43 protein-coding genes and 1 riboswitch are annotated in these 44,513 nt (G+C 42.0%); of the genes, 24 read left to right on the top strand and 19 right to left on the bottom strand.

Translation table 11 applies throughout. The features are described from left to right. Positions 1–504: 504 nt before the first annotated feature. The 6 genes from VXP95_RS13060 to VXP95_RS13035 form a co-directional block, all read right to left on the bottom strand. On the bottom strand, positions 505–1,086 hold the full coding sequence (locus VXP95_RS13060; RefSeq protein ID WP_416706356.1) for a lytic transglycosylase domain-containing protein: 582 nt from the start codon (positions 1,084–1,086) through the stop codon (positions 505–507). A 126-nt stretch (positions 1,087–1,212) separates the two neighbouring features. Then, entirely contained in the window at positions 1,213–1,704 is a 492-nt protein-coding gene (locus tag VXP95_RS13055; RefSeq protein WP_416706352.1) for a GNAT family N-acetyltransferase, read from the bottom strand. A gap of 112 nt (positions 1,705–1,816) precedes the next feature. Further along, a complete protein-coding gene (locus VXP95_RS13050) occupies positions 1,817–3,016 on the bottom strand; it encodes an acyl-CoA dehydrogenase family protein (protein ID WP_416712178.1) in 1,200 nt (399 codons plus the stop codon). Positions 3,017–3,039: 23 nt separating this feature from the next. Beyond that, complete coding sequence (locus VXP95_RS13045; protein ID WP_416712181.1) at positions 3,040–4,326, bottom strand: acyl-CoA dehydrogenase family protein; 1,287 nt, start codon at positions 4,324–4,326, stop codon at positions 3,040–3,042. Between the two features lie 242 nt (positions 4,327–4,568). After that, on the bottom strand, positions 4,569–5,945 hold the full coding sequence (locus tag VXP95_RS13040) for an ABC1 kinase family protein (RefSeq protein WP_416712177.1): 1,377 nt from the start codon (positions 5,943–5,945) through the stop codon (positions 4,569–4,571). A 160-nt stretch (positions 5,946–6,105) separates the two neighbouring features. Continuing rightward, positions 6,106–6,414, bottom strand: a complete 309-nt coding sequence (locus VXP95_RS13035; RefSeq protein ID WP_064095336.1) for a hypothetical protein — start codon at positions 6,412–6,414, stop codon at positions 6,106–6,108. A gap of 200 nt (positions 6,415–6,614) precedes the next feature. Between VXP95_RS13035 and VXP95_RS13030 the strand changes: the two genes are divergently transcribed. The 7 genes from VXP95_RS13030 to VXP95_RS13000 all read left to right on the top strand — a co-directional run bounded on the left by VXP95_RS13030 (position 6,615) and on the right by VXP95_RS13000 (position 13,262). Then, positions 6,615–7,001 carry a lysozyme inhibitor LprI family protein gene (locus VXP95_RS13030; RefSeq protein WP_064102951.1) on the top strand — a complete coding sequence of 129 codons (387 nt, stop codon included), beginning with the start codon at positions 6,615–6,617 and terminating at the stop codon, positions 6,999–7,001. A 204-nt stretch (positions 7,002–7,205) separates the two neighbouring features. Beyond that, complete coding sequence (gene prmB, locus VXP95_RS13025) at positions 7,206–8,216, top strand: 50S ribosomal protein L3 N(5)-glutamine methyltransferase (protein WP_004647103.1); 1,011 nt, start codon at positions 7,206–7,208, stop codon at positions 8,214–8,216. A 12-nt stretch (positions 8,217–8,228) separates the two neighbouring features. Next, on the top strand, positions 8,229–9,323 hold the full coding sequence (aroC, locus tag VXP95_RS13020; protein ID WP_144724904.1) for a chorismate synthase: 1,095 nt from the start codon (positions 8,229–8,231) through the stop codon (positions 9,321–9,323). A gap of 64 nt (positions 9,324–9,387) precedes the next feature. Further along, entirely contained in the window at positions 9,388–9,909 is a 522-nt protein-coding gene (locus VXP95_RS13015) for a GNAT family N-acetyltransferase (RefSeq protein ID WP_416712176.1), read from the top strand. Positions 9,910–9,970: 61 nt separating this feature from the next. Further along, positions 9,971–10,408, top strand: coding sequence for an Imm44 family immunity protein (locus VXP95_RS13010; protein WP_416712175.1), 438 nt, complete (start codon positions 9,971–9,973; stop codon positions 10,406–10,408). A 156-nt stretch (positions 10,409–10,564) separates the two neighbouring features. Then, positions 10,565–11,473: an AEC family transporter gene (locus VXP95_RS13005; RefSeq protein ID WP_416712174.1), complete on the top strand. Its 909-nt coding sequence runs from the start codon at positions 10,565–10,567 to the stop codon at positions 11,471–11,473. 321 nt (positions 11,474–11,794) lie between these two features. Beyond that, positions 11,795–11,882, top strand: a riboswitch (glycine riboswitch). A gap of 135 nt (positions 11,883–12,017) precedes the next feature. Then, positions 12,018–13,262: a D-amino acid dehydrogenase gene (locus tag VXP95_RS13000; RefSeq protein ID WP_416712173.1), complete on the top strand. Its 1,245-nt coding sequence runs from the start codon at positions 12,018–12,020 to the stop codon at positions 13,260–13,262. A gap of 283 nt (positions 13,263–13,545) precedes the next feature. On the opposite strand, the gene VXP95_RS12995 is transcribed toward VXP95_RS13000, so the two are convergent. Continuing rightward, complete coding sequence (locus VXP95_RS12995; RefSeq protein WP_416712172.1) at positions 13,546–14,199, bottom strand: hypothetical protein; 654 nt, start codon at positions 14,197–14,199, stop codon at positions 13,546–13,548. A 100-nt stretch (positions 14,200–14,299) separates the two neighbouring features. On the opposite strand from VXP95_RS12995, the gene ispF reads away from it, so the two are divergent. Beyond that, entirely contained in the window at positions 14,300–14,788 is a 489-nt protein-coding gene (gene ispF, locus VXP95_RS12990; protein ID WP_064095367.1) for a 2-C-methyl-D-erythritol 2,4-cyclodiphosphate synthase, read from the top strand. 2 nt (positions 14,789–14,790) lie between these two features. Here ispF and VXP95_RS12985 read toward each other — a convergent pair whose 3' ends face one another. From VXP95_RS12985 to VXP95_RS12975, 3 genes are all read right to left on the bottom strand, one after another. After that, the gene (locus tag VXP95_RS12985; protein WP_416682181.1) at positions 14,791–15,315 is read right to left on the bottom strand and encodes a protein tyrosine phosphatase family protein; all 525 of its coding nucleotides are present in this window, start codon (positions 15,313–15,315) and stop codon (positions 14,791–14,793) included. A 64-nt stretch (positions 15,316–15,379) separates the two neighbouring features. Continuing rightward, positions 15,380–16,471: a 3-deoxy-7-phosphoheptulonate synthase gene (locus VXP95_RS12980; protein ID WP_191731298.1), complete on the bottom strand. Its 1,092-nt coding sequence runs from the start codon at positions 16,469–16,471 to the stop codon at positions 15,380–15,382. Between the two features lie 127 nt (positions 16,472–16,598). After that, positions 16,599–17,489 (bottom strand): sulfite exporter TauE/SafE family protein, encoded by an 891-nt coding sequence (locus VXP95_RS12975; protein WP_416682182.1) that lies wholly within the window; start codon positions 17,487–17,489, stop codon positions 16,599–16,601. Between the two features lie 387 nt (positions 17,490–17,876). On the opposite strand from VXP95_RS12975, the gene lpxB reads away from it, so the two are divergent. Next, positions 17,877–19,046, top strand: a complete 1,170-nt coding sequence (lpxB, locus tag VXP95_RS12970; protein ID WP_416682184.1) for a lipid-A-disaccharide synthase — start codon at positions 17,877–17,879, stop codon at positions 19,044–19,046. A gap of 5 nt (positions 19,047–19,051) precedes the next feature. Here the strand turns inward: lpxB and VXP95_RS12965 are convergent, their stop codons facing one another. Further along, entirely contained in the window at positions 19,052–20,002 is a 951-nt protein-coding gene (locus tag VXP95_RS12965) for an AraC family transcriptional regulator (RefSeq protein WP_416712171.1), read from the bottom strand. 188 nt (positions 20,003–20,190) lie between these two features. Between VXP95_RS12965 and VXP95_RS12960 the strand changes: the two genes are divergently transcribed. Beyond that, positions 20,191–21,405 carry an alkane 1-monooxygenase gene (locus VXP95_RS12960; protein ID WP_416712170.1) on the top strand — a complete coding sequence of 405 codons (1,215 nt, stop codon included), beginning with the start codon at positions 20,191–20,193 and terminating at the stop codon, positions 21,403–21,405. Positions 21,406–21,459: 54 nt separating this feature from the next. Here the strand turns inward: VXP95_RS12960 and VXP95_RS12955 are convergent, their stop codons facing one another. Then, the gene (locus VXP95_RS12955; RefSeq protein WP_416712180.1) at positions 21,460–23,283 is read right to left on the bottom strand and encodes an acyl-CoA dehydrogenase; all 1,824 of its coding nucleotides are present in this window, start codon (positions 23,281–23,283) and stop codon (positions 21,460–21,462) included. Between the two features lie 78 nt (positions 23,284–23,361). On the opposite strand from VXP95_RS12955, the gene VXP95_RS12950 reads away from it, so the two are divergent. Beyond that, complete coding sequence (locus tag VXP95_RS12950; RefSeq protein ID WP_416712169.1) at positions 23,362–24,342, top strand: GlxA family transcriptional regulator; 981 nt, start codon at positions 23,362–23,364, stop codon at positions 24,340–24,342. Between the two features lie 6 nt (positions 24,343–24,348). On the opposite strand, the gene VXP95_RS12945 is transcribed toward VXP95_RS12950, so the two are convergent. Beyond that, positions 24,349–25,551: an MFS transporter gene (locus VXP95_RS12945; RefSeq protein ID WP_416712179.1), complete on the bottom strand. Its 1,203-nt coding sequence runs from the start codon at positions 25,549–25,551 to the stop codon at positions 24,349–24,351. Then, positions 25,551–25,991 carry a MarR family winged helix-turn-helix transcriptional regulator gene (locus VXP95_RS12940; RefSeq protein ID WP_416682189.1) on the bottom strand — a complete coding sequence of 147 codons (441 nt, stop codon included), beginning with the start codon at positions 25,989–25,991 and terminating at the stop codon, positions 25,551–25,553. The genes VXP95_RS12945 and VXP95_RS12940 overlap by 1 nt, the downstream gene beginning before the upstream one ends. 256 nt (positions 25,992–26,247) lie before the next feature. Here VXP95_RS12940 and VXP95_RS12935 point away from each other — a divergent pair, with 256 nt between their 5' ends. Genes VXP95_RS12935 through VXP95_RS12925 form a run of 3 tightly spaced genes read left to right on the top strand, consistent with a single transcriptional unit; the run spans position 26,248 to position 28,811 of the window. After that, complete coding sequence (locus VXP95_RS12935; protein ID WP_064095351.1) at positions 26,248–27,693, top strand: cytochrome ubiquinol oxidase subunit I; 1,446 nt, start codon at positions 26,248–26,250, stop codon at positions 27,691–27,693. Continuing rightward, a complete protein-coding gene (cydB, locus tag VXP95_RS12930) occupies positions 27,690–28,694 on the top strand; it encodes a cytochrome d ubiquinol oxidase subunit II (protein ID WP_064102941.1) in 1,005 nt (334 codons plus the stop codon). The genes VXP95_RS12935 and cydB overlap by 4 nt, the downstream gene beginning before the upstream one ends. Before the next feature lie 9 nt (positions 28,695–28,703). Beyond that, positions 28,704–28,811, top strand: a complete 108-nt coding sequence (locus tag VXP95_RS12925) for a DUF2474 family protein (protein ID WP_144724873.1) — start codon at positions 28,704–28,706, stop codon at positions 28,809–28,811. Positions 28,812–28,902: 91 nt separating this feature from the next. On the opposite strand, the gene VXP95_RS12920 is transcribed toward VXP95_RS12925, so the two are convergent. After that, complete coding sequence (locus VXP95_RS12920) at positions 28,903–29,457, bottom strand: thermonuclease family protein (RefSeq protein WP_416712168.1); 555 nt, start codon at positions 29,455–29,457, stop codon at positions 28,903–28,905. A 228-nt stretch (positions 29,458–29,685) separates the two neighbouring features. Beyond that, positions 29,686–30,603, bottom strand: coding sequence for a LysR family transcriptional regulator (locus tag VXP95_RS12915; protein ID WP_416712167.1), 918 nt, complete (start codon positions 30,601–30,603; stop codon positions 29,686–29,688). Positions 30,604–30,697: 94 nt separating this feature from the next. Here VXP95_RS12915 and VXP95_RS12910 point away from each other — a divergent pair, with 94 nt between their 5' ends. The 7 genes from VXP95_RS12910 to VXP95_RS12880 all read left to right on the top strand — a co-directional run bounded on the left by VXP95_RS12910 (position 30,698) and on the right by VXP95_RS12880 (position 37,486). After that, positions 30,698–31,939 (top strand): acyl-CoA dehydrogenase family protein, encoded by a 1,242-nt coding sequence (locus VXP95_RS12910; RefSeq protein WP_416712166.1) that lies wholly within the window; start codon positions 30,698–30,700, stop codon positions 31,937–31,939. A 54-nt stretch (positions 31,940–31,993) separates the two neighbouring features. Continuing rightward, positions 31,994–33,115 (top strand): phosphotransferase family protein, encoded by a 1,122-nt coding sequence (locus VXP95_RS12905; protein WP_064102937.1) that lies wholly within the window; start codon positions 31,994–31,996, stop codon positions 33,113–33,115. Further along, on the top strand, positions 33,112–33,810 hold the full coding sequence (locus VXP95_RS12900; protein ID WP_064102936.1) for a histidine phosphatase family protein: 699 nt from the start codon (positions 33,112–33,114) through the stop codon (positions 33,808–33,810). Before VXP95_RS12905 ends, VXP95_RS12900 begins: the two co-directional genes overlap by 4 nt. A 47-nt stretch (positions 33,811–33,857) precedes the next feature. Continuing rightward, complete coding sequence (locus VXP95_RS12895; protein WP_064102935.1) at positions 33,858–34,601, top strand: SDR family oxidoreductase; 744 nt, start codon at positions 33,858–33,860, stop codon at positions 34,599–34,601. A 292-nt stretch (positions 34,602–34,893) separates the two neighbouring features. Beyond that, on the top strand, positions 34,894–35,952 hold the full coding sequence (locus VXP95_RS12890) for a fatty acid desaturase (RefSeq protein ID WP_064102934.1): 1,059 nt from the start codon (positions 34,894–34,896) through the stop codon (positions 35,950–35,952). A gap of 206 nt (positions 35,953–36,158) precedes the next feature. Beyond that, entirely contained in the window at positions 36,159–36,869 is a 711-nt protein-coding gene (locus VXP95_RS12885; RefSeq protein WP_416712165.1) for an SGNH/GDSL hydrolase family protein, read from the top strand. Positions 36,870–36,901: 32 nt separating this feature from the next. Then, positions 36,902–37,486, top strand: coding sequence for a uracil-DNA glycosylase family protein (locus VXP95_RS12880; protein WP_416682202.1), 585 nt, complete (start codon positions 36,902–36,904; stop codon positions 37,484–37,486). 94 nt (positions 37,487–37,580) lie between these two features. Here VXP95_RS12880 and VXP95_RS12875 read toward each other — a convergent pair whose 3' ends face one another. The 3 genes from VXP95_RS12875 to VXP95_RS12865 form a co-directional block, all read right to left on the bottom strand. Continuing rightward, a complete protein-coding gene (locus VXP95_RS12875) occupies positions 37,581–38,057 on the bottom strand; it encodes a pyridoxamine 5'-phosphate oxidase family protein (RefSeq protein WP_416712164.1) in 477 nt (158 codons plus the stop codon). Positions 38,058–38,215: 158 nt separating this feature from the next. Then, entirely contained in the window at positions 38,216–38,653 is a 438-nt protein-coding gene (locus tag VXP95_RS12870; RefSeq protein ID WP_416712163.1) for a hypothetical protein, read from the bottom strand. A 273-nt stretch (positions 38,654–38,926) separates the two neighbouring features. Then, positions 38,927–40,483 (bottom strand): phospholipase D family protein, encoded by a 1,557-nt coding sequence (locus VXP95_RS12865; protein WP_416712162.1) that lies wholly within the window; start codon positions 40,481–40,483, stop codon positions 38,927–38,929. Positions 40,484–40,604: 121 nt separating this feature from the next. Between VXP95_RS12865 and VXP95_RS12860 the strand changes: the two genes are divergently transcribed. The 3 genes from VXP95_RS12860 (at position 40,605) to VXP95_RS12850 (ending at position 44,039) form a co-directional block, all read left to right on the top strand. Beyond that, on the top strand, positions 40,605–41,717 hold the full coding sequence (locus VXP95_RS12860; RefSeq protein ID WP_064095363.1) for an S-(hydroxymethyl)glutathione dehydrogenase/class III alcohol dehydrogenase: 1,113 nt from the start codon (positions 40,605–40,607) through the stop codon (positions 41,715–41,717). Between the two features lie 219 nt (positions 41,718–41,936). Then, the gene (locus tag VXP95_RS12855) at positions 41,937–42,467 is read left to right on the top strand and encodes a hypothetical protein (RefSeq protein ID WP_416682209.1); all 531 of its coding nucleotides are present in this window, start codon (positions 41,937–41,939) and stop codon (positions 42,465–42,467) included. 522 nt (positions 42,468–42,989) lie between these two features. Beyond that, positions 42,990–44,039 carry a 3-deoxy-7-phosphoheptulonate synthase gene (locus VXP95_RS12850; RefSeq protein WP_416712161.1) on the top strand — a complete coding sequence of 350 codons (1,050 nt, stop codon included), beginning with the start codon at positions 42,990–42,992 and terminating at the stop codon, positions 44,037–44,039. The last annotated feature ends 474 nt before the right edge of the window (positions 44,040–44,513 follow it).

Genomic DNA, 44,513 nt, shown 5'->3' with positions numbered 1-44,513 from the left:
CCATGTGAGAGTAAGTCATCGCCAGCTCATTATTCGAAACACCCCCGGTCTAAAGGCCGGGGGTGTTTTTTTAGGCCCGGGGTTTAGTAGAAAGCTTAGTCATTTTTTAGATGTATAAAAGGTAATAAAAGGCATTGGAGCGGCTAGAGCTGCCTGAAAGGAATAATCTAAGCGGTGCAAAGAGATTGTTCCAAAGCCCGATAACATGGCTGTGAGCATGATTACGGGGCTGGTCCTAAGTCGCAATGATCTGGCTCATAAGAGTCTACCAAGCCTGCAAAGTATAGATACCACTGTTGAAATGCAGGGAAATAAAAAAACCAGCGAATCGCTGGTTTTTTACTGCTGGCTATTTTAGCTATATACATACATTGCAGTTGCGAAATAGCTTATAGATGGCTACTCAAAGTAACGAATCTAGAATCCACTATTGGAAATTAAAAAATTTTCTTAATTTACTTAAAATAGCCTAAGCATGATTATTGGACTCATATTATTAAGTAATTAAAGAGAGTTCTTTAATATTTTTTTATGTTGTTTCACTTGTTTGGCATACCGTTTACCCTGTTTGCGCATTTTGCGATTATTCTCATAACCTGACGGACCCACATTATAGTAGGCAAGAGCTTTCTTCCAGTTGCCAGATGATTGATTATACTTAGCAAGAATATAAGTACCGCACTGGATATTACTGTTCTCACTATATAAATCACCTGGACAGGTTTGTTGCCAGTATCTTGGAATTACTTGCATTAATCCTACAGCCCCTGCAGGAGAAGTCGCTTGGCTACGATAAGTAGATTCCTGACGAATCACCGCTGCTACTAGTAGGGGATCTACCCCCTGATTTTGTGCATGCTGCACAATCAAAGGAGAAACACGATTAGCTGTATCCGCAGGAGTAGAATACGCAGTTTGAATGCCTTTAGACAATTTAGCTGCACGTTTTTCTATGGAGCCTCCACCCAAGGATGAGCAGCCAGCAAAAAGAAAGGTACTCAATAAAATAGAGGAAAATTTAAAAGAATAAGAATGAAATAATGAAGATTGAGATTGAGCTGGATTGAAGAAATAAGAAAAAAACAAACTGTGGATTCCATGCCTGAATAAACCTATTTCGATGTTAGGCAGCCTATATATAAGAGTCAAGCTTAGTGCAGATAAAAGCATTATATTTCTGCACTAATCTTATAAATCTGATAAAACCCTGTCCTAAGTTGCAAGCGTTTTAAGCATCCAGATTTCACAGGCATTACTATGTCCGGTATTGCCTTTAGGCTGAGGTAGATGTTGAAAACCTAATTTTTCATAGAGATTTATTGCTTGCCATAGCGTTTTAGTTGTTTCTAAATAGACTGCCTCAATCTGATGAGCCTGTGCAAATTCAAAGGATAGTTCTAAGATTTTTTTGGCAAAACCTTGCTGACGGATCTCAGGTAAAAAGTACATTTTCTGAATTTCTAAAATGTTTGCGTCACCTTCTAAGGGAGCAATTCCACCACCGCCATACACCTGATTCCGTTCATCCACAATAACCCAGTAAGCTGCATACGGTTGGTTATAGAATTCATATAAATTATCTAGAATTGAATCACCTACTGCAAAGCCGGACTCTGCGGCAAGACCAAACTCTATAGAAACTTTACGAATGACCTTGGCAATTTGTGCATTATCTTGAGGCTGAATAGGACGAATAGAGTACATATTGAACTGATTTTATTTTAAAAAAAGATGAATTTTTATAGCCTTAAACCCTTAAAAAATCCATCGTTTAATCAATTCAGGTGATTTTAATTCACTATTTAATGAACAATCACTATTTTAATTCGCTCGATGATTTCCCTAATTCCCGTCGGGCAATAATGAGTTGCTGAATCTGTTGGGTCCCTTCAAAAATATCCAGAATCTTGGAATCACGTGCCCATTTTTCTAGAAGTTCAGTTTCGTTATAACCAATGGCTGCTGCCAGTTCAACACATTTTAGGGTGATTTCATTGCCGATCCGGCCTGCTTTGGCTTTGGCAATAGAGGCTTCACGCGAATTTGGTTTACGATTATCGGCCATCCATGCAGCTTTCAGCATGAGCAGGCGTGCGGCTTCCCATTCGGCTTCCATGCGATAGATTTGTGCTGCGATATTGGAGCTTTGCAAATAGGGTGTAGCATAAGTGGCATCTAACTGTTCCTCAAAAATCTCCTTAATTCGTTCTAGTGAAGCTTTCGCACAACCAATCGCCATTGCAGCGACTAATGGACGAGTATTATCAAAGGTTTCCATGACGCCAGCAAAACCTTTGGCGACATCAACTTCTGCATGGCCAAGCAAGTTTTTTGCGGGGACCCGGCAGTTGATAAAGCTAATGGCGGCAGTATCAGATGATTTAATCCCTAATTTATGTTCCAGCCGTTCAATTTTCATGCCCAGGGTGCCTTTGGTCACCACAAATGATTTAATTGCTGATCGTCCCAGTTTTTTATCCAAAGTTGCCCAAACAACGACTGCATCTGCCCGTTCACCGGAAGTTACGAAGATTTTTTCACCATTTAAAATATAATCAGTACCATCTTTGGTTGCAGTTGTACGGATCGCAGCAGAGTCAGAACCACAGCCTGGTTCGGTAATTGCCATGGCGGCCCAAATCCCATGAAAACGTTGGAGCTGTTCTTCATTTGCTACGGCTGCAATCGCTGAGTTACCTAAACCCTGACGTGGCATGGAGAGTAATAGTCCAGTATCGCCATAACACATTTCAATAATACTCAGGGCGGTAGACATATTAATGCCATTTTTATTACTGCTGTCTGCATCACCACGTTTATTGACTGCTGCACCGGCATTCATGCCTTCACTACCATGATTCATACCATCGACCACAGAAGCGAGCATGTCTAGCTCTACTGGATAGGCATGTTCAGCCTTGTCATATTTCCGTGAAATCGGACGCAAAAAATTGATGGCAACTTCATGTGCTTGATCAATCAAGAGTTTGAATTTTGGCGGATTTTGTAAATTCATAATTATTCTTCTTTAATTTCTGATCAGGCATGCAAGCCAGAGTGGAGAATAGCAGTGGCTCTCAGGTCTCGATACCAGCGTTCTACCGGATGTTCCTTGGTAAACCCGTGACCACCTAAAATCTGTACACCATCGGTGCCGATTTTCATGGATTTTTCTGCGCAGAGCAGACGGGCCAGATAGGCTTCACGATGAAAGCTTTGCCCCGATTCAGCCAGACTCGCAGCATTCAGGATCAGCATCTGCATCGCATCAATTTCAATGGCCATATCGGCAATCATAAAAGCGACACTCTGACGATGAGAAATCGGTTCGCCAAAGGCGATACGTTCATTGGCATATTGCACACAATATTTCTTAATGGCTTTACAGGTGCCTACTGCCATCGCACACCACATTAAATTACCCAGATCAACAAAAGCTGCATAATCAAAATCTTCATCTCCCAGACGTTGAGCCGGGGTATTTACGAATTTAAGCGTCACAGTTTCATTGGCTTTTAAGCCCATGGCCGGAGACTTCTGTACAGTCATCGTATTATGTCGTTGCACGACAAACACGTCAGCTTTGCCATGCAGGTCGGCACTGACCAGATAGATATCCGCAGTTTCTCCCAGTATTACCAAGGTTTTTTCACCGTTAATGAGATAATGATTCTGACTATGAATGGCGGTGGTTTTAAGCTGATAAGGATTAAATGCAGCCGTGGCTTCTTGCACTGCAAAGGTGGCCTTCAACTCAGGATTCTCTGCGAAAGCGCTCAGATATTCTGCCTGAATCTGCTCTGAGCCCCAGCGAGTGATCGCATTGATGACACTAAAATTCGTAAGTAAGCCAGCGGTCAGGCTGAAATCTCCTTGTGCCAAATGTTGAGCGATTAAAATATTGCTGACGATATTCTGTTCTGCTGCAACACCCCCTAAGGCTTCGGGAAGGGCATAGAGATTCAAGCCTAAATCAGTGCTGTATTGCCAGAGTTCTGGGGGAAATAATTCATGTTGATCTGCATCATGCGCTAAAGGATATAGCACCTCTTGGGCAAATTGCTGCATGGCATCACAAGTCATTTGCTGTTCTTCAGTCAAGTTCAGGTCAAATAGGGATTTGGACTGATGCGGCAGACGCTGTTTTTCAATCTTCTGGCCAGATTTTAGGATTTTCTGGGTTTGACTCAGAGTTTTGAATCCTGCTTTTGAACTTTGATAAAGTGATTTTTCTACAAATTTACGCAGCTTTAACTGGTCTAATACTTCGCTGCCTGCGATTTTGGTCAATATAGACAAGCCAAATCCCTGGGCTTTATTCACCATATTATTCATTCTGATTATCCTAAGGTGTCGTCACATTATTTTTTTTAATACTGACATGTGCTCAAGGATAAAACTATGTCGTAGGTGACAAGATTAATTGTCAGTTCACAGGTTTTTTAAGATTAATAAATTAAAATGTAAATCAATGAAAATAAGAAGAAAGATCTAAATTAAAAAAAACTTTAATGAATAAAAATTGACCCGGATGACAAAATCATCCGGGTCTTTATGATGTATTTATTTTAAGAGAGATGTTTTTTAATCATGGCACGTACATTGGTTTTGGCATCAATGACGGTCATAAAGGTATAGGCACCAATAAATTTACGGCTAATAAACATAAATTCCTTTGGCGGTACACTGAAATAACGCGACGCCATAGATCTTGAAGCCTGTTGCATGACACGGCTATGCAGTTGACTCTTTTTCCAGTCATAACGATTATGTTCGTCCATTACGCCGGCTGGCAGCTCCTGATTATTCAGTGGTGAGCTAAATGCTTCAGTAGCTAATAAGAAGACCTTGGCCATATCGGGTTTGATACTTTGTGGAATTGAATCAAAAAAATCATATCCCGTCATGGCCTTGACCATCATATCCGAGTCATGATGATAGCCTGCCTGAATCAGGTTGCGCGCAACACTGAGCAGATGCTGGTCAAACTGACGGATTGCGCCAAAGTCGAGCAGAACGATCTTGTCATGCACATCAGCGCCATTGCCGAGACGAACCAGATAGTTACCAAAGTTCGGATCGGTTTGCATCTCGCCCCATTCAAAGATTTCACGTACTGCAATTTCCAGAGAGGCTTCACCTAACAGGTTGCGGCGTTCTTGAGGCAGGGATAACATCACCGGGCTATTGATTGGCACACCACGTTCAAAGGTCATGCACAACACCCGATCAGAGCAATATTCATCAATAATCGTCGGTACGATATAGCGTGGATCATCTTTCAAACGTGCAGCAAAACGACGCGTTGTATCTGCCTCAATCTGATAGTCTACTTCACGATGCATCATCTCGCGGACTTCGTCGAACCACTGGTCAAACTCACGGGTTTGCGGCACCATACGCGTCAATTTAAGCATGTTCTTAAACAGGCTCATATCTGAATCAATGGCTTCCGCTACACCGGGGTACTGAATTTTTAAGACCAGTTCCATACCATCGGATTTTCGGGTAGCGCGATGTACCTGTGCCAAAGAGGCTGTGCCTAAAGGCTCATGATCAATGGTGAGGTCATCCAGTTTTGAACCAAGCTGTTGCTGTAATTGGGTTCTGATGGCTGGCCAAGCCAGTGCAACTGTCTGGTTATTCAGGGTATTTAAAGCCTGAGTGACTTCTTCAGGCAAAAAATGCTCTCCATAAAGTGCCATCATTTGCCCTATTTTAACAATAGAACCCTTGAGCTTACCGATTTCTGCAACCAGATAGTCAGCCTGTTCTTTCATGGCTTTTTTACGTTTCTTTTCTTTATCTTCTTCGCTCGAGAACATGGAGCTTGCACTAGAAGCCGCCCAACGTGTGCCTGCCAGCAAGGATGCCTTTGCGATCGATAAGCGTCGATCCATAGAGGAGGTTTTCAGTTGTTTAAGCTTATCGTTCTGATCTGACATGTAAACTCGATCCTTTCATCATCAGCATGAAGCAGAATAAATCATTGTAAGAGATATTAGCGTTTCTGCACGTATTAAAAAAGTTTAAGCGGCTGAATTCATAGTAAAAGCTAGGCAAGCTTTCAATTATTCACCAACCAGTATCAGTTTAGACAGGGCATTATGCCATTTGAAATTGGATTTTTAATTCAGATCGTTGCTGCAACTGTTGTTTATTTGTTTGAATATGTTGATGAATCAGACGCTGTACGCTGTCATGCATGAAGCCCAGAGAATAGCCTTTAACAATCACAATACTTGGCAAGCCAAAGAACAGATATTTGGCATCTTCCAGCGTTGCATCGGTAAATACGCCATGCTGTATCAAGGCTGACTGTAAAAATCCCTTTTCTTGCTGCACCTGACCGGATGCTTGATCATTCCAGTAATTCTGGCGCATCGCCATAAGATTATTGTGCTTATAGCTCATAGATAGAGGCTCGTTTGAAGATTGAATATGAATTATATGAGCGTCACAGGCCAATTTTCAATTGTGGAACTGTGGAATCTTTCTTTCCAAGAAATGCATAGGATTTTTGTCCGGACTACGTTAATATCAGTGGATAATTTAAACAATATTGATTGTTAAACATTTATTGGGATTGTACCGCTTTCGGTAAAGGGGATGTTATGCGTCTTGCGTGGTTTTTAGTTGCAATTTTTGTGGGTACTTCCGCTCAAACACAGGCTGCTATGGGGTATTCCAAAGAATATTCACAATGTATGAATTTCAGTTATGGAAATACTGCTAAAATTGAAAAATGCCTTAATAAAGAGCTAAAATTTCACAATAAACGCCTGAAGAAAAACTATAAAACTTATCTAAAATTAAATCCGAATCAGACTGCTGCCATCCGCAGTCAGCATGTGCTTTGGGAGCGTAAACTGACTCAGCAATGTAATTTTAGAATGTCAGGAAAATATGCCAAACAGCAACAAGGTCAATGTATGCTGGCTTTGATTATGGATCAGGCCAATCTTTATCAATCTCGCTCTTATGCATCAGCTTCCAGATAAAATGCCATAGTATTAGCATCGGCATTTAACTGAAACATTTACGAATAAAGTCAAAATTTATGCTGATAATTACTCACAAAAACAGGAATTTTATAATTTTTGAAGGCGTAGAGAATTCGTGTTTTTCATGCTTTTAGCATTATAAAAGCACGCAAAACAAGGTATCATAAGGCGTTTAAAAAAATGACCTTGGAGACGCCTTAAGTGGATCGACCGACTATTAGCCCTGAACATATGCAGGAAGCCGCTGAAAATTTAACCACCATTCGTGATTTTATTCGTTTTGGTGTGACAGCATTACGTCAATACGATGCACATTTGGGCCAAGGCACAGAAGATTATTTTGCTGAAAGTTCAGCGCTAGTGTTGCAAACCCTGTCACTAGAATGGAAAGCGGACGCTGAAATTCTAGATGCCAAATTATTGCCAAGTGAAAAAGCCGAATTTTTAAGTCTGCTGGAACGCCGTATTAATGAAAAAGTTCCAACTTCATATTTATTGAATCTGGCTTACTTTGACGGCAAACCCTACTATGTTGATGAGCGTGTGCTGATTCCACGTTCACCGATTGCTGAACTGATCCAGAACCGTTTTGCCCCATATTTCCTGGGTGAACATGGTCAAATGGGTGAGGCGGTTAATAACTTGCCGGAAAACCCGAATCCGAAGACACCACAACGTATTCTAGATATGTGTACCGGTTCAGGCTGTATCGCGATTGCCTTGGCTTATGCTTTCCCTGAAGCGGAAGTAGATGCCACCGATATTTCGAAAGAAGCATTGGAAGTTGCGCAAATCAATACTGAGCATCATGACAAGCAATATCAGATCGCATTGCTTGAATCCGACTTGTTCGAAAAAATTCCAGCCGAAAATCAGTACGATTTAATCGTATCTAATCCGCCGTATGTCGATGCGGAAGATATGGCTGATTTGCCTGAAGAATTCCATCATGAGCCTGAGCTTGCACTTGCTGCAGGTCAGGATGGTTTGGATCTGGTACGTAAAATGCTGGCTCAAGCTGCAGATTACCTGACTGAGAATGGCCTGATCGTGATCGAAGTAGGTAACTCAGAATGGGCAATGCGCCAAAATTTCAATTCGGTGGATTTCTACTGGTTACAATTCCAGAAAGGTGGCACTGGTATCTTTGCATTGACTGCAGAGCAATGCCGTACTTACCGCGATTTATTTATTCAGTCTATTCAAGCATAGGAGTCGTTTGACATGGCAGGTAATAGTATAGGACAACTGTTCCGTGTAACGACTTGTGGTGAATCTCACGGTGTTGGCCTGATGGCAATCATCGATGGGGTTCCACCCGGCATTGAGCTGACTGAAGCGGATTTGCAAAAAGATCTGGACCGTCGTAAGCCGGGTACATCGAAATTTGCAACCCAGCGTAAAGAGCCTGATGAAGTAGAAATTATTTCCGGTGTGTTTGAGGGTAAAACCACCGGTACTTCAATTGGTTTGTTAATTCGTAATACGGATCAAAAATCGAAAGACTACGGCAATATCGCACAGACATTCCGCCCGGGTCATGCCGATTATACCTATACCCAAAAGTATGGTTTCCGTGATTATCGTGGTGGCGGCCGTTCAAGTGCGCGTGAAACAGCAATGCGTGTTGCAGCGGGTGCAATTGCCAAGAAATTCCTTTTCGAAAAATTTGGCATTGAGATTCGTGGTCATGTAACCCAGATCGGCCCTGAAAAAGCAGAGAAACTGGACTGGAACGAAGTTCCAAACAATCCGTTTTTCTGTGGCGATGTGGATGCAGTACCACGTTTTGAAGCACTGGTGACGTCTTTGCGTGAGCAAGGTACCAGTTGTGGCGCTAAACTTGAGATCATTGCGTCTAAAGTACCTGTGGGTTGGGGCGAGCCAGTCTTTGATCGTCTGGATGCTGACATCGCACATGCCATGATGTCGATTAATGCCGTTAAAGGTGTTGAAATCGGTGATGGTTTTGGCGTCGCTGAACAGTTTGGTCATGAAAGCCGTGATGAACTTACTACGGACGGCTTCCTGGCGAACCATGCTGGCGGTATTCTAGGCGGTATTTCTAGCGGTCAGGACATTCGTGTTGCGATTGCCTTGAAACCGACTGCTTCAATCACTACTCCGGGTAAAACCATTAATATTGATCGTGAAGATACCGATGTGCTGACCAAAGGCCGTCATGATCCTTGCGTGGGTGTACGTGCTACGCCAATTGCAGAAGCGATGCTGGCGATTGTGCTGATGGATCACTTTATGCGTCACCGTGCACAAAATGCGGATGTAGTTGCGCCGTTCGCACCGATTGAACCAAAATAATTTGCTTTATAGAAGTGAATAAAATTAAAGTCAGACTTCGGTCTGGCTTTTTTATATTTATAAAATGAAAAATAACAATATTCGTTTAGCCCAAGCTACGGACATTCAAAGCATTGTTAAGTTGATCAATACAGCTTATCGATCAAATTTGGGTTGGACGCATGAACATGACATTGTTTCAGGTAATCGAATTAATGAGGCTCAGTTAAGTGAGCTTTTAGCACGGCCTGATGTTGAACTTTATGTCTTGGAAAATAATGATCAACTGGTGGGTTGTATTGGTTTGACACACTTCCCAGATTGTTTTGAAATCGGCAGTTTTGCTATTGACCCAGTCCGGCAAAATTCAGGTTATGGCCGAATATTGTTAGATTTCGCTGAGCAATACTCTAGAGAAAAAATACCTTTCAAAAAACTTAGAATGTCTGTTCTTAATGTTCGCATTGAATTAATCGCGTATTATGAGCGTCGTGGTTATCACCAAACCGGCAAAACAGAGAGTTATCCACTGGATGCAGATGTTGGACAGCCTTTAGTAGATTTAAATCTGGTGATTTTAGAAAAGAGTCTCGAAAAGATTTATTAAGTTATTTGAATCTATTTTTGATTCTAAGTGTGTTTAATAAGAATAATGACAGGATATATGAATGGAAGTATGGTTAAGTGCTGAACTAAGTTGTGAAGTTTTAAGAAGCGAAGAACAGTTTGATCAAGAACGTATAGCTCGTAATGCTGTTGAAAAAACAATAAATTCTAAAATTGAAAATGAATCTTATGACATTCCGTTAAGGCAATGGAATTGCATTCTCATTATTATGGGGGAAGATAGTTTTGATGAGCGGATTTATTATTCTCCTAAACGTCAGGACATGGATTTCCGCTTGAGAATAGATCCAACAAGCTTTAAGGCTACAGATGATTTGGGCCGAAAGAAACTTATTTTTAGAATGCTCTTAAGAAGTTTAGACTTATTAAAAATTAAAATTGAAAAAGTTCGTCCGAAATATGACGCAAAAGTTTTCTCAGAGTTAGAAAGGCTTAAAGTTGATGTATTAAATATTGCAAAAGAAGAAAGCTGGATTTAAACGATTTATTCATTAGTCAGATAGAGTCGCTCTTATTTATTATCCGTTTATTTTTCCATTGTTTTTTTATCCGGTAATACGAGGGTTGTTGTATGCTTGTTCCTTGACAGGCAATTAGGGTTGATTGCCACAAAACTGCATATCAAGAGTTGCTCAATGTTTCAGACTATCTTCACTGTACTGTTTCCGCTTATTGGTCTCATTAGCTTAGGATATGTATTAAAACAAAGAAAATGGCTGGAAGATGATTTTTGGCGCGGTGCAGAAAAGTTAAATTATTATGTGCTTTTTCCAGTGATGCTGTTTTTAAATCTGGCCACTGCCAAGATTCAAATGGCAGTCATTGAAGATGTGGTGCTGGTTGTATTTAGCATTATGGCTGTGGTCAGTATTGCATTGTATATTTTGCGTCATATTTACCAGATATCTTATGCGCGTTTTGGCGTGTATGTCCAAGGTTTACTACGCTTTAACACCTATATTGGCCTTGCCGCTGTCAGTGCCTTATTTCAGCAGCAGGGTATGACTATTTTCGCGGTGATCATGGTGCTGTGTATTCCTTTGGTGAATGTCTTATCGGTACTGGCATTTACCCGTAGTCACGAAATGCAGCTCACCAAAATTATTCTCGGCTTGGCTAAAAACCCATTAATTCTGGGCTGTATTATAGGCGGTTTATTTAATTTCTCTGGGTGGTCACTTTGGATTGGGTCAGAACACTTTCTTAAACAGATTGCACTGTGCAGTTTACCCTTAGGACTAATGTGTGTGGGAGCTGCCCTACAGTTTCAGGGCTTTCAGCGTGAGGGGTTGCCACTGGGTATGATGACTTTCGGGCGTCTTTTCGCAATGCCGCTCATTGCATTTTTAGTATGCAAAACTTTTCAGATTGATGCATTAACTACTCAGGTCTTGGTCCTGTTCTTTGCACTTCCTACCGCCTCAGCTTCCTATGTCTTAACCCGGGTATATGGCGGTGATAGCGAGTTAATGGCCAGTATCATCAGCGTACAAACAGTGGTCGCAGCAGGAAGCTTAATATTGGTACTTTCCTGGATGATTTAAATTCTTAAATGGATAATGAAACAGTCTACATTTTGCTCCAGATCATACCTGTTTTAAGTGATTAAAATAGCCTAAGCAAATTGTGATCTTTTGACTGGCTTTAATCATTTAACTCTTAGACTGTTACAAATCCTAGGAAAGGGCTGCGACTCAGTGACTGTAAGTAAGAAAGATATACAAATCTGCTATAGGGTTGAAGTTTTCAATTTAAATAATAAATTATTGATTAAAATAAGCAATTAAAGATTGATTCACGTGAATTAACATAAATTAAAACAGCGTATTTCTTAAAAATGGTATATAAATTGCTCATGATAATAAAACATTATTGCAGGAGAGAAATGCTTCTGCATTCGCCGAAGGAGCAAGTTCCCAGGAAACTCTCAGGCAAAAGGACTGTGATAATGGATAAAGACTCTGGAGAGAAGTGTTCAATCACTCACCGAAGGGGAAGGTGGCCGCATTGATGTGCAATGCATCTACCGAAGCTCTCAGGTACACATGACAGATGGGAAAAGACATCAATATAATCAAGGAGGTGTCTATGCGTCATGTCGTGGTGATTGGGGCTGGTATTATTGGAGTAACTACCGCTTATGAGCTTGCATTATCAGGCTATCAGGTGACCGTGGTGGATCGGCATCTATATCCGGCGATGGAAACATCCTTTGCCAATGGTGGCCAGCTTTCTGCCTGCAATGCCGAAGTATGGAACCAGAAAGCTACGGTGCTGAAAGGCATTAAATGGATGTCACAAAAAACTGCACCACTTTTGCTCAATCCCTCTTTTAGTGTGCATAAATACAGCTGGCTCATGGAGTTTTTAGGCAATATCAAACATTACGAAGCCAATACCCGAGAAACGGTACGGTTGGCGTTACTGGCCAGAGCGCGTTTGTTTGAAATTGCTCAAACAGAAGGTATTGATTTTAATCTGGAAAAACGCGGTATTTTACATTTTTATCATAACAAGACAGATTATGACGTTGCGATCAAAGTCAATGATTTGTTGTGTAGTGGGGGGCTGGAGCGAAATGCCATTTCCGATACAGAAATCAAGCAGATCGAACCTGCATTAACGGGCGATTATTACGCAGGATTTTACTGCCAGAGCGATGCCACCGGGGATATTCATAAATTTAGCACCGGGCTGGCTAAAGCCTGTATGCAAAAAGGCGTAAAATTTGAGTTTGGTCAAGATGTTTTCGCTGTTGATTATCAAGCTCAGAATATTCGGGTTAAATGCAAACCCAGTACTGAAAATGTCCACTCCTCTCCAGAGGATATTCTGGAAATTAATGCAGATGCCATTGTGGTATGTGCAGGTGTTGGCAGTTATCAGCTGGCTGAAATTCTCGGTGAGCGGGTCAATGTTTATCCAGTCAAAGGTTATTCCATAACCTTACAGTTAAATGATGAGCAGAGCCAGAACAATGCGCCCTGGGTCAGCCTGCTAGATGAAAGTGCTAAAATTGTCTTGTCACGTCTAGGCAAGGACCGTTTACGTGTTGCAGGCACCGCCGAGTTTAATGGCTATAATCGCGATATTCGCGCGGACCGGATTCAGCCGCTGATTGATTGGACCAATCGCAATTTTGACCTGTGTACCGAACATGTCGTGCCTTGGGCTGGCTTACGCCCAATGATGCCAAATATGATGCCGGTAGTACGCCGTGGCAAACATGAACGGGTATTTTACAATACCGGACATGGTCATCTGGGCTGGACTTTATCAGCGGCAACAGCAGTCATGATTGGTCAGGAAGTGGCTCAATATTATCCTGCTTGAACTGATAGCCCGCTTTCGGGCTATTTTTTAAAGATGAATTTTAAAAATCTTTAAAGGTTTATCTGAACTTTAAAATAGTGTGGTTCTTTCATAAATTATTTTTAAACCATTCAAAATGAGCAAGGAAATTTCCTCTTTTTATAGGAGTGCGGAGCATGCTCCTCTGGGGAGAGGCTCTTATAAATATCTGGTTATCCCGGGAAGCAGTGCTTCTCATCCCTGAGGGAGAAGGAAATTTAGATACTAATTAATGCTCGCTTTTTGATGACTTTAGATTAGCTATTTAATCATATAAACGATAAATGCCAGTAAATCGCTCACAACCTTTCTGCTGGCTGCTGACAACTAAAATGGCTTTACTATAGTCAAACTCATAGCGGCAGTCATTTTCATTGTCGGTAATCTGATTTTTTGCCTCAGGTGTGGTATAAGCTAAAAAGGGAATGGTCTGCGTCTCGGCCCGGTTATTCGGATTGCGATATGCCAGGCCTTCAATCTTGATCCGGTCTTTGGTCAGTTGATGAATCTTGAGATGAACAGGCTGCTTGGCAATTTGCCCCTGTTCAAACTTGATATAATGCTGGGTTAAACTTTGATTCAGCGAAATATAGATATTTAAATCATCTAAACGCCATTCGAACTGCTGTTTAAAACAGTCTATGGTTTTGCATTGCTGCAAGCGGCTTACCCATAATTTTTGGGTATCTTGCAATAAGCGTACAGGTGCATCAGTAATCAGGAAAGCAGTAAAGTATTGGTCTGTAAGTTTTTCACGAGATTCGGCCAGTGCTGCTGAACAGAGTTTCTTCATGGCAGCCGTTTTTTTACTGTCGTTATTACAGTCTAGTGTAATCGCCGAACTGCCCGTAGAAATCATCCCCAGACCGAGCATTATCGCAATTATTTTCAACATTTTTATATCAGTTTTCAGTAGCATGATCGCTTATACTTTCACTGTGTTACGCTTGGTCTAACTATAGCGAAATAGAAAGCAAGTGTACAAGATTTCAATTGGCTATTTCTAAAGGATGTATAAGGTGATCGCACAAATTCGTATTGGCCAGGGGCTGGATGTGCATGCATTTGAAGAAGGTGATTTTGTCACTTTGGCAGGCATTCAAATTCCGCATACTCATGGTCTGAAAGCACATTCGGATGGTGATGTGGTGTTGCATGCACTCTGTGATGCTTTGTTGGGGGCCTTGGCGCTTGGAGATATTGGCCAGCATTTTCCGGATACAGATCCTGAGTTTAAAGGCGCAGATAGCCGGGTATTGCTCAAACATGTTTATCAGTTGATTCTGGATCGTGGGTATCTTTTGAATAATGCCGATATTACCGTAGCCTGTGAACGTCCAAAACTGGCGAAACACAATCTGGCAATGCGTCAAAGTATCGCGGATGTCTTGGATGTCGATGTGACACAGATCAGTATTAAAGCCACCACCACTGAGCAGTTAGGCTTTACTGGTCGTCAGGAAGGAATTATGTCCACGGCAATCGTGCTGTTGAGCCATAGTAAATAAGCTCAAGTAAAATGATTCGGATTAATCAGGGAAAGTTCCAGTTCCTGTGTTGCTTTACGGCCTTGTAACTGTAGGGCAACCGCATGCATTAAACCGGTCCAGGTTTCATTAGGTTCCCAAATTTTATGCAAATGCTGTTGTGCGTGAGGCAGTTCAATATCCATATAGTATTGACGATATAGATACATGAGACAACTGACATGGTAATTTAGCGAACAATGTACCCAGATCATTTGATCTTTTACCAGGTGATCGATCAGGTCTAGTACCAGCAAGCACTGATTGTCTGAAGGCGTTTCCCAGGAAAGTGGAACCTGAATATAGTTTAACCCCAGCTCAAGACAAATTTTATCTTCATGTGGTAGATGCTGCTGGCTATCGGTTAATGCTACGTTAATGACTGTAGACACGCCGTATTCTTTCATCAGCTGTAGCTGGGCAATGGTCGGCTGACCCGAACTAAACAGATGTTCATGTATGAACTGAAAATTCTCAATCTGGCTTAATGCCGTTTCAATGTCATTCATCAGATATAATTTCCTTGTTCTAGAAATGCAAACGCCATCTTGGCGATGGCGTTTGTCAGATCATTTAACGATTAGGTAAAATGTCTTTCAATGCCTCATGCATGTCGAGTAAAACTTTTTCAGTCGTTTCCCAATCGATACAGCCATCAGTAACTGATTTTCCATATTCCAGATCACATAGATTGGCAGGAATATCCTGACGGCCACCTTTCAGGTGACTTTCTACCATAATACCAACAATTGACTTATTTCCATCAAGAATTTGTTCCGTAATATTTTTTAAGACGAGCGGTTGTAAGTACGGATCTTTGTTCGAGTTCGCATGACTGGCATCGATCATGATCTTGCCGCTGACCTTGGCTTTGGCCAGTGCAGCTTCTGCATCTGCGACCGAGCCTGCATCATAGTTCGGTTTGCCATTACCACCACGCAACACCACGTGCGCATATGGGTTGCCAGAGGTGCGAATGACAGCCACCTGACCCTGGTCATTCAGACCGAGGAAACTATGACCGTGTTTCACCGACTGCATCGCATTGGTTGCGACCGTTAAACCGCCATCAGTACCATTTTTAAAGCCGACCGGAGAAGAAAGGCCTGAAGACATTTCACGATGGGTCTGGCTTTCTGTAGTACGTGCACCAATCGCTGACCATGAAATCAGGTCTTGATAATACTGTGGAGAGTTTGGATCAAGTGCTTCAGTGGCACATGGCAAGCCCATTTCATTTAGTTCAAGTAACAGTTTGCGACCAATACGCAGACCTTTTTCAATATTGAATGAATCATTCATATCCGGATCATTGATCAGGCCTTTCCAGCCTATTGTGGTACGTGGTTTTTCAAAATAAACGCGCATCACAATATATAAGCTGTCTTTAACTTTTTCGCTCAGTACTTTTAAACGTTCTGCATATTCATGTGCAGCCGCCGGATCATGTATAGAGCAAGGGCCAATTACAACGAACAGGCGTTTGTCTTCACCATCCAGGATTTTACGAATCGTTTCACGACCATGCAGTACGGTTTGATAAGCAGTTTCAGTCAACGGTAATTCTGCTTTAAGCTCGGCAGGGGTTACAAGAGGAATCATGCTGTGGATATTCACGTCATCAATATCTGATGCTGAAATAGGATTTGACTGTTGTGTATTCATTGCCGTCACTGGTTCGATCATACAAAAGGTTGTTTAATAGCCCGAATATAACATGAATGATGCGTCACTTTGTTATAAAAAAGATGAATATTTCTTTGAAAAAAAAGTGATGAATCGGATAGTTAAGTTAAACAGATTGTGAATTTTGGCTCATGATTATCATTGCTGTTTCAGCAGGTTGGGCCGGTTTTGATTTCACAGGATTAATCATGAAATTTACACCTAGGGCAAATAGGGTGATACCTAAAATTTTCCGGATCAGTTTTTCCGGCATACGTGAACTAAGCAAGGTCCCCACAATAATCGCCGGAATAGATCCCACCAATAACCACATGAGTAGCATGAAATCGACGTTGCCTGAAGACATATGACCCAGCCCTGCAACCAGGGTCAATAACACTGCATGCACAACATCTGAGCCAATGATACGAATCATCGGTAGATTCGGGAACATCACTACAAGAGCCATGATACCAAATGCGCCGGCTCCCACTGAAGAGAGCGTGACAAATATGCCTAAGATAATGCCCATAATGATAATGGCTATGCGCTTATCTTTAGCTTGCAGTTTTATTTTTTCCAGATCCTGCGTCATGTCAGGCAGTTCTTGTTTTCTGTATTTATTGAAAAGATTTTCGATCTGGGTGCGAAACAGAATAGATAAGCCGGTAATGGTCAGCATAAAGCCCAATACCATGGTCAGGACGGCTTTGTAATGCGTTGATTGGCTCAGATAGTTATCAAGAACCCAATGCGTTGCAAAAGAAGCGGGGATACTGCCAACGGCCAGCCAGATCACAATCGGCCAGACGATATTCATTTTTTTGGCATGCACAAACGAGCCACAGAATTTAGAAATCGCGGCATAGAGCAGGTCAGTACCAATCGCGATATGCGGTTCAATCCGGAATAAACTGATGAGAATTGGCGTCATCAATGAACCACCACCCACACCGGTGACACCTACACAAAAACCTACCAGAACGCCTGCTAAAATAAATTCAATCGGACCAAACATGCATATATGCCAAAATCAAAAAACGAGCATATCTTATGACTTTTGGATATAAGTCGTTGTCTTGATTATTGATTTACTTATGCATAAAAAAGATAAAGCTAGGTGAAGAATATTAGGTGATCTTTCATGTTTATTCACTGGGTTATGTATAAAGTGCGAATATGATGATTGATTTTAACTGCCCGATTTGCCTCATTTCTGTCTAATTTAATGTATCTGTTAATGTCGATTTAATTCTTGTTAGGCAAGTTCGATCATTGACTAAGTCATTCTAAACGGTGAGTTTCTTAAAATTAGAAGATGCTTAAGCTTATTCCGGAATAGCGACAGGATTATGTTAGAATCCCGATTCAATAAATTTCCATGCGGATCTGAGAGGAAACCCACTTGCTAAATCGAAAACTTAAAATTGGAATCGTGGTCGGTGAAGTTTCTGGAGATACGCTTGGCGCAAAATTGATTCGCCGTTTTCGTGAGCAAGGCATTGATGCTGAATTTGAAGGTATCGGTGGTCCACAAATGATCGAGGAAGGCTTTAAAAGCTATTATCCGATGGATATTTTATCGGTGATGGGCATTGTCGAAGTTTTAAAAGATATTAAAAAACTGTTTGCTGTTCGTGACGGTCTGGTGGAAACCTGGACTAAAGATCCGGTCGATATTTTTATCGGGATTGATGCGCCTGATTTTAACCTGCGTTTGTCGAAAACCATTAAACAAAAACAGTTACCGATTAAAACCGTGCAATACGTCAGTCCTTCGGTCTGGGCATGGCGTCAAGGTCGTGTGCATGGCATTAAAGCCAGTATTGATCTAGTACTGTGCTTATTTCCATTTGAAAAAGCCTTTTTCAAACAATGGGATGTACCGGCAGCTTTTGTTGGACATCCGCTCGCTAGCCAATTACCGCTTGAAAATCCAATTCTGGATGCTCAAACAGAATTAGGCCTCGATCCACATCAGAAATATATTGCCTTATTGCCGGGCAGCCGTCGTGGGGAAATTGAACGTTTAGGCCCTTTGGTTCTGGATGCCGCCAATATTCTGCACCAAAAATATTCGGATTATACCTTTTTGATTCCGGCCATTAATGATGCACGGAAGCAGCAAATCGAAAGTTTACTGGCCACTTATCCTGAGAGCCTAAAGGCCCAGATTCGTCTGATGGAAAATACCAGCGCTGAATCCAAAATTGGCCGTCAGGTGATGAATGCATCGAATATCATCGCATTGGCGTCTGGAACTGCAACGCTTGAAGCGATGTTGCTGCACCGTCCGATGGTGACTTTTTATAAACTGCACTGGCTGACTTATCAAATTGCCAAATTACTGGTAAAAATCCCTTATTTTTCATTGCCAAATATCATTGCTGGCAAAAAAGTGATTCAGGAATTGATTCAGTCCGATGCTACCCCGGAAAATCTGGCTGCTGAAATTGAAAAGTTAATGGATATTGAAGTGGCGCAGACTCAAGTCATGCAGCATATTACCATGCACAAGCAGCTGCTTTCTGGTAATAGTGAAGACCCGGTCAAAGCGGTACTGGCTTTAGTCTAGTAATTTTAGTCTGGTAATATAGACTGATTCTTCTGAGAATTCAGCCGGTATTGGGTCGGCGTCTGTTCAAACTGTTTTTTAAAACTTTGACTAAATGCCGTCTCGGATGAATAACCAACCAGATAAGCGATCTGCTGGATACCAAATCCACTATTTCTCAAATATTGCGCGGCGAGGCGCAGGCGGTGCTGTTGCAGATAGGCAAGGGGCGGCTCACCGACAATCTGGGTAAACAGTTGGGCGAATTTGGAGCGTGACATATGACACTGTTCGGCCAGACTTTCTACGGTCCAAGACTTCTCAGGTTTGCCATGAATTGCCGCCAGTGCATTGGATAATTCCGGATGTGAGAGAGCATTCAGCCAGCTCGAGGCATTTTCCAGGTTTAAAATATAATCACGCACGCATTCAATCAGTAAAATACTGACCAGATGATCCAGAATCTTGTCACGTCCCGGACGAAGTTGCTGGGTTTCCAATGCCAGAAATTGCAAGCCCACCTGTAACCATTCCGGTGCGGTATCACCCAGAATATGTTGAATATGCAGGTATTTAGGTAAGGCACTTAAAAGAGGTTTGGCCATCTGGATATCCAGGCTGGAACGAATGGCCAGTATGAAACTATGCTCCGCCGAATTTTCCCGATTGAGATCGACACATTGCTGTGCATTGCTCTGAAAATAAGGATTAATCGCATGGTGCTCAGAAAAACCGGCATTGTCTGGGCAGGAAACATGATGGGCAGAACCTGCGGGTAATAGCACCAGATCACCTTGTTGCAGCTCCAGCCGATCACCATTCATGAACTTTAATTGCGCCTGTCCCTGTAACAGTATATAGGCCAGCATAAAAGGCTCATGCTGATAGTCAAAGCCGCCCGGATGAAATACATTCAGATAAAGGTATTCTGATTTTTCCAGATGAATATCATCAAAAATTTTACTTAAAGCATCCATGCCTAACTCTATTCTTCTGTTTTATTTCATTTAATTGACTATAAATTTTTGAACTTTGTGATTTTAGGCCAGAATTTTGCAGCATGTGCCAAAGACGCTGACATAGCTTTTCTGGACGTTGAATACTGTTCGCTACTGCTGAAATATTCAACTATAAGTGCAGAGTAACATAAAAAAGGAAGGTCGCAATGAATGCCCCTGCACAAATCCAGAAAGCGCAGTTTACGCAGGAAGCGTACGCACCAAAAGGTGTAAAGCTGGATAAAAAACGTTTTGGCTGGTTGCTCAGCCCAGGTCTGCCTGTGATCGGAATGGGAATTCTGGCTGGTTATCATTTTGGTCCCAAAGCCACTCAAAAAATCTTTGCGATGGGCGGGCCTTTATTACTGCATGTAATCATTCCGACATTGGACGCACTGATTGGCGATGATGCCAATAATCCAAATGATGAGCAGATCAAGGCACTGGTTAACGATCCTTATTATGACCGCATTGTAAAAGCATTTATTCCCTTGCAAATGGCAGCCAATGCCTTTGCCGGCTATGTCGTAAGCCGGCCAAATGTGTCTTTGCTGGATCAGATACTGCTTGGAGTTTCTATGGGGGCGATTAATGGTGTGGGGGTGAATACCGCACATGAACTCAGCCATCGTCCCCAGAAAAAAGACCATTACTGGTCTCATGCCAGCCTGATGCCTTTGGGTTATAACCATTTCCGGATTGAACATCCTTATGGACACCATAAACGGGTGGCGACACCAGAAGATCCGGCATCTTCGAAAATGGGTGAGTCTTTTTACCGCTTCTGGCCACGTACAGTAATAGGCGGATTAAAATCTGCAATCCAGATTGAAAAAAGACGGCTCGAGCGTAAAGGACTGAAATTCTTTAATCAGGAAAATGAACTGTTTCATGGCTGGGCCATGAGTGCCGGCTATCATGCATTGATGCTGCAGGCGTACGGCAAGAAAATTATTCCTTATACACTGACACAGGCATTTTATGGCGTCAGCCTGTTTGAGATTGTGAATTATATCGAGCACTACGGACTAAAACGCGGACAGAAAGCGGATGGCAGTTATGAGCGAACCTTACCGGAACATAGCTGGAACAATAATAATATCGTGACCAATCTGTTTTTGTATCAGTTACAGCGCCATTCTGATCATCATGCTTTCCCAAGCCGTCCATTTCAGGCGTTGCGGCATTTTGATGAAGCGCCAGAATTACCCAGCGGTTATGCAACCATGTTGATTCCAGCCTTGATTCCACCTTTATGGTACAAAATCATGGATCAGCGGGTATATCAGCATTATCAGGGCGATTTAAGCAAGGCCAATATCTTGCCTTCCAAGCGTGCCAAACTGTTTAAAAAATTTGGTGTAAAAGACTCTGCAGCTTAATGAATTACAAAATAAAAATGCGCCGATAAAGGCGCATTTTTTGATGAATTCTGCCTAGAACCAGTCGGCTTGCATATTCAGGCAAGTATCATCCAGATTCATCAGTAATTTGGCTTGATGTTCAACTTCCGGGAGTTCCCAGCGAATAAAATATTGAGCTGCCTGAATTTTCCCTGCCAGAAAAGTCTGATCTTCTGCCTGCGAAGATGTGCCAAACTTGAGTTGAGCCTGATTCGCCATTTCCAGCCAGAGCCAGGACAGGATGGTCTTACCCATCATATCCAGATACAGGCCTGAATTGGCCAAAGCTTCACTGACTTTGCCTTGATGTAGGGCCTGACCTAAAACCTGAGTAGTTTCTTGTACAGTGACAAGATGCTGTTTATAGATCTCTGCCAGTTCCACTATCTTAGGTTCATGAATTTCTGACAAGGTTTTCTGGATGCGCTGCATGAGCAGATTGAGCCCTTTGCCATTATGCTGCCAGAGTTTACGTCCCAGCAGATCCAGAGATTGAATGCCGTAAGTTCCTTCATGAATCGGATTGAGCCGGTTATCACGGTAACATTGCTCCACCGGATATTCACGGGTATAACCCGCGCCGCCCAGGACCTGAATAGCCAGATCATTGGCTTTCGGACCATAGGTAGAAGGGAAAGATTTAACCACCGGGGTGATGAGATCAAGCAGAATTGCACTATCTTCATCTTGAGCTGCCTGATGTTCATCAATTAATCGGGCTGCAAATAAGCAAAGTGCCAGCGAACCTTCTACATACGACTTTTGCGCCAGCAGCATGCGTTTGACATCGGTATGTTCAATGATATTCACCGGTTTGGAATCAGGTGTTTTTTCATGAACTGGCCGGCCTTGCGGACGGTTTTTAGCATAATCCAGAGATTCCAGATAGCCACGATAACCAATCATGGCTGCGCCCAGACCTACACCCACACGCGCTTCATTCATCATCTTGAACATATATTTTAAGCCATGTCCAGGTTCTCCAATTAAATAGCCTAAGCAATTATCATTTTCTCCAAAGCTTAAAACTGTAGATGTAGTACCTCGATAGCCCATTTTGTGCAGTAAGCCAGCCAGCTGTATATCATTAGCTTTACCGAGGGAACCATCCTCATGAGTTCTGAGTTTTGGTACGATAAACAGGGAAATTCCTTTCACGCCTTGCGGCGCATCCTGAATCCTCGCCAAGACCAGATGCACAATATTTTCGCTAATGTCCTGATCGCCACCCGAAATAAACATTTTCTGGCCTTTAATTTTATAAATTCCATCTGTCTGAGGAATCGCTTTAGTGGTCAGATCGCCCAAAGAGGAACCTACATTCGGTTCGGTCATGGCCATGGTGCCAGCAAAGCGGCCACTCAACATATGCGGTAGGAATATTTGCTTTTGTTCTGGGGAGGCAAAAGCTTGTATCAGGTTCGCCGCAGCTGCTGTTAGAAAAGAATAAGCCACGGTGGACGGATTGGCCGACATGAAATAAGTATTACAGGCCATATTCACCAAAGTGGGCAGTTGCATGCCGCCATCTGCATAATCATGCTGGGCGCAGAGCAGGCCGGCATCGGCAAACTGTTGCCAAGCTGTCTTCACTTCATCAATGGTTTTGACCTGTTTGCCGTCAAAGTTCGGTTCATGCTGATCAGCTTTGGCATTATGCGGTGCAAAATAATCAGTCGCGATACCTTTTGCCGTTTCCAGAATACTGTCGAAAGTATTTTTGTCATGATCCTGATAGCGTTGCAGTTTAGTCAGCGCTTCAAGTTTGAATACGTCATAAAGCTGGAAATGAAGATCTTTATCGTTCATCAGTTGAGTCACGGTACTATCCTGAATGTTTAATCCTTGAGATAGCATCAAGACTAGCAGTTGCTTTTATTGAGGAGGATTGTCAATAATGACATGAATCGGGTGAAAAGTGACAAATAGAAAAATATGCAACAGGTGGTGATTTTAGGCTTTGATGGCGCTTTGGCTTCAGCCATTACGGGTGTGGTCGATTTATTTTCCATGGCTGGCGTAAGCTGGAACCGGATCCAGCAGCAGGATGTAAAGCGCTTGTTTAAGGTGAGTATCGCCAGTCCGGATGGATACCCGATTCGGTGTATCAATGGGCTGCAGTTGCAGGCACATGTTTCTTATCAAGAGATTCAAACTGCTGATATTCTGGTGGTGCCGACTATTGCCGCACCGATTCAGGATGTATTGCAACAGAATCCAGAACTGATTCATTTTTTACAATCTGCACATGCAGATGCGACTTTAATTGCAGGAAACTGTACCGGGAATTTCTTTCTGGCAGAAGCAGGCATTTTAGATGACCGAGTTGCAACAACGCATTGGGGTTTTCAGGAAATGTTCCGTTCACGCTATCCTAAGGTGAAACTGAATGCCGATCTGATGATTAGCCGGGATCAGAATATCTATTGCGCGGGTGGAGGCCTGGCCTGGTTTGACCTGGGTTTGCATCTGATTGAGCGCTTGTATGGCTTTGAGGTGGCCATGCAATCGGCTAAATCTTTCGTAATTGATTACCGCAGAGATAGCCAGTTGTCTTATTCATTGCTGAATATTGGCCAGCCGCACCATGATGAACTGGTACAAAAAATCCAGAACTGGCTAGAGCAGCATTTTCATGAAGATTTTAGTTTGAACCAGCTGGCAGAGCAGTTTAATGTGACTGGCCGAACCCTGATTCGACGCTTTAAACAAGCCTTAGACATACCGCCCAATCAGTATCTACAAGCGATCCGAATTGAAGCTGCCCGTAAACGACTGGAAGAAACCGATCAAGCTGTGGATGTGATCATGCAAAATGTCGGCTATCAGGATCCAAGTTCATTCCGCCGTTTATTTCATAAAAAAACCGGTCTGACGCCGTTGGAATACCGGCGCCGGTTTAGCCGGCGCTTTTAAAAGTGTTTAATGAGAAGGCTGTACTTTTCCTGCTTTACGGCCATGCACAAGGTAATACCAGACCAGACAGCTCAGGGTGAGCAGTGCCAAGAATAGATAAAGCTGGCGATAACCAATCTGATCCAGCAGAATACCCAAGAAATAAGGGCCAAAACCAAGACCGGCATCCAGGGCAATAAAGAAGGTTGAGGTTGCGAGTCCCATACGCTGCAATGTCGTACTTTTCACCGCAATGGTTTGACACACCGACTGGATATTACCAAAACCAAAACCAAGCAAGGCAGCACTGGCAAGTAACATCACAGAGTTTTGCGCCTGACTGAGTAGCAATATCCCCAGTGCCATAATCACAATGGCAGGATAGATAATGATATTTTCGCCTTTACGATCCATGAGCGGGCCGGTAAAAGGACGCGAAAGCAAAATGGCAAAGGCATACATTAAGAAAAAGAATGATGCTGCTTCGACCAGATTAATGTCTTTGGCATAAAAATGAATAAAGGACAGTACACCTGAATAAGAAGTAGCCACCAGCAGTACAATCAATGCAATCGGTAGGGCATTCGGTTCAATATACTGAGCCAGTTTACTGGTGCTTTGCGAAGTAGAATCTGCTGATGAATGACCTGCCTTAAGGCGTGGTGGCTGGATGAACAAGCCACAAATCAGGCAGCTGAGCGCAACTATACTGGTAAAGATGAAAATTACCTGATAATTAAAATTTGTCATCAGCCAGATTCCGACAAAGGGACCAATCGCTGTGCCAAGGGTGCTGCTCATGCTGTAATAGCCAATCCCTTCACCACGCCGGGTGGCAGGAATGGTCTGTGCAATCACGGTACCCAGTACAGTAGAAGCCATACCCATCATAAAACCGTGTATCAGCCGGATCCCTAATAAAACCTCCAGCTTGGCTGGAATCAAATACAGTCCGGAAAAAAGAAGGAAACCAGTCAAACCAATAACAAGAGTATTTTTCAAACCCAGACGGTTCAGTAATTTTCCAATCAATAATCGTCCAAATAACGTACCCACAATAAACAGACCCGATACCAGACCGGCTTGAGCAGTCGACGCGCTTAACTCAGCAACTGAGTAACCGACGATGACAATTACTAGCAAGTAAAACACCAGAACCAGTTGAAAATTTACCAGACTGATCAGGATAAAGTTGGGCGTCCATAAAGGCGCTTCTTCTTCTTGGCTCATCATGAGTTTTCCTGAGAAGTAGGTTGTAACTGCTGAATAAGTTGTACCAGGGTGGTTTTACTTTTTTGCAGATCATTTGCCTCAATCTGTTCAAGTAACTGATCTTCAAATGCATCAATCTGCTTGGAACACATGGCAAAGGTTTCTATGCCTTGTTCACTCAGTTTGAATAGTTTTTGACGCTTATCTTCAGTTTCGATCTGGGCGATCAGATCCAGCTCCACCAGTTGCTGAATCCGCCTAGTAATACTGGGCTTCGACACATTCAAATAGCTTGAAATATCAACCAATGTACATTGTTGGTGGGCTTGAATGATGTAAAGCACTTGCCATAGGGAGTAATTGAGCTGAGAGGATAATAAAATAGTATTGATCTCATCACTCATGAGTCGTGCGCACCGCAACAACAAGGAACGAAATCTGGAAGTCTGATAGAACATATAGTTAACCTGGGTAACTAATTTTTGCTTAATTTACGCCTGTTTTATCTAAAGCTCAAGGGGGGATTTTTAAAATGATTAAGCATGTTCTTTTTGCTAGCTATAGTTACATGGTTTAACATGATTAAAAAATAACCAACAAAAGAATACATACTTTTTATAATGGTCGCGCCTAAGCTAGCCATGTCACTAGAAGAATTCATGACTTAAAAATTGTAAGGCAAAGATGCCAAATAACAATACATAGGTGAAGCTTATGACTCTGGGTTTAACTGCATTAGAGTTAGCACGAATACAGTTCGCCTTTACTGTATCTTTTCATATCATTTTTCCTGCCATTTCAATTGGGCTGGCCGGTTTTCTGGCTATTCTGGAATGGCGCTGGCTCAAAACCAAAAACCCGATTTTTCAGGATCTGTTCAAATTCTGGGTGAAAATTTTCGCTGTTGCATTCGGGATGGGTGTAGTCTCAGGCGTGGTCATGAGCTATCAGTTCGGAACGAACTGGAGTGAGTTTTCACGGGTGGCGGGTAGTGTCACCGGACCTTTACTGGCCTATGAAGTTTTAACCGCTTTCTTTCTGGAAGCCGGATTTCTCGGCATCATGTTATTTGGCTGGGGACGAGTGGGACCGAAGGCACATTTTTTCTCGACCTTGATGGTTTCGCTTGGAACCTGTATTTCCATGTTCTGGATTTTATCTTCCAACAGCTGGATGCAGACTCCACACGGTTTTGCAATAGAAAATGGCCTGATTATCCCGCAAGACTGGATTGCTATCATATTTAATCCTTCTTTCCTTTATCGTCTGGCACATATGGGTACAGCTGCTTTTCTGGTTTCTGCTTTGCTGGTAGCTTCTGCAGCAGCCTGGCATCTGCTCAAGGGACGTCGTGATCCACTGGTTAAAACTTCATTCTCTATGGCAATGTGGTTGATTCTGGTACTTGCGCCATTGCAGGTGGTTATTGGTGATATGCATGGTATTAATACTCTTGAGCATCAACCAGCGAAACTGGCCGCAATAGAAGGGCACTGGGAAACCAACCATGATGAAGGCATGCCTTTATATCTTTTTGGGATTCCGGATATGCAAGCTGAAGAGACCAAATATGCGATCGGAATTCCGAACTTGGGGAGCCTGATTCTGACTCACTCAATGGATGGAACGGTCACAGGACTCAAAGATTTTGCACCTGAAGACCGGCCTAATTCATTAATCGTTTTCTGGAGCTTCAGGATCATGGTCGGTCTGGGAGTCCTCATGCTGTTACTGGCATTATGGGGGGCGTGGGCACGTAACCGAGGTCGTTTTTATGAGTCCCGCGCATTACACCGTTTTGCCTTGATTATGGGTCCCTCCGGATTTATTGCCTTGCTGGCTGGATGGTTTACGACGGAAGTCGGCCGTCAGCCTTGGGTAGTCTACGGCATCATGCGGACCAAGGATGCACTGTCACCGGTATCCGCCGAACAGGTGGGGCTAACCCTGATAATTTTTGTAGTCGTCTACTGTGTGGTATTTGGCATCGGGATCTACTACATGTTACGTCTTATGCACAAAGGTCCAGAGTTCATTCATTCCAGACCACATCATGAAACAGATAGCGATGTGGTTCAGGCTTCGCGTCGACCATTAAGTAGTATTCGCGAGCGTATTGAAGAAGTTCCTGAACAACCGGATCAGGAGGATAAAAAATGATTGATTTATCATTAATCTGGATTGCGATTATTGGTCTTGGTGTACTGGTATATACCATTCTTGATGGTTTCGATCTGGGAATCGGCATCTTGTTTCCTTTTTTCCCGCATCAGGATGAACGTGATGTCATGATGAATACTGTTGCTCCGGTTTGGGATGGTAATGAAACCTGGATGGTGTTGGGCGGTGCCGGGCTATTTGCAGCTTTCCCCCTTGCTTACTCAACCGTACTCTCGGCATTGTATATGCCGATTATTCTGATGGTGATTGCTCTGATTTTCCGGGGCGTGGCTTTTGAATTCCGCTTCAAGGCTAACCGTAGCAAGCATTGGTGGGATAAAGCCTTTATAGGCGGCTCTGTACTTACCAGTTTTCTGCAAGGCATGATTCTAGGAGCCTATATTCAGGGTATTGAGACCCGGAACGGTGTCTATGTCGGAGGTGGTCTGGACTGGCTTAGTCCATTTAGTATTTTTACCGGTATTAGTGTGGTAGTACTCTACGCAGCATTGGGTTGTGGTTGGCTGATCTATAAAACTGGAGATGACTTGCAGGATCGAATGTTTAAACTGATGCCAAAGCTGATTATTGCCTTACTGATCATACTGGCCGGTGTGAGTATATATACGCCGTTAACTCATCCGCAAATTGCTGAACGCTGGTTCAGCCAGCCTCAACTTACGTATTTTATGCCGGTTCCAATTCTGGTTCTGCTGTTTACCTGGCTGGCTTTACGTGCCTGTAAGAGACGCAGTGAATTAGGTCCATTTACCTATATGCTGGTGCTGGTTTTCCTCGCTTATACTGGTTTCTTAATTAGCCTGTGGCCATATATTATTCCGCCAAGCGTGACCATCTGGCAGGCAGCAGCGCATGAAAATAGCCAGTTATTCACTTTGATTGGTGCGTTGATCCTGATCCCGATTATTGTGATTTATACGGGTATGTCCTATTGGGTATTCCGGCATAAGGTCAGGGTTGGCGATGATGGCTATCATTAAGGAGCGGTCATGAAAGGCAAACAGGTATTATGGTTTGTAGGATTATGGCTAGCGGGATTTTTAACGCTGGCAGTGATTGCCGGTGCATTCCGCTTTATGGTGCATTTAGCCTACTAAATTAATAAAACCAAGATGAAAAGAAAAGTGATCTGGATGTCCTGATCACTTTTCTTAGCTGCAATTGATCTATTATAAAAAAAAATTAAATTTAGGATTTTAACTGTTTGCGATAAACACTTGGACGTACAGGACGAGTATGTTTCCAAAGGCCTTTCTTCTGCTTCTTAGCTTTATCTTGCAGTCCAATCATATAGCGTAAATGGTTTTTATCTTTGATGTATTCCTCATAGACCCAGGCTGCACCACGTTTAACAATCTCTTCATTGATATTTTTACGATAGCGGTAGACCACCCCGACGCAACGGCCATAACGGTCAATGTCGGTAATCTTTACCCGAACCATTTTATTATGCACCATACTTTTGACTAGTCGCTGTGATTCCTTGCCATAGGCCTGACTAGATTCTGGTGCATCTACAAAAGCAAAGCGTAATTTGGTTTCAGAGCGACGGATATTAAAACGGTAGCAGGTGAGTGTATCCCCATCACTCACAGCTTTTACGCGGCACCAATATTTTTTACCTTTCTTAAAGGGATGGAATATGTCTTTTAAATAGACTGTAATTTTGTGCAGCAGATAATAGGAAAAACACAGCAGTACTAGACCCAGCACAATTTGCAAGCTGGTGGAGAGATTTAACAAGGGCGAGATCCAAATCAGCAAGATACAGCTGCGAGAACACAGCTAAAAGTTAGGTCATTTTAGAGCAAAGCCAGTAGATCTACGGATTAAAAGCTAATCACTCAGTGTTTAGTTTTGTACCGACTAAAATAGCCTAAGTATATTTTTATGCTGATAAGATAAATCCACGGGCATCAAAAATTAATATTTTAAATAGCCTAAGCAGATTTAAACTCCTTTATAAATAGCCTAAGCAAAAATTTTATAAATTTCACTTTTTAAAAATTGATGTCTCTTATTCTCTTGTAAATCCTTATGCCAATACATACCCATATTAATTTCAGGCAGTTCTACAGGAACTTTAAAAATATTCAGACAAGCAGCCAGTTGTAAATGTGCCAATACATTTTTAGGAATAGTCAACATAGCTGTCTTTTGTTGCTCTAAAATTTGTAGTGCAGTTGAATAATGCTGACAACGTAAAAAAATCTGCCGTGAATACTGTTTCCGATTTAAATAAATATCTTCAACTAAAACCCCAGTACGACGTGAGGAAACGCCAATATGAGGGGAGGCAAGATAAATCTGTTCACTCATTTCTGTCAATTGTGTACATACTACAAATTCATCTTGTACCAGGCGCTCAAACTGGAGTTTTTCAGCAATATTTTGTTCCAGATCTATGACAAAATCGACCTGCTGAGAGGCCAGATCTGCTGCAATATTTTTACGATCCAGCTTCATGCTGCTAAGTTGAATATCGAGGCTAAGCTGCTGAAAGTGCTGAACCAGTTTAGGGAAAATCATCGGCTCAATTTCATCATGAACCGCAATCTTCAGGCTCTGGATCATCTCAGGGTTAAACTGCTGATGCTGAATCGAAATATTTTGAATCGCAAAAAGTGCTTTTTTTACTTCAGGATATATCTGTTCTGAAAACGGGGTAGGCTGCATTTTGCTACTGGTGCGCACAAATAAATCATCTTGTAAATGCTGTCTTAAACGTTGCAACGCGTGACTGGCAGCAGACTGACTAACTGATAAAATCTGTGCAGCTTTAGAAATACTATTTTGCTCATAAATCGCAATAAAAAGTGGATAAAGGTTAATGTCAATACGATAGAAATTTCGAAGATCCATCACGGTTTTAGAATGAATACTATGCATAATATTGTATGGGTTAAAATCATTTTGTTCATAATAGAATTTGGGTTAAGGTGTTGTAAAGCGTATGAATTAGAATATTTAGAGGGATGAATCAATGTTTGAACTTTCAGCACATGCACAGGATTATTTAAACAGAACTAAAAAGTTTATTAGTGAAGAAATTGAACCGGTCGAAGCTGAATTCTGGCAGCAGGTTCACGAGTTGAACCAAGGTGGAGACTGGACCAAATGGCAATGGCCTGCAGAACTGGAAAATTTAAAAGCCAAAGCCAAAGCTGCAAACCTCTGGAATATGTTTCTTCCTTGTCCAGAACTTGGTCAAGGCCTGTCGGTTCAGGAATATGCGCATATCGCGGAACTTTCCGGCCGTAGCCTGATTGCGCCAACGGTATTTAACTGTAATGCTCCTGATAGCGGCAATATGGAAGTTTTATGGCGTTATGGTTCTGAAGAACAGAAACAGCAATGGCTGATGCCACTTTTAGAAGGAAAAATCCGTTCGGTCTTTTGTATGACTGAACCTGCAGTTGCATCCAGTGATGCCACCAATATGCAGGCAACGGCGGTAATTCAAGGTGATGAGATTGTTCTGAATGGTCGTAAATGGTGGTCATCAGGTCTGGGTGATCCGAATGCTAAAATCATTATTTTTATGGCGCATACTCCAGATGAAACAAAAGACCGTCATCATCAGCATTCGATGGTTCTGGTCCCGGTAGATACTACCGGCGTTAAAATCGAACGTATGCTGCCAGTGTTTGGTGACTATGATGCACCACATGGCCACGGCGAAATCAGTTTTGATAATGTCCGTGTCCCTGTTTCAAATTTTATTGGTGGTGCCGGTCAGGGCTTTGAAATTGCTCAAGGTCGCTTAGGACCAGGTCGTATTCATCATTGCATGCGCTGTATTGGTGCGGCGGAAAAATCTTTGGAGTTGATGATAGACCGTGGTATGAGCCGCAGCGCATTTGGCAAAGAGATTTTAAAACTTGGCGGCAACCTGGAGCGTGTCGCGGAAGCACGGGTTGCAATTGATCAGGCGCGTCTTTTGACCTTGTATGCTGCCTATAAAATGGATACTTTAGGGAATATGGCTGCATTGACTGAAATTTCTGCAATTAAAGTCGTTGCGCCGAGTGTGCTGGAAAAAGTGGTCGATATGGCGATCCAGATCCACGGCGGTGCCGGAGTCTCTCGGGATACGCCATTGACAGGATTCTTTGCTCAGGCACGTGCCTTACGTCTGGCCGATGGCCCGGATGAAGTGCATAAAGGCATGATTGCCAAACTGGAACTGGCAAAACGTGGCTACAGTACTCGTCGCAAAAAGTAATCTGGTTTTTTAACAAGAAGATTGAAACGTATTAAAAAATTTTGAGGAAACATTATGGCGGTTATTGATGTTGGTGGAAGAGTTCGTCAAGGTGAAGAACTGGATGTACAGGCCATTACCGAATGGTTAATCCAAAACGGTAACAATGTTGAAAGCCCCGTTGAAGTGACTCAATATTCAGGTGGGGCTTCAAACTGGACCTATCGTCTAAAGTATGCCAATGCCGATCTAATTTTACGTCGCCCGCCACAAGGCACCAAAGCCAAATCAGCCCATGATATGGCACGTGAATATCATGTGCAGAAAGCTTTGGCTGGGTACTATCCGGTCGTACCTGAAATGGTCGCGCTTTGTCAGGATGAATCGGTGATTGGCTGTGACTTCTATGTGATGAAACGCATCGAAGGCATTATTCCACGCGCCAAAATGCCACCTGAATTGCAACTGACTGAGTCTGATATTCGGACATTATGTATCAATATGATTGATAAACTGATCGAATTGCATCAGGTTCCTTATACAGGCACCGAGCTGGAAAAGTTGGGCAAAGGTGAGGGTTATTGCCGCCGTCAGGTAGAAGGTTGGGATAATCGTTATGAGAAAGCCAAGACCATAAATGTTCCATCTTTTAAATATGTACGCAACTGGCTTAATGAAAATATTCCTTCCGACTCTAAAACCTGCGTCATTCATAATGACTGGCGTTTTGACAATCTCATTCTGGATCCAGAGAATCCGACTGAAGTGATTGGTGTACTGGACTGGGAAATGGCCACTCTCGGCGATCCGCTGATGGATCTGGGTTCTGCCTTGGCCTATTGGGTAGAAGATACCGATAATGCCATTTTTAAAGCGACTCGTCGTCAGCCAACCAATCTAAAAGGTATGTTTACCCGTAAAGAGGTCGTAGATTACTATCTTGAAAAAACCGGTTTGCAGCCTGAGAACTGGACATTTTATGAGGTGTTTGGTGTATTCCGCCTCGCGGTCATCGCCCAGCAGATTTATTATCGTTATTACCACAAACAAACCAATAATCCGGCCTTTAAGGATTTCTGGGTGATAATTCATGCCTTGCATATTCGTGCTTTAAAACTGATTGGCAGCCAAAAACTGGAAGCTAATGAGATCGCACAGAAATATATTCTGAAATTTAAAGAGATAATGCCAAAATGACCACTATTTACCTGATCCGGCATGGCCAAGCCTCTTTTGGCGCAGAAAGTTATGATCAGCTTTCGCCCAATGGCGAGTTACAGGCAAAGCTTTTGGGCCGCTATTTTGATGAAATTCTGAAAGAAGCACCTTATGTGGTTGCAGGCTCCATGCAGCGTCATCAACAGACAGCAAAATTATCTCTGGAAGAATGTTTTCCGGAAAGTGAGATTCTGACGGATAGTGCCTGGAATGAATTTAATCATCAGCAGGTATTTGCACGTTATGAACCGCGTTTTAATCAGCCTGAATTGCTCAAACAGGACGTGTCAGAGCATGCAAATCCTCGGGATTACCTCAGCAAAATTTTTACCGGTGCGATTGCACGTTGGACCGGCGATGATTACCACCATGAATATGATGAATCCTGGCCGAATTTTAAAGACCGTGTGGAAACCGGTTTGCAAAATCTGTGTGACCAGCTGGCCAAAAGCCGCCCACGTTATGCAGTCGTTTATACCTCAGGTGGCGTGATTTCTGTGGCTGTAGGCAAAATTTTGGGCCTTAGCCCAGAAAAAACCTTTGCTTTGAACTGGGCGATTACCAATACCAGTATTACGACACTGCGGCTGGTAGGTAATGAACCGCAACTACTCAGTTTAAATGAACATCATTTTATCAAGGCACAGCATCCGGAATTGCTGACCTGGATCTAAATCATATCGAATACTACTGTAAAAAAATAAAGGAATAGGGTAAACCCATGGCTAAAACAATTTTAATTACCGGTGCAAGTTCAGGGATCGGTGCCGGTATGGCACGTGAATTTGCCAAGAAAGGCTATAACCTGGCGATTTGTGCACGTCGCCTGGATCGTCTGGAAACCTTAAAGCAGGAACTGGAAAGCCAATATAATATTAAAGTCATTGCCAAAACACTGGATGTCACCGATTACGATCAGGTTTTTGAAGTTTTCCGCGCTTTTAAAGAAGACTTCGGCACCATTGACCGGATTATCGTGAATGCAGGTGTGGGTGAAGGTCGCCGCATCGGTAAAGGTAATTTCGCCATCAATAAAGCTACAGTGGAAACCAACTTTATTTCGGCATTGGCACAATGTGAAGCTGCAGTGGAAATTTTCCGCGCCCAAAACTCTGGCCATCTGGTCATGATCTCATCCATGAGTGCCATGCGTGGTATGCCAAAACATTTGACTGCTTATGGCGCAAGTAAGGCCGGCGTGGCTCATTTAGCGGAAGGCATTCGTGCTGAGCTGATGGATACGCCAATTAAAGTCACTACAATTTTCCCAGGATATATTCGGACTGAAATCAATGAGGGGGCGAAAAAGCTACCTTTTGAAGTAGATGAGAAAACTGGTTCACGTTTATTGGCAGCAGAAATTGAAAAAGCGCCAGTTAAAGCCTATGTACCGAAATGGCCTTGGTTGCCACTTGGTCTAGCCATGAAAGTATTACCACTTAAACTGGTAAATAAATTGGGCTAAAAGCAATTTTAGATATTTAAAAAGAGAAGCGAGAATGCTTCTCTTTTTATGATAACGATATTACAGCCAAACCTTAAAAAACTTTAATGATTAATGACCAGTTAATTCGACTAATTTTGACTGTTGATTTCATGAAAAAGATAATCTCTCAATTTTCATAATTCCCTCCAATTTAAAGAATTATCTCAACTGTCCAAAACTTAGACATACTCGCTTCAAAAGTGGAAAGATAACTTCTTTTTTCTAGAATTTCCTTTAATGTACAACTGTTCAAAAATCAAAGGTTGTCCATATGTCTACATCTTCCGATATGACTGACCAGCAGCGAATCTCCAAGGTTAGAAGTATCGTTATTCAGGCTGGGGAAGAGGTGCGTGCTCGTTATCCCATACTTAAACATCAGAATTTTATCGGTGCAAGTATTCTAGGCTTGGCGTGGGCAGGTATGATTACATGCGCAGTAGCATATGGAACGGGTTATCTCTCAGCATGGTTTACCATTCCTTTAATCGCGATTTTTGCATCTTTAACGCATGAATTGGAACATGACCTGATTCATTATATGTATTTCAAGAAAACGCCTTGGGCCCATCATCTGATGCTGGCACTTGTCTGGCTGGCGCGTCCAAACACGATTAGTCCCTGGGCACGTCGTCGTTTACATTTGCATCATCATAAATATTCAGGCACTGAACATGACCTGGAAGAACGTGGCATCAGTAATGGTATGCCTTGGGGCATTCGCCGAATTCTGGTGATTAGTGACCAGTTAATGTCAGTGTATCTGCGTCCATTTCAGATGTTTAAAATGATTCATCTTTTTCTGGAAAAACAGCCTGAAAAAGAACGTAAAATTGCCATGATCTCCCAGTTACTCGGCTTTTTGCCACTCAGCATTATTTATTATGGATTGTGCTATCTGTTTGTGGTCTTTCATGGTTTAAATGCAGTTACACCACTGTTCGGTTATGAAATGCTTTGGTCGCAAGGCATTGTCGATGCTATGCCGATCGTAAATCTGCTGGCAGTCATCTGGGTGATTCCGAACTTTATCCGTTCTTTTAGCTTGCAGTTTGTCAGTTCAAATATGCATTATTATGGCGATATTGATCCACGTGATGTGATCAAACAAACCCAGGTACTCAATCCATGGTGGATGGTTCCGTTCCAGTTATTCTGCTGTAATTTTGGTTCAACTCATGCCATTCATCATTTTGTGGTCAAGGAGCCATTTTATATCCGTCAACTGACATCCAAAACGGCGCATAAAGTGATGAAAGAAGTAGGTGTACGTTTCAATGATGTTGGAACATTCAAGCGTATGAATCGCTGGAATGATTATAAAACCTGATAAGTGAGCTTGTAAAAATCCTGCTTTTTAGCGGGATTTTTTATTATTTATCGAAGATAAAATAAAGATATCTAAGCCTATATTTTGTAAGAATCCTATCTTAGTCAAATTTAGGTGATTATTCATCTAAAGTGACTGCTGAGGAAATAGTTCAAAAGAGCAAACTCAGGTAAAATCAAATATATCTCTATATAAAATAGCCTGCTATGTTGCTGAAAGCCGCCACCATTGCCTTGATTCCTGCACTTGTCATTCAAGGTAGTCGCGTTAAGAAAAATACCTTAAGGCTTCCGGAACCCGAAGGTGCGCGTAAAGGAAAAATCGGAACAGGCAAAAAACTGTCTCTGCTCATTTTAGGAGATTCCGCGGCAGCAGGCGTAGGCGTAGAACATCAGGATGATGCATTACTGGGTGCAATTCTGCATGAACTGAAAAATGACTTTCAGGTTGAATGGAAGTTGCAAGCCAAAACCGGTGATACCACCTCGAATGTACTGCGTACTTTGGACCAGATGGAAGTCCAGCATTATGATGTAATTGTTACTTCAGTTGGGGTCAATGATGTAACTAGGCTCATGTCTGCAGAAGTCTGGATTCAGAAACAGCAACAACTTTATAGCAAAATCCAGCAAAAATTTAGTCCGAAGCTGGTTATTGCTGCCGGTGTTCCCCCCATGAATATGTTCCCAGCGCTACCGAATCCTTTAGCCTGGTTATTTGGCCAATATGCCAAACAGATGAACCGGCAACTGGAAAAATTTGTAAATCAGCAGGTAAATATGCAATGGATTGAATACGATATTGAAAAATACCGTGCCATGAATTTACAAATGGCTGCAGATGGTTTTCACCCGAGTAAGGAAGTTTATACACTTTGGGGACAAGAAGTGGCTGGCAAGATTCAGAAGGCATTCTAAAATAGTAAAAATCTCTCAATTTAGTTAATCCTATGTCCGATATTGAAACCCATCCGTTACCGCCATTTTTACCGCCCAATGCCAAATTGCTGATGTTGGGTAGTTTTCCGCCACCTGCCACACGCTGGAAAATGAATTTTTATTATCCAAACTATCAAAATGATATGTGGCGGATTTTTGGACTGATTTTTTTTAATAATAAAGATTATTTTTTAGATCTACCCAACAAAAAATTTAAGGAAAATTTAATCCGGGAGTTTTTGACACAAAGGGGAATTGCAATCTTTGACAGTGGTTATCAGATCCGGCGTTTAAAAGGTAATGCCTCAGACAAATTTCTGGAAATTGTCGTACCCACCAATATCGAGCAACTGCTTAGTCAAATGCCGCAGTGCAATCATATTATGACTACTGGAGATAAGGCTACAGATACTATGATGTTGTCCATGCCTGAAGGTACGGTCAAACCGAGCATTGATCACCCAAGTCAGGCTCATTTTGCCGGACGTGATCTGTATTTATATCGTATGCCTTCATCTTCCCGCGCTTATCCGGTTTCTTTAGAGAAAAAAGCCGAAAGTTACAGATTAATGTTTAAGCATGTGGGGTTGATTTAATATTTAATTCAATATTCAGATGAAAAATAGCTAGAAAAATTTAAAGCTGTAAATATGAAATTAACTTACGCTTAGTAACTTGGTTTTTTATTATTCACATATTTGGATATTCGACCCAACGATAGCTATAAATTTGAATATCCCGAACATGATGAAAGTTAGACCAGATTAACTGACTGCCTTTAGTCCATCTTAAAACTCGCATACGAGATTCCACCTGCTGTATTTTTTCTGATGTAGCTAAACGTAAAGGGCCAATTTCTGCATATAGACGTACTCCTGGATAACGTTTGAATTTCCCCTTAAGCAGCGCATTCAACCAAAACAGTTTACTAGTATTCACAGCTTGTATGCAGGCCAGTGGCTGATGCTGTAAATTTTCAGTAAAGGTAGCGGAATAAGTATCAAAGAAGAAACCTATACTGGTCTTTTGATTTAAAAATACCGTTCCAATCGGGGTAATGCTAGGAAGGCCTTTGGAATTGACTGTTGCAATAGAGCAATGCATGGCAGTACGTTGTGCATCAGCAACGATCTGGCGAATCTGTTGCCATTCACTATCAGAAATCATGTATTGATTCTCTTATTATTTTTTATAAAGCTTATAGTAAATTTTTCCATATGGCATTGTCTGAGAAAACCTTGAAAACAGGTAGCTTTACCAATCTAAAATATGTTTCAGATTATAAAAAAGAGCTAAATGGCTCTTTGAAAAATGGCAGCAGGCGATTAGCCATCGTATTCGACATAATCCCACAAGTTTAAACGTGCTTTAATCTCTCGGCGGATTTCAGGTAACATCGGTAATAAACTACCATCAATCCATAAGCTCAAAGCTTGTGCAGAGAGAGCTTGCTGCTGTTCATCGACCAGCTGAGCACCTTTTAATATAATGCCGGCCTCATCAGTAGCTTCAGTTTCTACACCTTTAAATAAAACCTGTAACTCATAGCCATTATCCTGAATCAGCCATTCCAGTTCGAGCTGGATATTTTCATTCGATTTTAAAACTACCTGACCCTCGACCGTAACGGATTCAGACAGACAGTCATGTTCTACCCGAATCTTGGCCAGATACCACTCTTGCTGGGATAAATCATGGAGAGTTTTAACAGGCGTTAGAATGTCACTAAACTTAAACTGGCGACTTAAATCAAAAAATTGCATGGGAGTGAGGGCGAATAATCGCAAAAGATTGGAAAAGTGTAATTTTAAAGCAATCGAGGGAGGAGGTAAAAGCTTTGTCGTGATTGAGCTGATTAATGTATAAGAAAAAAACTAATAAATATAAGTATAAGAATTTAATTAATATTGAAAATCTCTCCTTCCATAGGGAATAGACTGGAATGATAAGAAGGAGATTACTCAAAAAATGAAATTTCATTTATGATTTTTAATCATTAAAATAATTTGTGTAATTAAAACGTAATTTTTTTGTCATTACATTAACCATTCGCCTGGAAATTTGGTCACAAGATTCATCATGAAGCGCTGGAATTTTGTAGTGTCCGGATCATGTAAATGTTTAATGATACGACCATCTTTTTGATATTCCAGCCAAATGATTTCATTTTTTTCATTCAGCTTGAGCTGATAAGCGATACGTGGCAAATACTGATCCATTGCGTAAGTAATTTCCTTCTGGAAATCTTCCGACTGGATCACGAGGCCGACTTCAGTATTCAAAAAAGCTGAACGCGGATCAAAATTAAAGGAACCAATAAATACCATGCCATCCAGATCAAAGAATTTGGCATGCAAACTTGAGCTATTTTTATTCTTTGCCGGAATAATATTTCCAGTCATGACTTCATACCAGGTACGTTCAGGCCGGACAATATAAGGTTTAAATTCCCAGAGTTCGATGCCGTTTTGCAGTAACTGCTGACGATATTGTTGATAGTAGGCATATACCAGAGCCACATCATTGGCCTGAAAAGAATTGGTCAGGATTCTGATTTTGACGCCCTGTTGCGCACGATAAGTTAAATAGTCGGTGCCTTCTTGTGTTGGAATGAAATATGAAGACACCAGTTCCAGATGTTTTTTTGGCTCACCCATGAGTTCGAGCATATGGGTATAGATATAATCGCCATTTTTTGCATGGGGACGTGCTTTAGCAGGAGTATCCGCGACGAAATAAGCAGGTGCCCAGTGAATGGGCTGTTTTTTCAATTGCTGTTCGACTTGTTTCTCTGCTATTCCTACCCGGCGTTTTAATTCAGTTTCATCAACATCTTCGCGCGCAAACTCAGTTTTGAGTTTTTTGAGCATTTCAGGATTGCCTGCATCATTTAGCACCTGCTGAAGATTATAACTAAGATCGTCATTCCAGAACTTGATAAAGGTCTGATTCGCAGCATTTACGCTTTGACCTGTAAAAAAGATATCGACATCGGTAAACTGGAAATCTTCACTGGCATCAAAGTATTCACTGCTGATATTACGACCACCAGTCACTGCTGCAGTCCCATCAGCAATGATCAGTTTATTATGCATGCGATGATTAACCTGTTTCATCCGGAAACCATAATCAAGTGCACGTAATTTACGAAATTTATAGGGATTAAAAAGCTTTACCTGAATATTTGGATGCTGGCTCAGGGCCAGCAATTTGTCATCTAGCTGCGTACCATTCTGATCATCAATCTGTAACCGTACCTTGACTCCACGCTCCGCAGCTTTCAACAGTTGGGCCAACATCATGTTACCGATATAATCATCTTTCCAGATATAATATTGCAGATCAAGATGGTGTTGGGCCTTATTAATCAGGTACAGGCGTGCCGCCATGCTTATAAAGCCGTCATATAAGGGTAAAAAAGCAGTTTTCCCTTCATGAATCTGCTGTTTTGAAAATTGACCCTCTATCCATTGCGCGGGTTGGGCTGGAGTAATTTCTGCATCTTTGGCAGTGTTGGGAGCCAGTTCGCAGCCAGAAATCATGAGGGTTAAAGTAAAAACACTTAAACAGATAAACGGTGAAGGTTTAGTCATTGATCTTCCATTGATTATAGGATTTTTTATTCCTTAACTCCCGATGTTAATAGTTGAATCTCCGAATAGAAAGAGGTTACTGTTAGTCATCTGTAAACCAGCAAAAAAAGGATAGTTTTACATGAAATCACGTGCAGCGGTTGCGTTTGGTCCGGGCCAACCCTTAGAGATTGTTGAGGTGGATGTTGCTCCACCAAAAGCAGGTGAAGTACTGGTGAAAATTAGCCATACAGGTGTGTGTCATACCGATGCATTTACCTTGTCTGGTGAAGATCCTGAAGGTGTGTTTCCTGCAATCCTGGGCCATGAAGGTGCAGGTGTAGTGGTTGAAGTGGGTGAAGGGGTCACCAGTCTGAAACCAGGTGATCACGTAATTCCACTTTATACTGCTGAATGTGGTGAGTGCTTGTTCTGTAAATCTGGAAAAACCAACCTGTGTGTTGCTGTACGGGCGACCCAAGGTAAAGGTGTCATGCCAGACGGAACTACACGTTTTTCTTATAACGGAGAGCCAATTTACCATTACATGGGCTGTTCAACATTCTCTGAATATACCGTAGTTGCTGAAGTATCCTTGGCAAAAATTAATCCTGAAGCTAACCATGAGCATGTCTGCCTGCTGGGCTGTGGCGTGACGACAGGCATTGGTGCTGTCCATAACACTGCCAAAGTACAGGAAGGTGACAGTGTTGCTGTATTTGGTTTAGGCGGTATTGGTCTTGCTGTGGTACAGGGCGCCCGCCAGGCAAAAGCAGGCCGTATTATTGTGGTAGATACCAATCCAGATAAGTTTGAACTGGCGAAACAGTTTGGTGCGACAGATTTCCTTAATCCAAAAGACTATGATCAACCAATCCAGCAGGTTATTGTGGAAATGACCGGTTGGGGTGTTGACCACTCCTTTGAATGTATCGGTAATGTGGATGTGATGCGTTCAGCACTGGAATGTGCGCACCGTGGCTGGGGCCAGTCGGTGATTATTGGGGTAGCCGGTGCAGGTAAAGAAATTTCAACCCGTCCATTCCAGTTAGTCACAGGGCGTAAATGGATGGGTACCGCTTTTGGTGGCGTGAAAGGCCGTTCACAATTACCGGGAATGGTAGAGCAGTCAATGAAAGGTGAAATTCAGCTTGAACCTTTTGTAACTCATACCATGCCATTAGATCAGATCAATGAAGCTTTTGACCTGATGCATGAAGGTAAATCAATCCGTACGGTCATTCATTTTGAATAAATGATTATCGTAGGCTTAAGAGAGAAAAAGACCGGTATTAAACCGGTCTTTTTTATGCGGATTTCACTTGATTCAGGATACATTAGTGCATTAAAGCATCACACAGACTCACCCAAAGAACACAAGCAAACTAAGGTCATTACATTCCAGATGTTTATATTAAATAGAACGTATCAACATACGTGATTAAAACCATTTTAAAAAATAAGGATAAGTTTTATGTCGAATGATAATTTTGATCGTGATGTTATTAAGAACTCTCCAAAAGATGTCCGCGACGATTTAAATGCAGATCCGATTACTGGTGAACCTGGTGCACATCCTGTAGGAACAGGTTTGGGTGCTGCAGGCGGTGCAGCCGCAGGCGTAGCAGTTGGTGCAGCAGGTGGTCCTGTTGGTGCTGCTGTAGGTGGTGTTGTGGGTGCTGTGGTCGGTGGTCTGGCCGGTAAAGGTATAGGCGAAGCAGTAAATCCAACCGAAGAACAGGCTTACTGGCGTGATAATTCTGTAAATACCCCATACTATTCAGATGCCCGTACCACATACAGCGATCTGGATTATGACCGCGATTACGATACTGCTTACCGCGTAGGTTATGAAAACCGGGGCAGCTATGATGCCCACACCCGTTTTGAAGATGCAGAACAAGATCTGAAATTAAAATGGGAACAAATGAAAGGCGAATCTCGTTTAAACTGGGAACAGGCGAAATTTGCAGTACGTGATGCTTGGAATCGTGTTTCACGTTAATTATTCATCTTCATGAAAATGAAGTGAAGTACTGTTGGCAAAATCTACATTTCTGTGGGTTTTGCCATTTTTATTGATATATTTAACTGTGTGATAAAATCATAAAAAAAAAGTAGAAAAGTTAATAAATATTTTTTTATATTTAATACTTGTCAAATGACCCTAGAGCGCGTATTTTAATTTCAGATTCATATTTTATGAAAGACATAATATGTTAACGCAACCTCTCATTTCAAACGCATATTTTTATTTCTGGCAGTTTAGATAATTGCCTGAATGCGTTTGGGCAATGAAATGGTTGCCCACCAGTTTATACCTGATCGGCAACCCTGATCAGGTTTTTTTATGCCTTTAATTTTTAAGAATATTTTGGAGACAATCATGACAACATTTAACTATTCATACTTTAACAGCTTTTATTGGTCTTATTTTAGTCAGCTAATGACCCTCAAGACAGTTTCGATTAGACCCATAACGCTCAAATAAAAGTTTGGACTGCTTTTCAGTCCCAGGATTAAAGTCATGAATACCCCAAATACATCACAACAACATCATGCTGAAAGCATTTTAACTTTACCCCAGCAACTTAAGCAGCAATTGCCACTGTCTCCGCAATTGGCTAGCCAGGTCGCTGAACATCGTCAAACTGTTAAAAATATATTAGAAGGCAGAGATCATCGATTAATGGTGATTACAGGTCCATGTTCCATTCATGATGAAGCTTCCGCGCTAGAATATGCAGAAAAATTAAAACAGCTACAAACTCAGGTTTCTGATCAGATTTTTCTGGTCATGCGTACTTATATTGAAAAACCGCGGACTACGGTAGGCTGGAAAGGTTTCCTTTACGATCCGAATCTGGATGGTTCATCCAATATGCAATTGGGTCTGGAAAAATCCCGTGACTTATATCTTAAAATTATTGAAATGGGTCTGCCAATCGCTTCGGAAATTCTCAGCCCGATGGCAACCGCTTATTTCGATGATCTACTGGCTTGGGGTGCGATTGGAGCACGTACCAGCGAATCACAAATTCACCGTGAAATCTCAAGTCATATGCCATATAGCATTGGTTTCAAAAATGGTACTGATGGTTCGATCCAGATTGCCCTAGATGCTATTCAGTCTGCCTCTCATCCTCATCAATTCCTGGGTATGAGCCAGTCCGGTTTGCCATGTATTTTACATTCTCAAGGTAATCCTAAAGCGCATTTAATTTTACGTGGTTCAAATAGTGGACCTAATTACCAGTTGGCTGAAATCGAGAAAATACAGGCAAAACATCAGATGGAATTGCCGGCACTGGTGATTGACTGTAGTCATGGCAACAGCTCAAAAAATCCGATGCTACAACCTGAAGTGCTGAAACAGATCTTGGCAGAACGTTTACATACCAAGGTTCGTGGTGTAATGCTTGAAAGCCATCTGGTTGATGGGAATCAGAAAATTTCTGAGCAAATGACTTATGGTCAATCAATCACTGATGGATGTCTGGGTTGGGCTAAAACCGAACAGATGCTGTTAAATATGACTGACTCACTACGACTTGAAGGTTTAAGGCGTAGTGCTTAAAAATCAGGTTCTGGCTTTCTCCAAGTCATTGGGGGAAGGCAGAAGAAGCTAATGAGGTAATTTACCTTGATGTTTAAAATTGTTCATTAAACAGTTTAAAAATATAATGAATAAATAGATGCAAAGGTCGAGATTAATTTTTACTAAGATATGCATAATATATGTCTAAATTTTATCCCCAGAAATTGGGGATAGTTTTTGCCCTGGAAAGAGCGGAAACATTGAAAAAATCTTCGATTTGATTAAAAAATAATCAATTTTATAAGCAGAATATTACAAATATGATCAAAAAACACACGAGTTGTGAAAACGTGTGTTTTTTGATCTTTGGGGTTTTGGATTTATTGATTTAAGTATTTGATAAATAACACTATTTAAAAAGGATGTTATTCCCAAGTAGAAATGTCCGGTTTCTCCAAAGTAAAAATGTCCGCTTTTAGAATATGCACTTTTGCAATTTCCTTAGCGGACGGT

Source organism: Acinetobacter sp. 226 (genome assembly GCF_048147925.1).
GTDB lineage: Bacteria > Pseudomonadota > Gammaproteobacteria > Pseudomonadales > Moraxellaceae > Acinetobacter > Acinetobacter pecorum.
This window is presented reverse-complemented; position numbering and strand designations above follow the sequence as displayed.

Coding starts and splice junctions, on each gene's coding strand:
- VXP95_RS13055 (WP_416706352.1), bottom strand. CDS start 1,704: ATGTACTCTATTCGTCCTATTCAGCCTCAAGATAATGCACAAATTGCC.
- VXP95_RS13050 (WP_416712178.1), bottom strand. CDS start 3,016: ATGAATTTACAAAATCCGCCAAAATTCAAACTCTTGATTGATCAAGCA.
- VXP95_RS13045 (WP_416712181.1), bottom strand. CDS start 4,326: ATGGTGAATAAAGCCCAGGGATTTGGCTTGTCTATATTGACCAAAATC.
- VXP95_RS13040 (WP_416712177.1), bottom strand. CDS start 5,945: ATGTCAGATCAGAACGATAAGCTTAAACAACTGAAAACCTCCTCTATG.
- VXP95_RS13035 (WP_064095336.1), bottom strand. CDS start 6,414: ATGAGCTATAAGCACAATAATCTTATGGCGATGCGCCAGAATTACTGG.
- VXP95_RS13030 (WP_064102951.1), top strand. CDS start 6,615: ATGCGTCTTGCGTGGTTTTTAGTTGCAATTTTTGTGGGTACTTCCGCT.
- aroC (WP_144724904.1), top strand. CDS start 8,229: ATGGCAGGTAATAGTATAGGACAACTGTTCCGTGTAACGACTTGTGGT.
- VXP95_RS13015 (WP_416712176.1), top strand. CDS start 9,388: ATGAAAAATAACAATATTCGTTTAGCCCAAGCTACGGACATTCAAAGC.
- VXP95_RS13010 (WP_416712175.1), top strand. CDS start 9,971: ATGGAAGTATGGTTAAGTGCTGAACTAAGTTGTGAAGTTTTAAGAAGC.
- VXP95_RS13005 (WP_416712174.1), top strand. CDS start 10,565: ATGTTTCAGACTATCTTCACTGTACTGTTTCCGCTTATTGGTCTCATT.
- VXP95_RS13000 (WP_416712173.1), top strand. CDS start 12,018: ATGCGTCATGTCGTGGTGATTGGGGCTGGTATTATTGGAGTAACTACC.
- VXP95_RS12995 (WP_416712172.1), bottom strand. CDS start 14,199: ATGCTACTGAAAACTGATATAAAAATGTTGAAAATAATTGCGATAATG.
- VXP95_RS12985 (WP_416682181.1), bottom strand. CDS start 15,315: ATGAATGACATTGAAACGGCATTAAGCCAGATTGAGAATTTTCAGTTC.
- VXP95_RS12980 (WP_191731298.1), bottom strand. CDS start 16,471: ATGAATACACAACAGTCAAATCCTATTTCAGCATCAGATATTGATGAC.
- VXP95_RS12975 (WP_416682182.1), bottom strand. CDS start 17,489: ATGTTTGGTCCGATTGAATTTATTTTAGCAGGCGTTCTGGTAGGTTTT.
- VXP95_RS12965 (WP_416712171.1), bottom strand. CDS start 20,002: ATGGATGCTTTAAGTAAAATTTTTGATGATATTCATCTGGAAAAATCA.
- VXP95_RS12960 (WP_416712170.1), top strand. CDS start 20,191: ATGAATGCCCCTGCACAAATCCAGAAAGCGCAGTTTACGCAGGAAGCG.
- VXP95_RS12955 (WP_416712180.1), bottom strand. CDS start 23,283: ATGCTATCTCAAGGATTAAACATTCAGGATAGTACCGTGACTCAACTG.
- VXP95_RS12950 (WP_416712169.1), top strand. CDS start 23,362: ATGCAACAGGTGGTGATTTTAGGCTTTGATGGCGCTTTGGCTTCAGCC.
- VXP95_RS12945 (WP_416712179.1), bottom strand. CDS start 25,551: ATGAGCCAAGAAGAAGAAGCGCCTTTATGGACGCCCAACTTTATCCTG.
- VXP95_RS12940 (WP_416682189.1), bottom strand. CDS start 25,991: ATGTTCTATCAGACTTCCAGATTTCGTTCCTTGTTGTTGCGGTGCGCA.
- VXP95_RS12935 (WP_064095351.1), top strand. CDS start 26,248: ATGACTCTGGGTTTAACTGCATTAGAGTTAGCACGAATACAGTTCGCC.
- cydB (WP_064102941.1), top strand. CDS start 27,690: ATGATTGATTTATCATTAATCTGGATTGCGATTATTGGTCTTGGTGTA.
- VXP95_RS12925 (WP_144724873.1), top strand. CDS start 28,704: ATGAAAGGCAAACAGGTATTATGGTTTGTAGGATTATGGCTAGCGGGA.
- VXP95_RS12915 (WP_416712167.1), bottom strand. CDS start 30,603: ATGCATAGTATTCATTCTAAAACCGTGATGGATCTTCGAAATTTCTAT.
- VXP95_RS12910 (WP_416712166.1), top strand. CDS start 30,698: ATGTTTGAACTTTCAGCACATGCACAGGATTATTTAAACAGAACTAAA.
- VXP95_RS12905 (WP_064102937.1), top strand. CDS start 31,994: ATGGCGGTTATTGATGTTGGTGGAAGAGTTCGTCAAGGTGAAGAACTG.
- VXP95_RS12900 (WP_064102936.1), top strand. CDS start 33,112: ATGACCACTATTTACCTGATCCGGCATGGCCAAGCCTCTTTTGGCGCA.
- VXP95_RS12895 (WP_064102935.1), top strand. CDS start 33,858: ATGGCTAAAACAATTTTAATTACCGGTGCAAGTTCAGGGATCGGTGCC.
- VXP95_RS12890 (WP_064102934.1), top strand. CDS start 34,894: ATGTCTACATCTTCCGATATGACTGACCAGCAGCGAATCTCCAAGGTT.
- VXP95_RS12885 (WP_416712165.1), top strand. CDS start 36,159: ATGTTGCTGAAAGCCGCCACCATTGCCTTGATTCCTGCACTTGTCATT.
- VXP95_RS12880 (WP_416682202.1), top strand. CDS start 36,902: ATGTCCGATATTGAAACCCATCCGTTACCGCCATTTTTACCGCCCAAT.
- VXP95_RS12875 (WP_416712164.1), bottom strand. CDS start 38,057: ATGATTTCTGATAGTGAATGGCAACAGATTCGCCAGATCGTTGCTGAT.
- VXP95_RS12870 (WP_416712163.1), bottom strand. CDS start 38,653: ATGCAATTTTTTGATTTAAGTCGCCAGTTTAAGTTTAGTGACATTCTA.
- VXP95_RS12865 (WP_416712162.1), bottom strand. CDS start 40,483: ATGACTAAACCTTCACCGTTTATCTGTTTAAGTGTTTTTACTTTAACC.
- VXP95_RS12860 (WP_064095363.1), top strand. CDS start 40,605: ATGAAATCACGTGCAGCGGTTGCGTTTGGTCCGGGCCAACCCTTAGAG.
- VXP95_RS12855 (WP_416682209.1), top strand. CDS start 41,937: ATGTCGAATGATAATTTTGATCGTGATGTTATTAAGAACTCTCCAAAA.
- VXP95_RS12850 (WP_416712161.1), top strand. CDS start 42,990: ATGAATACCCCAAATACATCACAACAACATCATGCTGAAAGCATTTTA.